This window comes from Caulobacter endophyticus, assembly GCF_029543245.1.
In the GTDB taxonomy this organism is placed as follows: domain Bacteria; phylum Pseudomonadota; class Alphaproteobacteria; order Caulobacterales; family Caulobacteraceae; genus Caulobacter; species Caulobacter endophyticus_A.
Genome location: NZ_JARQWV010000031.1, coordinates 1 through 52,973 on the forward strand (window position 1 = coordinate 1; position 52,973 = coordinate 52,973).

38 protein-coding genes, 1 tRNA gene and 1 pseudogene are annotated in these 52,973 nt (G+C 68.2%); 14 read left to right on the top strand and 26 right to left on the bottom strand.

Features of this window, described 5'->3' with window-relative positions:
- Nucleotides 1-311 precede the first annotated feature (311 nt).
- Complete coding sequence (spbR, locus tag P7A99_RS22520; RefSeq protein WP_277795968.1) at nucleotides 312-1,445, bottom strand: pole-localized protein SpbR; 1,134 nt, start codon at nucleotides 1,443-1,445, stop codon at nucleotides 312-314.
- A 159-nt stretch (nucleotides 1,446-1,604) separates the two neighbouring features.
- On the opposite strand from spbR, the gene P7A99_RS22525 reads away from it, so the two are divergent.
- On the top strand, nucleotides 1,605-3,431 hold the full coding sequence (locus tag P7A99_RS22525) for an ATP-binding protein (protein ID WP_277795969.1): 1,827 nt from the start codon (nucleotides 1,605-1,607) through the stop codon (nucleotides 3,429-3,431).
- 67 nt (nucleotides 3,432-3,498) lie between these two features.
- A complete protein-coding gene (locus P7A99_RS22530; RefSeq protein ID WP_277795970.1) occupies nucleotides 3,499-4,665 on the top strand; it encodes a CaiB/BaiF CoA transferase family protein in 1,167 nt (388 codons plus the stop codon).
- Here the strand turns inward: P7A99_RS22530 and P7A99_RS22535 are convergent.
- Nucleotides 4,662-5,537 carry a transglycosylase SLT domain-containing protein gene (locus P7A99_RS22535; protein WP_277795971.1) on the bottom strand — a complete coding sequence of 292 codons (876 nt, stop codon included), beginning with the start codon at nucleotides 5,535-5,537 and terminating at the stop codon, nucleotides 4,662-4,664. The genes P7A99_RS22530 and P7A99_RS22535 overlap by 4 nt on opposite strands.
- A gap of 222 nt (nucleotides 5,538-5,759) precedes the next feature.
- Between P7A99_RS22535 and P7A99_RS22540 the strand changes: the two genes are divergently transcribed.
- Complete coding sequence (locus P7A99_RS22540; RefSeq protein WP_277795972.1) at nucleotides 5,760-6,491, top strand: energy transducer TonB; 732 nt, start codon at nucleotides 5,760-5,762, stop codon at nucleotides 6,489-6,491.
- 50 nt (nucleotides 6,492-6,541) lie between these two features.
- On the opposite strand, the gene P7A99_RS22545 is transcribed toward P7A99_RS22540, so the two are convergent.
- Nucleotides 6,542-7,705, bottom strand: coding sequence for an acyl-CoA dehydrogenase family protein (locus P7A99_RS22545; RefSeq protein WP_277795973.1), 1,164 nt, complete (start codon nucleotides 7,703-7,705; stop codon nucleotides 6,542-6,544).
- Nucleotides 7,706-7,738: 33 nt separating this feature from the next.
- A complete protein-coding gene (locus P7A99_RS22550) occupies nucleotides 7,739-8,755 on the bottom strand; it encodes an NAD(P)/FAD-dependent oxidoreductase (protein WP_277795974.1) in 1,017 nt (338 codons plus the stop codon).
- A 209-nt stretch (nucleotides 8,756-8,964) separates the two neighbouring features.
- Between P7A99_RS22550 and P7A99_RS22555 the strand changes: the two genes are divergently transcribed.
- The 3 genes from P7A99_RS22555 to P7A99_RS22565 all read left to right on the top strand — a co-directional run bounded on the left by P7A99_RS22555 (nucleotide 8,965) and on the right by P7A99_RS22565 (nucleotide 13,230).
- Complete coding sequence (locus P7A99_RS22555) at nucleotides 8,965-9,372, top strand: helix-turn-helix domain-containing protein (protein ID WP_058350643.1); 408 nt, start codon at nucleotides 8,965-8,967, stop codon at nucleotides 9,370-9,372.
- A gap of 177 nt (nucleotides 9,373-9,549) precedes the next feature.
- Entirely contained in the window at nucleotides 9,550-12,714 is a 3,165-nt protein-coding gene (locus P7A99_RS22560; protein WP_277795975.1) for a PAS domain S-box protein, read from the top strand.
- An 87-nt stretch (nucleotides 12,715-12,801) separates the two neighbouring features.
- Nucleotides 12,802-13,230, top strand: coding sequence for a DUF6491 family protein (locus tag P7A99_RS22565; protein ID WP_277795976.1), 429 nt, complete (start codon nucleotides 12,802-12,804; stop codon nucleotides 13,228-13,230).
- 976 nt (nucleotides 13,231-14,206) lie between these two features.
- Here the strand turns inward: P7A99_RS22565 and tuf are convergent.
- From tuf to rpsL, 4 genes are all read right to left on the bottom strand, one after another.
- Nucleotides 14,207-15,397, bottom strand: a complete 1,191-nt coding sequence (gene tuf, locus P7A99_RS22570) for an elongation factor Tu (RefSeq protein WP_277794742.1) — start codon at nucleotides 15,395-15,397, stop codon at nucleotides 14,207-14,209.
- Between the two features lie 115 nt (nucleotides 15,398-15,512).
- Nucleotides 15,513-17,591, bottom strand: coding sequence for an elongation factor G (gene fusA / locus P7A99_RS22575; RefSeq protein WP_277795977.1), 2,079 nt, complete (start codon nucleotides 17,589-17,591; stop codon nucleotides 15,513-15,515).
- Nucleotides 17,592-17,705: 114 nt separating this feature from the next.
- Nucleotides 17,706-18,179: a 30S ribosomal protein S7 gene (gene rpsG / locus P7A99_RS22580; protein ID WP_004624018.1), complete on the bottom strand. Its 474-nt coding sequence runs from the start codon at nucleotides 18,177-18,179 to the stop codon at nucleotides 17,706-17,708.
- 12 nt (nucleotides 18,180-18,191) lie between these two features.
- Nucleotides 18,192-18,563, bottom strand: coding sequence for a 30S ribosomal protein S12 (gene rpsL, locus P7A99_RS22585; protein ID WP_058350131.1), 372 nt, complete (start codon nucleotides 18,561-18,563; stop codon nucleotides 18,192-18,194).
- A gap of 354 nt (nucleotides 18,564-18,917) precedes the next feature.
- Here rpsL and P7A99_RS22590 point away from each other — a divergent pair, with 354 nt between their 5' ends.
- On the top strand, nucleotides 18,918-19,700 hold the full coding sequence (locus tag P7A99_RS22590) for a hypothetical protein (RefSeq protein ID WP_277795978.1): 783 nt from the start codon (nucleotides 18,918-18,920) through the stop codon (nucleotides 19,698-19,700).
- On the opposite strand, the gene P7A99_RS22595 is transcribed toward P7A99_RS22590, so the two are convergent.
- The 4 genes from P7A99_RS22595 to rpoB form a co-directional block, all read right to left on the bottom strand.
- Nucleotides 19,697-21,496 carry a methyl-accepting chemotaxis protein gene (locus tag P7A99_RS22595; protein ID WP_277795979.1) on the bottom strand — a complete coding sequence of 600 codons (1,800 nt, stop codon included), beginning with the start codon at nucleotides 21,494-21,496 and terminating at the stop codon, nucleotides 19,697-19,699. The genes P7A99_RS22590 and P7A99_RS22595 overlap by 4 nt on opposite strands.
- Nucleotides 21,497-21,621: 125 nt before the next feature.
- Entirely contained in the window at nucleotides 21,622-22,140 is a 519-nt protein-coding gene (locus P7A99_RS22600; RefSeq protein ID WP_277795980.1) for a hypothetical protein, read from the bottom strand.
- 155 nt (nucleotides 22,141-22,295) lie between these two features.
- Complete coding sequence (gene rpoC / locus P7A99_RS22605; RefSeq protein WP_277795981.1) at nucleotides 22,296-26,486, bottom strand: DNA-directed RNA polymerase subunit beta'; 4,191 nt, start codon at nucleotides 26,484-26,486, stop codon at nucleotides 22,296-22,298.
- A 99-nt stretch (nucleotides 26,487-26,585) separates the two neighbouring features.
- Entirely contained in the window at nucleotides 26,586-30,656 is a 4,071-nt protein-coding gene (gene rpoB / locus P7A99_RS22610) for a DNA-directed RNA polymerase subunit beta (RefSeq protein WP_277795982.1), read from the bottom strand.
- A 347-nt stretch (nucleotides 30,657-31,003) separates the two neighbouring features.
- Here rpoB and P7A99_RS22615 point away from each other — a divergent pair, with 347 nt between their 5' ends.
- A complete protein-coding gene (locus tag P7A99_RS22615; protein ID WP_277795983.1) occupies nucleotides 31,004-32,701 on the top strand; it encodes a tetratricopeptide repeat protein in 1,698 nt (565 codons plus the stop codon).
- Between the two features lie 262 nt (nucleotides 32,702-32,963).
- Here P7A99_RS22615 and P7A99_RS22625 read toward each other — a convergent pair whose 3' ends face one another.
- The 3 genes from P7A99_RS22625 to rplJ all read right to left on the bottom strand — a co-directional run bounded on the left by P7A99_RS22625 (nucleotide 32,964) and on the right by rplJ (nucleotide 36,583).
- Entirely contained in the window at nucleotides 32,964-35,315 is a 2,352-nt protein-coding gene (locus tag P7A99_RS22625) for a glycoside hydrolase family 31 protein (RefSeq protein ID WP_277795984.1), read from the bottom strand.
- Nucleotides 35,316-35,637: 322 nt separating this feature from the next.
- On the bottom strand, nucleotides 35,638-36,018 hold the full coding sequence (rplL, locus tag P7A99_RS22630; RefSeq protein WP_058346458.1) for a 50S ribosomal protein L7/L12: 381 nt from the start codon (nucleotides 36,016-36,018) through the stop codon (nucleotides 35,638-35,640).
- 46 nt (nucleotides 36,019-36,064) lie between these two features.
- The gene (rplJ, locus tag P7A99_RS22635) at nucleotides 36,065-36,583 is read right to left on the bottom strand and encodes a 50S ribosomal protein L10 (protein ID WP_277795985.1); all 519 of its coding nucleotides are present in this window, start codon (nucleotides 36,581-36,583) and stop codon (nucleotides 36,065-36,067) included.
- A 377-nt stretch (nucleotides 36,584-36,960) separates the two neighbouring features.
- Here rplJ and P7A99_RS22640 point away from each other — a divergent pair, with 377 nt between their 5' ends.
- Nucleotides 36,961-37,338, top strand: coding sequence for a VOC family protein (locus tag P7A99_RS22640; RefSeq protein ID WP_277795986.1), 378 nt, complete (start codon nucleotides 36,961-36,963; stop codon nucleotides 37,336-37,338).
- A gap of 184 nt (nucleotides 37,339-37,522) precedes the next feature.
- Here P7A99_RS22640 and P7A99_RS22645 read toward each other — a convergent pair whose 3' ends face one another.
- The 8 genes from P7A99_RS22645 to P7A99_RS22680 all read right to left on the bottom strand — a co-directional run bounded on the left by P7A99_RS22645 (nucleotide 37,523) and on the right by P7A99_RS22680 (nucleotide 41,913).
- Nucleotides 37,523-38,743 carry a TIGR03862 family flavoprotein gene (locus P7A99_RS22645; protein ID WP_277795987.1) on the bottom strand — a complete coding sequence of 407 codons (1,221 nt, stop codon included), beginning with the start codon at nucleotides 38,741-38,743 and terminating at the stop codon, nucleotides 37,523-37,525.
- Complete coding sequence (locus tag P7A99_RS22650; RefSeq protein WP_277795988.1) at nucleotides 38,740-39,135, bottom strand: type II toxin-antitoxin system VapC family toxin; 396 nt, start codon at nucleotides 39,133-39,135, stop codon at nucleotides 38,740-38,742. The genes P7A99_RS22645 and P7A99_RS22650 overlap by 4 nt, the downstream gene beginning before the upstream one ends.
- Nucleotides 39,135-39,386, bottom strand: coding sequence for a type II toxin-antitoxin system VapB family antitoxin (locus P7A99_RS22655; protein WP_277795989.1), 252 nt, complete (start codon nucleotides 39,384-39,386; stop codon nucleotides 39,135-39,137). Before P7A99_RS22655 ends, P7A99_RS22650 begins: the two co-directional genes overlap by 1 nt.
- Nucleotides 39,387-39,513: 127 nt before the next feature.
- Nucleotides 39,514-40,203, bottom strand: a complete 690-nt coding sequence (rplA, locus tag P7A99_RS22660; RefSeq protein ID WP_277795990.1) for a 50S ribosomal protein L1 — start codon at nucleotides 40,201-40,203, stop codon at nucleotides 39,514-39,516.
- Nucleotides 40,204-40,207: 4 nt separating this feature from the next.
- Nucleotides 40,208-40,639, bottom strand: a complete 432-nt coding sequence (rplK, locus tag P7A99_RS22665; protein ID WP_010918527.1) for a 50S ribosomal protein L11 — start codon at nucleotides 40,637-40,639, stop codon at nucleotides 40,208-40,210.
- A 251-nt stretch (nucleotides 40,640-40,890) separates the two neighbouring features.
- Entirely contained in the window at nucleotides 40,891-41,448 is a 558-nt protein-coding gene (gene nusG, locus P7A99_RS22670) for a transcription termination/antitermination protein NusG (RefSeq protein ID WP_058346465.1), read from the bottom strand.
- Between the two features lie 14 nt (nucleotides 41,449-41,462).
- Complete coding sequence (gene secE, locus P7A99_RS22675; RefSeq protein WP_101719570.1) at nucleotides 41,463-41,774, bottom strand: preprotein translocase subunit SecE; 312 nt, start codon at nucleotides 41,772-41,774, stop codon at nucleotides 41,463-41,465.
- A gap of 63 nt (nucleotides 41,775-41,837) precedes the next feature.
- Nucleotides 41,838-41,913, bottom strand: a tRNA-Trp gene (locus P7A99_RS22680).
- 244 nt (nucleotides 41,914-42,157) lie between these two features.
- Here P7A99_RS22680 and P7A99_RS22685 point away from each other — a divergent pair.
- A complete protein-coding gene (locus tag P7A99_RS22685) occupies nucleotides 42,158-42,331 on the top strand; it encodes a hypothetical protein (RefSeq protein WP_277795991.1) in 174 nt (57 codons plus the stop codon).
- 52 nt (nucleotides 42,332-42,383) lie between these two features.
- Here P7A99_RS22685 and P7A99_RS22690 read toward each other — a convergent pair whose 3' ends face one another.
- A complete protein-coding gene (locus tag P7A99_RS22690; protein ID WP_277795992.1) occupies nucleotides 42,384-42,779 on the bottom strand; it encodes a hypothetical protein in 396 nt (131 codons plus the stop codon).
- Nucleotides 42,780-43,002: 223 nt separating this feature from the next.
- Between P7A99_RS22690 and P7A99_RS22695 the strand changes: the two are divergent.
- Nucleotides 43,003-43,900, top strand: a pseudogene (locus P7A99_RS22695) (ferredoxin--NADP reductase); the annotation flags it as partial.
- A gap of 168 nt (nucleotides 43,901-44,068) precedes the next feature.
- On the opposite strand, the gene P7A99_RS22700 reads toward P7A99_RS22695, so the two are convergent.
- Nucleotides 44,069-45,283, bottom strand: coding sequence for an MFS transporter (locus P7A99_RS22700; RefSeq protein ID WP_277795993.1), 1,215 nt, complete (start codon nucleotides 45,281-45,283; stop codon nucleotides 44,069-44,071).
- A 91-nt stretch (nucleotides 45,284-45,374) separates the two neighbouring features.
- Between P7A99_RS22700 and P7A99_RS22705 the strand changes: the two genes are divergently transcribed.
- The 3 genes from P7A99_RS22705 to P7A99_RS22715 all read left to right on the top strand — a co-directional run bounded on the left by P7A99_RS22705 (nucleotide 45,375) and on the right by P7A99_RS22715 (nucleotide 49,365).
- Complete coding sequence (locus P7A99_RS22705) at nucleotides 45,375-46,169, top strand: AraC family transcriptional regulator (RefSeq protein WP_277795994.1); 795 nt, start codon at nucleotides 45,375-45,377, stop codon at nucleotides 46,167-46,169.
- Nucleotides 46,170-46,202: 33 nt separating this feature from the next.
- Nucleotides 46,203-47,417 (top strand): molybdopterin molybdotransferase MoeA, encoded by a 1,215-nt coding sequence (locus P7A99_RS22710; protein WP_277795995.1) that lies wholly within the window; start codon nucleotides 46,203-46,205, stop codon nucleotides 47,415-47,417.
- Between the two features lie 76 nt (nucleotides 47,418-47,493).
- Nucleotides 47,494-49,365 (top strand): nucleoside-diphosphate sugar epimerase/dehydratase, encoded by a 1,872-nt coding sequence (locus tag P7A99_RS22715; RefSeq protein WP_277795996.1) that lies wholly within the window; start codon nucleotides 47,494-47,496, stop codon nucleotides 49,363-49,365.
- Nucleotides 49,366-49,504: 139 nt separating this feature from the next.
- Here the strand turns inward: P7A99_RS22715 and P7A99_RS22720 are convergent, their stop codons facing one another.
- Nucleotides 49,505-52,867: an error-prone DNA polymerase gene (locus P7A99_RS22720; RefSeq protein ID WP_277795997.1), complete on the bottom strand. Its 3,363-nt coding sequence runs from the start codon at nucleotides 52,865-52,867 to the stop codon at nucleotides 49,505-49,507.
- Nucleotides 52,868-52,973 lie beyond the last annotated feature (106 nt).

The window sequence follows — 52,973 nt, forward strand, 5'->3', positions numbered from 1 at the left end:
CGGAGCGGTCGACGAAGCCGAAACGCTAAACAAACACACGGTCTCCGGGCTCCGCCCGGCCGCTCCGCGCCTCCCCGCCAGCTTTCGTGAGATTTCACGGGAGTGCGAAGTCGCACGTCCAGACCCTCCCCCTGAAGGGGGAGGTGGCCCGAAGGGCCGGAGGGGGAAGTTCCTGATGAGGTTAGTGCGCCATCAAAGGCAGTAATCACTTCCCCCTCAGTCGGCGGAGTTCATCCTCGGGCCGGCCTTTGGCCGGACCCGGGGGCCGACAGCTCCCCCTTCAGGGGGAGCGTCTTGAGGGACGAAGCGCCCTACCCCGCCGCGCGGGCCTTGAAACCAGCCAGGCGGTCCAGCTTGTCCAGCAGGTAGTCGCTCTCTTCGCGCGACACCGCCTGGGAGGAGGTCAGGAAGCGTTGCAGCATGTGTTCCTGGAACCGTTCGCGCTCGCCGGGGCGGCCGTCGAACTCCATGCCGTGATAGGCGTCGACCCCGGCGCGGAACGCCGGGAACAGGCGCGACGGCAGGCCGGCCCGCTCATACACGGCCTTCAGGCCCAAGGTCCCGGCGTCGTGAACCATCAGCCAGGTGCGGTGATGCGGCACCCCGGCCAGTTCGGCCAGGCCCCACTCGACGAAGGTCATGTGGCCGTGCGCCAGGGCGCGCAGCAGCAGCGACGGGGTCAGACGGCCCACGCGGTGCAGGTGGGCGACGAAGGCCTTGGGATCGGCGGTGCGGCCGGCCTGGTCCACCAGGTCGAGGGTCGCACGCTCCTTGGCGCCGACGATGATCTCCAGCGCCCGCTCGGCCGACAGGGCGTGGTTGTCGAGGATGTGCTCGCGCAGCTGGTCGCCGACCATGTCGATCAGGCGCTCGGTCACCGACAGCGGCAGCACGGCGCGGTAGGCGACCGCCTGGAGCACGGTTTCGGACTTGGCGAACCGGTCCAGCGCCTTTTGCAGGGCCAGGTCCGAGAAGCGGGCGTTGTCGTTGGCGCAGACGGCGGCCACGACGTCTTCAGGCGCCTGGTCGACCAGCAGGCCGGTGATCTTGCTCGACAGCTTGGGCCGGCGCGCGATCGCCATCTGGCGCACGGGTCCGCCCAGGCGGATGATCTCGGCGAGATCCTGGTCGGTGAACACCGGCGAGAAGCTGATCACCGGCAGCGACACGCTCTCGACGTCGCGGGCCAGGCGGTTGGCGACGTCGGGCGGCAGCAGCGGCGAGGTCTTCAGGGTCACGGCCAGGGCCCGACGCACCAGTTCGGCGGCGTCGGCGGCCATCACCCGCAGGATTTCCTGAGCCTGCAGGCGCTCGTCCTCGGAAAGCTCGGCGCGGTCGATCTTGCGGCACAGCTTGTGCGCGGCCAGGGCGCGCTCGTCGGGCGTCCCGCCCTTCACGAGCATGCGGATATCGTCGGTGGTCAGCGCGGCGCGGGTCGTGGCCATGGGCCTGGCCTTCTGCGAATGGACGGTCGAATCAAACAATGTGACGGTTAGCGTTAACGATTGTTTGCCCGCAAAGCCCCCGGCATTAACGATACCGCGTAACCCGCCGCAAACCGTGCTCGCCTAGCGTCCTGGCTTAACCGCCCGAGGATTTGATTCTTGTTCGCAGAGCGACGCCCCAACGATGTGAAGCGGCCCGGGGCCGACACCGCGCTCGCCCTCGGCGTGCAGGTGGCTCTGCTGCCCTACGCCCTGGCGATCTTCGCCGTAAGCCTGCCCTTCTTCGTCTGGGCGGGCTCGTTCGCGGTCAACGCGGTGTGGATGTCGCTGAGCTTTGCGATCTTCGCCATCAACTGGGGCGTGTTCTACGGGATCACCAACTGGCTCAAGACGCCCCAGGCCGAAAACCTCTCCCTGCGGCTGCGGCTTCAGGTCGCGGGCGGCCTGCTGTGGGCGCTGGGCGTGATCCAGATGTCGGCCTTCGCCGATGGCGCGGGTCCGGTGCGCGAGACCCTGCTGCTGCTGGCCGCCGCCGCCGGCATGGTCTGCATCTTCTTCTCGGCCCCCGTCGTGCACTGCCTGATCGTGGTCGCGCCGATGGCCGCCATCGGTCCGCTCTGGGCGCTGTTCAGCCGCCCCGAAAGCCGCCATGCCGGCCTGATGGCCGCCGGCGGCATGGCCCTGGCCGTGGCCATGGCCATGATCTTCAACCGCATGCTGCGCCGTCAGCACGCCCTGGCCGTGGCCCACGAGGCCCTGATCGAGGAGCGGATGCGCGTGCTCGAGACCGCCGAGCGCACCGCCCGCTCCAAGTCCGACATCGTCGCCACCCTCAGCCACGAGATCCGCAACGGCCTGACCGGCGTCACCCACGTGCTGGCCGCGGCCGCCGGCAAGGGCGGTCGCGCCGCGCCGTCGCGCGAGCAACTGAACGCCGCCCTCGACGCCGCCCAGGACCTGATCGCGGTGCTGAACGCCACGCTCGACGCCGAAACCGCCGAGTCCGGCCGCCTGGCGGTCGAAACCCAGGCCTTCGAACCGGTGCGCCTGGTCCGGGACCTCGCCCTGCTGGAACGTCCCCACGCCCTGGCCAAGGGCCTGGAACTGGCCGTCCACGTCGACGCCTCGCTGGAGAACCGCACGCTGGGCGCGACCATGGCCGACCCGATGCGCACCCGCCAGATCATCGCCAACCTCGTCGGCAACGCGGTGAAATACACCGTGCGCGGCCGGGTCGAGGTGCGGATCGAACCCCGCGGCGACGACCGCATCGCCATCGAGGTCGCCGACACCGGTCCCGGCCTCTCGGCCGAGGAGCTTGAGCAGGCCTTCGAACCCTTCCGCCGGGTCGAGCGCACCGGCGCCGGCGTCAACGGCGCGGGCCTTGGCCTGTCGCTGTCGCGCCAGCTGGCCAAGCTGATGGGCGGCGCGCTGGAGACCAGCAGCGCGCTGGGCGTCGGCAGCTGCTTCACCCTGCTGCTGCCCTACGACGCCGCCTGCCCCTGCCCGCAGGAGCCCGTCGAGGAGACCCTGGCCGCCGCCGATCCGGCCCCCGACGTCCAGCGCAGCCTGCGCGTGCTGATCGCCGAGGACGACGCCCTGAACGCGGCCATGCTGCGCGCCATCCTCGAGCAGCTCGGCCACCAGGTGGTGCACGCCCAGAACGGCCGCCGCGCGGTCGACCTGGCCAAGGTCTGCGAGTTCGATCTCGTCATGCTCGACGGCCGCATGCCGGTGCTGGACGGCCCGCAGACCGCCGCCGAGATCCGCGCCATGCCGGGCGCCGGCGGGCAGATGCCCATCATCGCCGTCATCGGCGGCGACGCCGACGAGGCTCGCGAATGCACCGAGGCCGGCGCCGACACCGTGCTGCGCAAGCCGGTCAGCGTGGCGGGCGTCGCCCGCGCCGTCGCCGACGCCGCCGCCCTCACCCGCGCGCCCCGCACTGAGGCTTCGCGCACTGAGGCCTCGCGCGGCGCGGCCTGATCGGACTTTCCAACGCTCGTTTGACCGCTAATCTCGTCGACAAGGACAAGAAAAGCGGAGGAAGCGGATGCTGCGGGACCTGAAGGTCGTCGAGCTGGCCACCTATATCGCCGCCCCGGGCGCGGCCGGCATCCTGGCCGACTGGGGCGCCGCCGTGGTCAAGGTCGAGTCGCCCGAGGGCGATCCGATGCGCCGCTTCTTCGAGACCATCGGTTCGGACCACGCCGCCAATCCGGTCTTCGAGCTCGACAACCGCGGCAAGCGCTCGGTCGTGCTCGACATACGCACCCCGGCCGGCGCACAGGCGCTCAAGCGTCTCGTCGCCACCGCCGACATCTTCCTGACCAATGTCCGCCCCGCCGCCCTGCGCCGCGCGGGCCTCGACCACGAGACCCTGCGCGCGGCCTTCCCTCGCCTCGTCTACTGCAGCCTCACGGGCTACGGCCTGACCGGTCCCGACGCCGACAAGCCGGGCATGGACGTCGCCGCCTTCTGGTCGCGCGCCGGGGTCGGGGCCCTGACCGCGCCCAAGGGCGCCGAGCCCTTCCCGATCCGCACCGGCATGGGCGACCACGTCACCTCTCTGGCCACGGTCTCGGCGATCCTGGCGGCCGTACACGAACGCCATCGGACCGGCGTTGGACGCCTTGTCGAGACCTCGCTGCTGCGCACTGGGGCCTATGCCATCGGCTCGGACCTGGCCATCCAGCTGCATTTCGGCAAGCTGGCCTCGACCCGTCCGCGCCGCGAAGCCGTGCAGCCGCTGGCCAACTTCTTCCAGACCCGTGACGGCCGCTGGATCTGCCTGCTGGCCCGTCAGGGCGCGACCGACTGGCCGCGCATCGCCGCCGCCGTCGGCCGCCCCGAACTGGTCGACGACCCGCGCTTCTCCGGCGCCCGGGCCCGGCGCGAGAACACCGCCGCCCTGGTCGACATCCTCGACGACGCCTTCGGCGCCATGGACTACGACACCGCCGCCGCCGCCCTCGACGCGGGCGACATCACCTGGGCGCCCTGGCAGACGCCGCGCGACCTGGTCCAGGATCCTCAAGCCGAAGCCGCGGGCTGCTTCGTCGAGACGCAGGACGGGCGACGCTCGCCGGCCGCACCGGCCCGCTTCTCGGATGTCGAGGAGCAGCCGCGCACGCCCGCCCCGGCTTTGGGCGCAGACACGGCCGGCGTCCTGGCCGAGCTCGGCTATTCGGAGGAAGAGATCGAGGCCCTCAGGCCCTAGCGCGCCTTGCCGCCGGCCGAACCGGCGTTGGCGTCCGACAGCATGCGCAGCATCTCGGCCGAGAAAAGGCTGTTGGCCACGCGGCTGACCCCGCCGCCCTCGTCCGAGCGATTGCCGCTGAAGGCGCCGCCATAGCCCTGCGAGCCGCGCATTACGAGGTCGACGACGGCCTTCTGCTGGTCGATGCGATCCAGGCGACGGCCCGAAGCGTACTGCAGGAAGCCCGTGTCGGTCTCGGGTTCGCGTTCACGCACCGTCGGAGCGCCGCCGGCCGAGCCGCCGGTCTTGGTCAGGTTGGCATAGACCTCGCCCACGGTGGCGGCGCGGCCGTCGCGATAGAAGATCGAGCGATTGGCGGCGGCGGCTTCCGGAAACATCGAGGCCGCGCTGGCGCCGGGATTGCGGTTGGCCGCCTCGATCAGACGGGCCGAGCCCTGCGGGCCCAGGAAGTGGGCGGCATAAAGCTCGCCCGAGGTCGGACTGCGTCCGACGCGGCCGCGCAGGTAGGAGGCATGATCCGAAGCCAGCTCACCGGCCATCAACGAAGCGGCGTGCGGGTCGAGCTTCAGGCCCAGAACGGCCTTGCGAGCCTCGTCGCCGGCGACGCGGTACCTACCGTCGGATCCCTGCTGGATCAGGTCGGCATAGCGGGCGTAACCGTACTTGGCGCCGTGTTTCTTCAGCGTGGCCAGCCAGGTCTGGTCGACGAACTGGAACAGGCCCGAGGCCGAGGAGGTCCGCGCCTTGGCGGCTGGATTGTAGCCGCTCTCGCGCTTGGCGGTGCCCATCAGGAACGTGAAGTCGACGCCAGTCGCGTTCGACGCGCGCTGGATCGCCGACTCGACGACGTTGCGGATGGATTGGACGGCCATGGACCGAATGTCTGAACCAGCGTGGTTAACGCCGACTTAACCACGTTTCCGCGTTCGCCGGATGGGCCGCGACATGTCGCCTCGCCATCGGCGCCCATACAGGGCCCCCACAGCGGCTCGAGCATAAATTTTACGATCGTCATTTTTTCAGTTTACGAGCGTCAATTTACATGACAGCGTGAGGACGTCGAAACCGATCGACACCGCTTCACGGAGGTCGCCATGATCGCCCACCCCGCCGACTTCAATCCGCGCATCGCCGGCCTGGACCGGGAGGAAAAGCGCAAGCTGTCCAAGGGGCTGGTGACGGCCCTGGCGATCTCCGGCGCGGCGCACGTGGCCCTGTTCGCCTATATCGCGGTGCAGAAGTACGTGGTGATGCCGACCGAGATCATCGACGACAACGGCATCGAGATCCTGCCGCTGGCGCCCAAGCCGCCGCCTCCGCCGCCCCCGGAACAGCCGGCGCCGACGCCGCCCCGGGCCTCGAACCCGATCCCGGTGCACCCGCCGCTGCCGACGCCGTTCCCGACGCCCGAGCCGCTGCCCGTGCCCATTCCCAGGGATCCGGGCCCTCCGACCATCGCCGCGCCGCCCACCTTCACGGCCGATCCCCCGGCGCCGCCCGCGCCGCCGTCGACCGCTCCCGCGCCCCGGATCATCACCCGGGCGAGTTGGCTGAAGATGCCGAGCGCCGACGACATGTCGCGCTACTACCCCGAAAGCGCCCAGCGGCGCGGGGTTTCCGGCGGGGCGACGCTGAACTGCGCGGTCACGGCCAAGGGCACGGTGCAGAACTGCATCGTGGTCGATGAAAGCCCTGCCAGCGAAGGCTTCGGCAATGCGGCTCTGAAATTGTCGCGGTTCTTCAAGATGAAGCCGCAACTCGAGAACGGCCAGGCGGTCGACGGCGCGCAGGTAAGGATCCCCATCCGCTTCAACGCCGCCGAATAGCCTGGTCGCCGGCCCTCGCTTCACCGTATCGGAGCGAGGGCCGGACCCTTTCAATAGCTCTTGGGCAGGCCCAGCACGCGCTCGGCGATGAAGTTCAGGATCATCTCGCGGCTGACCGGCGCGATGCGGGCGATCATCGCCTCGCGGAAATAGCGCTCGACGTCGTACTCCTTGGCATAGCCCATACCGCCATGCGCCAGCACCGAGGCCTCGCAGGCCGAGAAGCCGGCTTCCGCGCCCAGGTACTTGGCGGCGTTGGCCTCGGCCCCGCAGTCCTTGCCGGCGTCGTAGAGGGCCGCGGCCTTGAAGGCCATCAGGTTGGCCGCTTCCAGCTCCGCCCACGACCTGGCCAGCGGGTGGGCCACGCCCTGGTTCTGGCCGATCGGACGGCCGAACACCACGCGTTCCTTGGCGTAGGTCGAGGCTTTCGCAAGAGCCGCCCGGCCCAGGCCGATGGCCTCGACGGCGAACAGCACCCGCTCGGGGTTGAGGCCGTGCAGCAGGTACGAGAAGCCCTTGCCCTCCTCGCCCACCAGATCCTCCTGGGGCACGAACAGGTCCTCGATGAAGAGCATGTTACACTCGACGGCCTTGCGCCCCATCTTCGGGATCGGCTTGGCCTCGATCTGCTCGCGGTCGGTGTAGAACAGGCTGAGCCCCCCCGTGGGCTTGGCGCACTGGTCCTTGGGCGTAGTGCGGGCGATGATCAGGATCTTGTTGGCGCGCTGGGCGCCGGTCGTCCAGATCTTGCGGCCGTTCAGGCGGTAGCCGCCGTCGACCTTCTCGGCCTTGGTCTCCAGGCTGGAGGTATCCAGGCCCGAGTTGGGCTCGGTGACGGCGAAGCACATCTTGTCCTCGCCCGAGATGATGCGCGGCAGCAGGCGTTCGCGCTGCTCGTCGGTGCCGAACTTCACCAGCGGCATCGGGCCGAAGATGTTGAGGTGGATGGCGCTGGCGCCCGAGAAGCCCGCGCCCGACTGGGCCACGGTCTGCATCATCACGGCCGCCTCGGTCAGGCCCAGGCCCGCCCCGCCGACGCTTTCGGGCATGGCCACGCCCAGCCAGCCGCCCTCGGCGATCGCGGCCACGAATTCCTCGGGGAAGTTTCCGGTCTCGTCGGTCCGGCGCCAGTACTCGTCGTCGAAGGCGGCGCACACCTTGGCCACGCCTTCACGGATCGCTTCCTGCTCGTCGGTCAGCCAGAAACCGGCCATGTCGTCCCTTCCCTGCGCTTGGTCGCTCTTTATCTAGCCCTCGAAACGCTGCGGATCGAAGGCGGCCGCGTCCTCTCCGGGATCGGCGTCCGTCAGATACGCCGCGACCATGTCGGCCACAAGCGGAGCGAGCAGCCAGCCGTTGCGACGCGCCCCGGCCGCCAGGATCACGCCGGGAACCCGGCTCTTCCCCACCAGCGGCAGGCCATCGGCGGTCGAGGCGCGAACGCCGACCTCGATCACCGACGGGGCGCCCGCCAGCTCCGGCCGCAGACGCTCGGCGGCGATCCGCAGCGGCTCGACCACGGCCGGGTCGGGCTCGCGGTCGTCGCGCCCCGCCTCCATGGTCGCGCCCACCGCCGGGCGGGACCCCGGCGCGATGTAGACGCCCTGGCCGCGCAGCACCGGCCCCTCGGCCATGGCGGTTTCCAGCCGCAGGATCTGGCCCTTGATCGGCGTCAGGGCCGCGAGTTCAGGCGCCAGCCCCTGCCCGCCGCCGCCGCCGGTGGCGACCACCAGGGCGTCGAAAGCCAGGACCTCGCCGTCGTCCAGGGTCACGCGACCTTCGGAGAAGGCGGCCACCCCGCGCGCATCGAAATCCGCTCCGGCCGCGATCGCCGCCCCACGCAGGGTCGACAGCGCCGACCGGGCGTCCAGCCGCCAGTCCTCGTCGCTGAACAGGCCCGTCGGCGTGCGGGAGAAGCGCGCGCCTGCCTCGACCAGGGCTGCCTCGACCTTGGCCAGGAAAGCCTCGTCGCCCTCGATGGCGAGGCCCTGACGGTCCAGGGCGATCCCCACGTCCTGCGCGAAAGCCGTCCAGAGATCGCGGGCCCTGCGCAAGACCGGCAGGTGGCCACGCGAGACGGCGTCGAAGACGGCCTCGGCCGCAGGCGCCAGCATGCCGGCCGCGACGCCAGAGGCGTTTTCACCGGGGGGCGCGGGGTCGAACACCGTCACCTTGAACCCGAGTCGGGAGAGAATCAGCGCCGTCGCAGAGCCGAAGGCGCCGGCTCCGGCGATCGCGACGCGCGCGCCTGACTGCAAAATCATGGGCGGCAGACACCGCCCGGCGGTCAAAAGGTCAAGTCCGAATGCTTTTCTGTCGTCGCACCGACGCAAGGGTGCGGCATTTGTGTCGTGTGAGCGACATGCGACGTCGAGGCGACGTGACGGAATACGATCAGCGGTCTATTCTTCACCTTAAACAACCGCGCCACGTGCACCGCTACGGTCCGACCGGAGCCGAGGACGAGATCATCATGACCCAGAAGCCCACCGCCGAAGTCGCTCACCCCGTCGACATCTATGTCGGCGCCCGCATGCGGATTCGGCGCAAGGTCCTCGGCTTGAGCCAGACCCAGCTCGCCGACGCCCTGGGCATCACCTTCCAGCAGATCCAGAAGTACGAGCGCGGCGCCAACCGCATCAGCGCCAGCAAGCTCTACGACGCCGCCCGCCTGCTGCAGTCGCCGGTGTCCTACTTCTTCGACGGCCTCGAAGAGACCGACAACGGCGAGGACGACGGCGTCGCCCAGCGCATGACGCAGTTCGTGGCCACGCCCGAAGGTCTGGAGCTGGCCGACCTGTTCCCCCGCCTCAACGACCGCCGCCTGCGCCGCCGCGTGGTCGACCTGGTCAAGGCGATGGTCGACGACGAGCCGGCCTGAGACCCTCTCTCCATTTCCGATCTTCCGATCGCGCGCCTCATCCCCTGCGGAGAGGCGCGTTTTCGTTTGTGCGCGGGACTTCTGCTTCAATAGGCCGCAGCGCACCGATACCGACGTTCAGTAGATGTGAAGGCGCATCGGGTCACCCTATCGACCTAAGATAGCGGCGCCCCAAACATGCTCGAACACGATCGCCTGGCGGCCCTGGCCTCCTACCGCATCCTGGACACGGCTCCCGAGCCGGCGTTCGACCGGCTGACCGACTTCGCCGCCGAACTGTTCGACGCGCCCATCGCCCTGATCTCGCTGGTCGACGAGCACCGGCAATGGTTCAAGTCGCGATACGGGCTGGACGCGGAGTCCACCCCTCGCGAAATGGCCTTCTGCGCCCATGCCCTGCGCCAGGAGACCCACTCGGTCATGGTCGTCGAGGACGCCACGGCCGATCCGCGTTTCGCCGCCAATCCGCTGGTCACCGGCGCGCCCGACATCCGCTTCTACGCCGGCGCCGTGCTCAGCGATCGTGACGGCCATAACCTTGGCACCCTCTGCGTCATCGACAGCGCGCCCCGCCCCCGCCCCTCCGAGGAAGACCTCGACCGCCTGCGGATGCTGGCCGACGCCGTGGTCGCCCGCATGGAAAAGGGCCGGGCCGAGCGGCTGATGCTCGAACAGCGCCGCATGCTGGCCATGACCGAGGCGATCTCGGGCGTCGGTCACTGGCGCTGCGATCTGGTCAACCAGACCATCACCTGGTCGGACGAGGTCTATCGGATCTACGGCCGCGATCCGGCGACCTTCACGCCCACTTTCGAAAACTGGCTGGAGATGTACCACCCCGACGACCGGGCCGCGGCCGAAGCCCGCGCCCGGCAGGTGGTCGTCGAGCGCGCCGTGCTCGAGCACGAGCTGCGGCTGCTGCGGGCCGACGGCTCGGTCCGCCAGGGCCATTCGCGCGCCACCTGCGAACTGGACGAGGACGGCCGCGTCATCGCCGTCTTCGGCGTGCTGCGCGACATCACCGACGAACGCGCCCTGCGGCGCAAGCTGGAAGCCAGCGAGGCCCGGGCCCGCCGGGTCATCGCCGACGCCTATCAGGCCATCGTCACCATGGACGAAGCCGGGGTCGTCACCGACTGGAACCGTTTCGCCGAGAGCACCTTCGGCTGGACGGCGGCCGAGGCCCAGGGACGCAGGCTGTCGGACCTGATCATTCCCACCGGCCTGCGTCAGGCCCATGACGAGGGCCTGACCCAGTTCCTGGCCACCGGCCGGGGCGCGGTGCTCGACCAGCGGATCGAGATCTCGGCCCTGCGCCGCGACGGCGAGGTCTTCCCGGTCGAACTGGCGATCAGCGCCGCCCGCAGCGCCGACGGCTGGCAGTTCACCGCCCTGATGCACGACATCAGCGCCCGCAAGGCGCAGATGGAGGAGTTCGAGACCGCCTTCCACCACGCCTCGGTGGGCATGGCCCTGGTCACGCTGGACGGGGCGTTCAACAAGATCAACGCCGCCTTCTGCGACATCGTCGGCTACGACGAGGCCGCGATGCTGGCGACCGACTTCCAGACGATCACCTACCCCGCCGACCTCGACAAGGACCTGGCCCTGCTGGGCCAGCTGATGGCCGGCGAGATCGCCAGCTACGGCATGGACAAGCGCTACATCCACAAGGAAGGGCGCATCGTCTGGGTGCACCTGTCGGTGTCGCTGGTCCGCGCGCCCGACGGCTCGCCCAAGCACTTCATCGCCCAGGTCCAGGACCAGACCGCCCGTGTCGAGGCCCAGGAGGCCCTGGAGCACCAGACCCTGCAGCTGGCGGCCATGGCCACCCAACTGGCCTCGGCCCGCGACGCCGCCGAGGAAGCCAACCACGCCAAGGCCGAGTTCCTGGCCAATATGAGCCACGAGTTGCGCACGCCCCTGAACGGGGTGATCGGCTTCTCGCGCCTGCTGGCCGAAAGCCCCCACCTGGCCGCCGAGGACCGCCGGCGGGCCGAGCGGGTGCGCGGGGCCGGCGAGGCCCTCAACGCCCTGATCAACGACATCCTCGACTTCTCCAAGCTCGAGGCCCGCGCCGTCACCCTGGAAAGCGCGCCCTTCGCCCTGAAGGAAATGCTGGTCGAGACCACGGCCATGGTCGAACCCCAGGCCGACGAGCACCAGGTCGACCTGCGCATGGTCGGCGACCTCGACGGCTGGTACGTCGGCGACCGCCACCGCCTGCGGCAGGTCCTGCTGAACCTTCTGTCCAACGCCGTGAAGTTCACCCGCCACGGCTCGGTGACCACGCAGGTCGAGGTCCTCAGGCAAGCCGACGGCCGCGCGAGCCTGCGCATCAGCGTGGTCGACCAGGGCGTCGGCATCGCGCCCGACAAGATCGACCGACTGTTCAAGCGCTTCTCGCAGACCGACAGCTCGATCACCCGCACCTTCGGCGGCACCGGACTGGGGCTGGCCATCTCGCGCGAGCTGGTCGAGCTGATGGAAGGCCGGATCTGGGTGGAGAGCGAGCTGGGCGAAGGCTCGACCTTCGCCTTCGAGATCGCCCTGCCCCTGGCCTCGTCCCCGACCACCGTAGCGCCGGCCGAGCCGGCCGGCCGGGCCGCCTTCCCCGGCAGGCGGATCCTGCTGGTCGACGACGTCGAGCTGAACCGCGAGCTGTTCAGCGAGCTGCTCGGCCGTCGCGGCTGCGTGGTCGAGACCGCCGACGACGGGGCCCAGGCGGTCAAGGCGCTCGAGCGCGCCGCCTTCGATCTGGTGCTGATGGACGTGCACATGCCGGTGGTCGACGGCCTGACGGCCACCCGCGAGATCCGCCGACGCGGCCTGACCGCCGCCCCGATCGTGGCCCTGACCGCCAGCGGCGCGCCGCGGCAGGTCGCCGCCTGCCTCGACGCCGGCATGGTCGGACACCTGCTCAAGCCGCTCAGCGAGCGCGACCTCGACCAGGCCCTGGCCCTGCACCTGGCCAGGACCGCCGACGCCGGCGCCACGACCACGGCCGACGAGGCCGGCGACGAGGCCGCCGCCCGCGAGGCCCTGGCCTCGGCCATGGGCGCCGCCCGCGTGGCGCGCCTGGCCGACATGCTGCGCCAGCAACTGCTCGACCGCTTCCAGGACGAAAGCCCCGAGGCCCTGCGCGAGGACGCCCACCGCCTGGCCGGCTCGGCGGGGATCCTCGGCTTCATGCGCCTGTCGCGCGACGCCGCCGAGCTGGAGACCGCCTGCATCGAGGGCCTGCCGCTGGATGCGCCCCTGGAGCGCCTGCGCCAGGGCGTGCGGCGGGCCGTGGCCGACCTGGACGCCTGGATCGAGGACCTTTCGCGCCAGGCCGCCTGAATTCGCCGCAATCGGGCTACAATTCGAAATACGGCGGCGATCCCGTCGCGCTATAGTGGCGGCAGGTCCGATCAGGAGGCCTTCGCCGTGCGCCGCTCCGTCTCCCTCCTCTGCACCCTCGGCCTGGCCGCGGGCCTCGCCGCCCCCGCCCTCGCCGCGACCCAGGCTCCGGCCGAAAAGGCCAAGCCGGCCGGCACGCGCGACGGCTGCTTCTTCGCCGACCAGGTGCGCGGCTATCAGGTCGTCGACGACCGTACGCTCAATGTCGACCTGGGCCGCAAGGAAGCCTTCCAGCTGACCCTGCTGAACACCCCCTTCGACCTCGACGTCGCCACCCGCATCGGCATCAAGTCGCGCACCGGCTCCTGGGTCTGCTCGCCGCTCGACGCCATGGTCATCGTGCCCGAGGTCACCGGCTCGTCGCGCAGCTACCGCGTCTCGGCGATGCGCAAGCTGACCCCCGAGGAGTACGCCGAGGCCTGGCCGAGCCTGAAGGCCAAGAAGCCCAAGTCGTAGGACGTCGCTTCCGGGGCCCTCTGCCCAGATGCTCCCCCTGAAGGGGGAGCTGTCGCGAAGCGACTGAGGGGGAAGAGGCTGCTGGTGTTGGAGGCGTACTGATCTCATCAGGCGCTTCCCCCTCCGGCCCTTCGGGCCACCTCCCCCTTCAGGGGGAGGATCTTGGGGCACGGCTTCGCGGCCTCTCGTGGAAACCACGGAAGTTGATGGAGAGGGCGCGGGGCGTCCGGGCTTCGCCCGGATGTGTGAGTTTCAAGTACCGTTTCGACGAAGCTTAAACGCCCCGCGCGATCGTTGTTCCTCAGGCCGGGGCGCGCGGGCGTCTTCAGCCCTGTGCCCCTTCCCCATGCAATGCGCCCCGTTTCTTGGCGGCCAGGCGTGCATGGCGGCGCGAACCCTTGGACGGGCGGGAGCCTATTTGGGCAAGCTCCCGATGGATGGATTTACGTCCCCCATCCTCATTTAAGCCTTCGGGCCCGGCTCACGCCGCTCCCTCAGCCCCGCTCGATCGCATCCACGTCGCCGCTTCGGGCCGGATCCTTGCGCCCTCTCCCCGCGACGGGACCCAATGATTATGCGGCGGGTTTGAGCGCGTCTGATCCAGCAGGCTGAGAAAGTTGCAAGCGGTTGAGTTTGTGAAACTCTGTTGGCGATACGCCGGGGATCCACGCTGCTCCATGCCCATCCGGGCCACACCAAACCACGCCTTCCTCGCCCTCGTGGCGAGGATCCATGGTTCAGCCCGCTCAGACCTTTCGAGTTCGCCCGCCGTCTGAGCAGCGGCCGACGTGGGCCCTCGCCACGAGGGCGAGGGAGGCGGGGGTGTGGTGGCTTGGGCGGGAGCACTGAACTCATCAGAAAACTTCCCCCACCGGCCTTCGGCCGCCTCCCCCACAGGGGGAGGTTCCAAAAGAAAAGGCCCCGGAGGTTTCCCCCCGGGGCCTTCGCTTTGTCAGCCGAAGCTAAGAAGCGTCGATTACTCGACGATTTTCGCGACGACGCCGGCGCCGACGGTGCGGCCGCCTTCACGGATGGCGAAGCGGAGCTTCTCTTCCATGGCGATCGGGGTGATCAGCTCGACGTCCAGCTCGGCGTTGTCGCCCGGCATGATCATTTCCACGCCTTCGCGCAGCTTGATGATGCCGGTCACGTCGGTGGTGCGGAAGTAGAACTGCGGACGGTAGTTCGTGAAGAACGGCGTGTGACGGCCGCCTTCTTCCTTGGTCAGGATGTAGGCCTCGGCCACGAACTTGGTGTGCGGGGTGATCGAGCCCGGCTTGCAGAGCACTTGGCCGCGCTCGACGTCTTCACGCTTGGTGCCGCGCAGCAGCACGCCCACGTTGTCGCCGGCTTGACCTTGGTCCAGCAGCTTGCGGAACATTTCGACGCCCGTGCAGGTGGTCTTCTGGACCGGACGGATGCCGACGATTTCGACTTCTTCACCGACCTTCACGATGCCGCGCTCGACGCGACCGGTGACCACGGTGCCGCGGCCCGAGATCGAGAACACGTCTTCGACCGGCATCAGGAAGGCCTGATCGATCGGGCGTTCCGGCTGCGGGATGTAGGCGTCGACCGAAGCCATCAGCTCAAGGATCTTCTCTTCGCCGATGTTGGCGTCGCGGTTTTCCACGGCGGCCAGGGCCGAACCCTTGGTGATCGGGATGTCGTCGCCCGGGAACTGGTAGGACGACAGCAGCTCACGAACTTCCATTTCGACGAGCTCGAGCAGCTCTTCGTCGTCGACCATGTCGACCTTGTTCATGAACACGACCAGGGCCGGCACGCCGACCTGACGGGCCAGCAGGATGTGCTCGCGGGTCTGCGGCATCGGGCCGTCGGCGGCCGACACGACCAGGATCGCGCCGTCCATCTGGGCCGCGCCCGTGATCATGTTCTTCACGTAGTCGGCGTGGCCGGGGCAGTCGACGTGAGCGTAGTGACGGTTGGCCGTCTCGTACTCGACGTGAGCCGTGTTGATCGTGATGCCGCGGGCCTTTTCTTCCGGCGCAGCGTCGATGTCGGCGTAGTTCTTGGCGGTCGCGCCGCCCGACTTCGCCAGCGTGATCGTGATCGCGGCCGTCAGCGTCGTCTTGCCATGGTCAACGTGACCGATGGTGCCGATGTTGCAGTGCGGCTTAGTACGTTCGAACTTTTCCTTGGCCATCTTCTTAGCTCCAGGACCCCAGAGGGGCCGTTGGTTGAACTTCTGGGGTTTGGGCGGGCGGGTCCGAAGACCCGCCCTACTCTTCCGCTAAACGTTTCGTCCGGGGACGAAAAGCTTAGGCGTACTTCTTGATCACTTCGTCGGCGACGTGTTGCGGCACCGGATCGTAGTGGTCGTAGACCATGCTGAACTGAGCGCGGCCTTGCGACATGCCGCGCAGGGTGTTCACGTAACCGAACATGTTGGCCAGCGGAACATAGGCGTTCACGACGGTGGCGTTACCGCGCATGTCCTGACCCTGGATCATGCCGCGACGGCTGTTCAGGTCGCCGATGACCGAACCCAGGTACTCTTCCGGGGTCACGACCTCGACCTTCATGATCGGCTCGAGCAGCTTGGGCGAACCCTTCTCGCGCAGTTCCTTGAAGGCGGCGCGAGCGGCGATTTCGAAGGCCAGGACCGACGAGTCGACGTCGTGGTACTTGCCGTCGGTCAGGGTCGCCTTGAAGTCGATCAGCGGGAAGCCGGCCAGCAGGCCGTTGTCCTTGACCGATTCCAGGCCCTTCTGGACGCCCGGGATGTATTCCTTCGGCACGGCGCCGCCGACGATCGCCGACTCGAACACGAAGCCCGAACCCGGCTCGCCCGGCTCGAAGGTGATCATGACGCGGGCGAACTGGCCCGTACCACCGGTCTGCTTCTTGTGCGTGTAGTCGATGTCGACCTTGCGGCCCAGCGATTCACGATAGGCAACCTGCGGCGCGCCGATGTTGGCTTCCACCTTGTAGGTGCGCTTGAGGATGTCGATCTTGATGTCGAGGTGCAGTTCGCCCATGCCCTTCAGGATCGTCTGGCCCGACTCGAAGTCGGTCGAGACGGTGAAGGACGGGTCTTCGGCGGCCAGCTTCTGCAGGGCGACGCCCAGCTTTTCCTGGTCGGCCTTCGACTTGGGCTCGACGGCGATTTCGATAACCGGGGCCGGGAACTCCATGCGCTCCAGGATCACCGGCGACTTCAGCGGATCGCACAGGGTGTCGCCCGTGCGGGTTTCCTTGAGGCCGGCCAGGGCGACGATGTCGCCGGCGTAGGCTTCCTTGATGTCTTCACGGTTGTTGGAGTGCATGAGCAGCATGCGGCCGACCCGCTCGCGCTTGTCGCGCGTCGAGTTCAGCAGGCTCATGCCGGTTTCCATCTTGCCCGAGTACAGGCGGCAGAAGGTCAGCGAACCAACGAAGGGGTCGTCCATGATCTTGAACGCCAGAACCGACAGCGGCTCTTCGTCCGAGGCCTTGCGAACGATTTCTTCTTCGGTCTTGAAGTCGATGCCCTTGGTCGGCGGGATGTCCACCGGCGACGGCAGGTAGTCGACGACGGCGTCGAGCAGGGGCTGCACGCCCTTGTTCTTGAAGGCCGAGCCGCAGAGGATCGGGTAGAAGGCGCCGGTCAGAACGGCCTTGCGCAGGCACTTCTTGATGACTTCTTCCGAAGGCTCTTCGCCGCCCAGGTAGGCTTCCATGGCGTCGTCGTCGAGTTCGACGGCGTTCTCGACCAGGTAGGCGCGGGCCGCGACGGCCTTGTCCATCAGGTCGGCGGGGATTTCTTCGTCACGGTACGAAGCGCCCAGGCCGTCGTTGTCCCAGACCACGGCCTTCATGCGGACCAGGTCCACCAGGCCCTTCAGCGCGCTTTCGGCGCCGATCGGGAATTGGATCGGCACGGCCTTGGCGCCGAGGCGGTCGCGGATCGACTCGACCGACTTGTCGAAGTCGGCGCCGATCTTGTCCATCTTGTTGACGAACACGATCCGCGGAACCTTGTACTTGTCGGCCTGACGCCAGACGGTTTCGGTCTGCGGCTCGACGCCGGCGTTACCGTCCAGCACCGTCACGGCGCCGTCGAGAACGCGCAGGCTGCGCTCGACTTCGATGGTGAAGTCGACGTGCCCGGGGGTGTCGATGATGTTGAGGCGCTTGTCGTTCCAGAAAGCGGTCGTCGCGGCCGACGTGATGGTGATGCCGCGTTCCTGCTCCTGCTCCATCCAGTCCATGGTGGCGGCGCCGTCGTGGACTTCGCCGATCTTGTGGGACTTACCGGTGTAATACAGGATCCGCTCGGTCGTCGTCGTCTTGCCCGCGTCGATGTGGGCCATGATGCCGAAGTTGCGGTAGTCTTCGATTTTATGCGTGCGGGGCATAGCGATCGCTCTGCGAAACGGGGCGGCCCTGACGGACACGACCGGGATTTAAACGTGCGGCGCGGGCGGTTTATCGCAAACCGCCCGCGCCTGAAAGGGTGCTGGTAAGAAAGCTTACCAGCGGTAGTGCGAGAAGGCCCGGTTGGCTTCAGCCATCTTGTGGGTGTCTTCGCGCTTCTTCACGGCGGTGCCGCGGTTGTTCGAAGCGTCGAGCAGCTCACCAGCCAGCTTTTCGGTCATGGTGTTCTCGCCGCGCTTGCGGGCGGCGGTCACCAGCCAACGGATGGCCAGGGCGCGGCGACGGTCCGGACGGACTTCAACCGGCACTTGGTACGTGGCGCCGCCGACGCGGCGCGAACGGACTTCGATCGCCGGGGCGACGTTGTCCAGGGCGGAGTGGAAGGTTTCAAGCGGACCTTGGTCCTTGCGCTTGGCTTCCAGGATATCGAAGGCGCCGTAGATGATGTTTTCGGCGACGGCTTTTTTGCCTTCGTACATCACGTAGTTCATGAACTTCGTGACGACCAGATCCCCAAACTTGGGGTCCGGCAGGACTTGACGCTTCTCGGCGCGACGGCGGCGGGACATTCTTCTTCTTCCTTACTTCGGACGCTTGGCGCCGTAGAGCGAACGACGCTGCTTACGATCCTTGACCCCTTGGGTGTCGAGGACGCCGCGCAGGATGTGATAGCGGACGCCGGGCAAGTCCTTGACGCGGCCGCCGCGGATGAGCACCACCGAGTGCTCCTGCAGGTTGTGGCCTTCGCCCGGGATGTAGCACACGGCTTCGATGCCGGTGGTCAGACGGACCTTGGCGACCTTACGCAGAGCCGAGTTCGGCTTCTTCGGGGTCGTCGTGTAGACGCGGGTGCAGACGCCGCGACGTTGGGGGCAGCCCTTCAGGGCGGGCACCTTGTTCCGGACCGGCTTCGGAGAGCGCGGCTTGCGGATGAGCTGGTTGACGGTAGGCATTAAGTCTCTGCTCTGATGGAAGCGTGTGCCTTTCGGCCGAAGCGCTTCAGGGTCCTTGTCGTTCTTCTTTCCGGCTTCAAGGCTCCGATTGGAGACCCGATAAACACGAAACTCGCCGGGACGCGGAAAGCGTTCCGGCGGGCCTGCCGTCGGTTAAGGGACGGACGCTCATCAGGACGGGCGCAAGACCCACCTCGAAAAGAGCGCGGAACCTACTCGCGAAGGGGCTCCACGTCAATCACCGCCTTCTGCGTCGGTTAATGCGACGTTTACCAGGGCGCGAAGACGGCCACGCTTTCGCCATCAGCGATCGCCAGCCTCGCCCAGCAACCTTCCCTTGTCGTCGAGTCCTTCGTGGTCGAAGCCGCCGCGCGGTCCATAACCCTTCTGCTGGATCCTCCCGCGCAAGCCAAGCCCGACAAGCGGTTCTGGGCCGTCGCGGGCGGTTCGGCGGCCGTGCACCTGGCGGTTCTGGCCTGGCTGGCCCTGCCCGTGCGCGCGGTGTTTCCAGACCAGGACGCAGTCTCGACCGTGACCATCGAGCTGATGACGCAGACGCCGCGCGAGGTCCCTCGCGAGGCCCAGCGAGCCGCGCCGGCGACCGCCGCCAGCCCGCTGCCGATTCCACGCGAGGCCCGGCGTCCGGCTCCGGCGGGAATCGCCCCCTCCCCGTTCGTGGCCGCGCCCTCGGCGGGGTCGCGCGAGCGCGCGACGGGGACCCATCCGGCGCCCCTGCCCGCCGCCCAGCCCGGCGGCGACCTCAAGAGCGCCCTGCGGGGCAGCAGCACGGGCTGCGCCAACGACAGGGCCGTGGGGCTCAACAGGCGTGAGAGGGAACGCTGCGACGAGCGCTGGGGCGAGGCCGCGCGCAATGCGCCGGAGTACGCCGCGCCGATCGAGGCGGGCAAGCGCCGCGAGTTCGACATCCAGGCGCTGCGGCAGGAGGCCGATCGGGCCTATCGCGACGCGCCTATGGGCCCCGGTGTCGACCATCGCAGCCGCGACGGCCCCGGCCGGGGCAAGGACATCCCGATGGTCGGGGGTCTCGAGCAGGACGGGCTGGGCCGCCAGCGCGACGCCAGAGGCCAGCAGCTGCGCCTGCTCGAGATGCAGGAGAAGAAGACGAAGAAGGACTAGCCGGCGCGGCGCAGCCCGGCCGAGGCGGCCTGGGTGGTGCGGAAGCGCGCCACCATGCCCGACAGCTCGTCGGCGGCGGTGACCAGGTTGCGGCTGTCGCCGGCCGAGCGGCTGATCAGGGCCGCGTTGCGCTGGGCGCCCTGGTCCATCTGGTTCACGGCCGTATTGACCTGCGACAGGCCCACCGACTGTTCCTGAGCGCCGGCGGCGATCTGGCTGACGATGCCGTCGATGGCCTCGACCTGGGCGACGATCTTCTGCAGAGCCTCGCCCGTGCGGCCGACCAGCTTCACCCCGGCCTCGACCTGACGGGCGCTGTCGGCGATGTGGACCTTGATCTCCTTGGCCGCTTCGGCCGAGCGCTGGGCCAGGGCCCGCACTTCCTGGGCCACGACCGCGAAACCCTTGCCCGCGTCGCCGGCGCGCGCGGCTTCGACGCCGGCGTTGAGAGCCAGCAGGTTGGTCTGGAAGGCGATCTCGTCGATGACGCCGACGATCTGGCCCACCTGGTGCGACGAGGCCTCGACCCCGCCGATGGCGGCGATGGTCTCCTCGACCACGGTGCGCGAGCGGCCGGCCTCGGTCTGGGCTTCACGGACGGCCATGTGAGCGCCGCGCGCGCCCTCGGCGGTGCGGCGGACGGTGACGGTGATCTCTTCCAGCGCCGCGGCGGTCTCTTCCAGGCTGGCGGCCTGCTGCTCGGTGCGGTCGGAGATGTCGGACGAGGCGTCGGCGATGCTGCCGGCGCCGGCATTGAGCGCGCCGACGGCGTCGACAACCGAGCTCATCGCCGCTTCCAGGCGCTCGACGGCCTGGTTGAAGTCGCTGCGCAGGCCCTCGTAGTCATTGGCGAAGGGCTGGTCGAGACGGACGGTCAGGTCGCCGTTCGACAGGCGACCCAGGCCCTCGGCCAGGCTCTCGACCACCAGGTTCTGCTCGCGGGCCGAGCGGGCGTCGCGGGCCTGGGCGGCGGCGCGGTCGGCCTCGGCCTGGTCGCGGTCGCTGGCGGCGTCGGCCTCGATGCGGCGCTTGGCCTCGGCGTCGTCGCGGAAGGCGTGCACGGCGTCGGCCATCAGGCCGATGTCGTCGCGGCGGCCGGCGAACGGCAGGGCCACGTTCAGGTCGCCCTTCATCAGGCGGGCCATGGCCTCGCGCAGGGTCTTCAGCGGCGACAGCTGGCGGCGCACGGTCAGCACCGAGGCCACGCCGCCGGCCATGCCCAGCAGCACGCCGGCCACGCCCAGCCAGGCCAGCTGGCGGTAGACGGGACCGAAATAGATGTCCTTGGGCACGCCCACGAACATTACGCCGATCACCTGGCCCGAGGCGTCCTTGATCGGGTCGTAGGCCACGAAGTAGTCGCGCTTGAGGATCTTGGTCTCGCCACGATAGGGCTCGCCGCGGCCGAGCACCGCGTCATAGACCGGGCCCTGGGCCAGGCTGGTGCCGACGGCGCGCGAGCCGTCCGGCTTTTCCACGTTGGTGCTGATGCGCTTGTCGCCCGCGAACACGGTGGCCACGCCCCCGGCCAGCGCCTTGACGCGGTCGACGCCGGCCAGGTCGCCGTTCAGCACGTGGTCGCCGATCAGCAGTTGCTCGCCCTCGCGACGGAACGTCTGGCCCTGCCGGCCGATGACGTCCCAGGCCACGCGCATGCTGGTCTCCTGCTGGGCCACGGCCTGGCGCTTGGCGAAGCCGAGCGAGCTCCAGGCGACCACGGCGAGCAGCCCGGCCAGGAGAACGGCGAAGGCGGCGGCGATGGTCAGGCTGACCTTGGTGGAGATGTCCGAGCGCATGGTGTCCGGGCGAGAGGAAGGAATTTGCACTCCTTTTCAGGCCGCCCGGCTGAAATTTCATTTAACGGACTGAAATAACGAGAGTCTTTTTACAATACGTCATATTTCCACCGAAGGTTGCCCACTTAGGATTGCGTCTTCGCCGGCTTGGTCTGCGCGCCTTGGCAGTAGTCCTTCCAGCCCGTCCAGTAATTGACGTCGATATGGGCGCAACCGGCCTGGTTCATGGCGGTCTCGGCCTCGTACCAATCGACCTTGGCCTCGCCCAGATACTTCAGCACCAGTGCGCGGCACTGGGGCAAGGCGCGCGGCGAGAGATTGTCGCCGGCGATCAGCACCAGGAAATCGCCCTCAGCCTCGCCCTTGCGAACGACGATCCCCTTCCAGGCCTCGCCCGGGAGAGCCGCATCGCCGCACAGGCTCCTGCCCTGCCCCGTGTCGCTGATCGCCAGGTCGCGGAAGACGACCGACGGCCCAAGGTCCTGGGCGATCACCTGGACGGCGCCGTCGACAAAGGCGCGGTCAGCGGCGGGAAAGCCGTCTGACGGCTTGGGCTTGGGGGCGGGCGGCGGCGTCTCCGGCGCGCAGGCGGCCAGCCCCAGGGCCACGGCGGCGGCCGCGGCGAATGTGGTGTTGCGAAACATGGACGTCCCCCGACATCCGGCCGCCCCGGCGACCGCGCAAAACAAAAGAGCGGCCGGGTTTCCCCGACCGCTCCTTGTCTAGCACAACCCTGAAGGCCGTCTTCCGCCGATTACTCGGCGTCGGAACATACCGTCTGAAGATTGTCGGTCGCCGATTACTCGGCGTCCGACAGGGCGATTTCCGCCGGCAGCGGCTCCATCGCCTCTTCGCGCTGCTGGGCCAGCTGCTCGTCGCGCTTGGCGGCGACGCGCTGCAGGCTGCGCAGGTAGGAACCCGTACCGGCGGGGATCAGACGACCCACGATGACGTTTTCCTTCAGGCCTTCCAGGGTGTCGGTCTTGCCGTGCACCGAGGCTTCGGTCAGGACGCGGGTCGTTTCCTGGAACGACGCGGCCGAGATGAAGCTCTTGGTCTGCAAGCTCGCCTTGGTGATGCCGAGCAGAACCGGCTGGGTCACAGCCGGACGGCCGCCGCGGGCGATCGCCTTGTCCTGTTCCTTGTCGAACTCCGGCTTATCAAGGTGGTCGCCCTTGATGAGGCCGGTGTCGCCGGGCTCGATGATCTCGACCTTCTGCAGCATCTGACGAACGATCGTCTCGATGTGCTTGTCGTTGATCGGCACGCCCTGCAGTCGATAGACCTCCTGGATCTCGTCGACGAGGAAGTTGGCCAGGGCCTCGACGCCCAGGATGCGCAGGATGTCGTGCGGATCCGGGTTGCCGTCGATGATGTACTCGCCGCGCGTGATGTAGTCGCCATCATGCACCGCGATGTGCTTGCCCTTCGGGATCAGGAACTCGACCGCTTCGGGCTGGTTGCCGTCGGCGTCGACGTCCGGAGTGATCTTGATCCGGCGCTTGTTCTTGTAATCCTTGCCGAATTCGACACGGCCGTCCATTTCCGCGATGACCGCGCAGTCCTTCGGACGGCGGGCTTCGAAGAGTTCGGCGACGCGCGGCAGACCACCGGTGATGTCTCGGGTCTTGGCGCCTTCGGTCGGGATACGGGCGATGACTTCACCCGGCTTCACTTCGTCGCCGTCGGCCACCGAGAGAATGGCGCCGACCGACAGGAGGTAGCGAGCCTCGCCGCCGTTCGACAGACGCTTGTAGCTGCCGTCCTCGGCCAGCACGCCCATGGCCGGACGCAGGTCCGAACCGCGGGCCGACGCACGCCAGTCGGCGATGACGCGCTGGGCGATGCCCGTCGCTTCGTCGACTTCCTCGCGGACCGAGAAGCCGTCCACCAGGTCTTCGGCGCGGATGCGGCCGCCGACTTCGGTGATGATCGGCGTGGTGTAGGGGTCCCAGTCGGCCAGACGCTGGCCGCGCTTGACGGTGTCGCCGTCCTTGATCTTCAGACGGGCGCCGTACGGCGGCTTGTAGTTCTCGCGTTCCTTGCCGTCGACCAGCACGCTCACCGAGGTGTTGCGGCTCATCACGACCAGGGCGCCGTCGGACGCCACGACGGTGGCGCCGCTGACGCGGGCGATACCGTCGTTGCTGCTTTCGAAGAACGACTGCTCGGCCACCTGGGCGGTGCCGCCGATGTGGAACGTACGCATGGTCAGCTGCGTGCCCGGCTCACCGATCGACTGGGCGGCGATGACGCCGACAGCTTCACCGATGTTGACCGGGGTGCCGCGGGCCAGGTCGCGGCCGTAGCAGGCGCCGCAGACGCCGATCTTGGCTTCGCAGGTCAGGACCGAGCGGACCTTCACCGACTGGACAGCCGCCGCCTCGATGGCGTCGGCCATGTTCTCGTCGATGTAGGTGTCGGCCGGAGCGACCAGCTCGCCCGTCGACGGGTCCTTGACGTCCTCGGCCGTGAAGCGGCCCAGGACGCGGGTGCCCAGCGAGACCAGCACGTCGCCGCCTTCGACCACGGCGTGAAGGGTGATGCCCTTCGTGGTGCCGCAGTCTTCCTCGACGATGATGCAGTCCTGCGCGACGTCGACCAGACGACGGGTCAGGTAACCCGAGTTGGCGGTCTTCAGCGCGGTGTCGGCCAGACCCTTACGGGCGCCGTGGGTGGAGTTGAAGTACTCCTGAACGGTCAGGCCTTCCTTGAAGTTCGAGACGATCGGGGTCTCGATGATTTCACCGGAGGGCTTGGCCATCAGGCCGCGCATGCCGCCCAGCTGCTTCATCTGGGCTTGCGAACCACGGGCGCCGGAGTGGGCCATCATGTAGATGGCGTTGATTTCCTTCTCGCGGCCGTTCTCGTCCTTATGCTTCATCTGAAGCTCGGCCATCATCTCGTCGGCGACGCGATCGGTGGCCTTGGCCCAGGCGTCAACGACCTTGTTGTACTTCTCACCCTTGGTGATCAGGCCGTCGGCGTACTGTTGCTCATATTCCTCGGCCAGGGCGCGCGTCTCGGCGACGATCGCTTCCTTGCGCTTCGGAATGATGATGTCGTCCTTGCCGAACGAGATGCCGGCCTTGGCGGCTTCCTTGAAGCCCAGGCCCATGACCTGGTCGGCGAAGATCACCGTCGCCTTCTGACCGCAGTGGCGGTAGACGACGTCGATCAGGTTGCCGATTTCCTTCTTGGTCAGCGCCTTCTCGATCAGTCGGTGACCGATCGCGGGGTGGCGCGGCAGCAGGGCGGCGATCTTCATGCGGCCCGGCGTGGTGTCGATCACGCGGCGGCGAGCCACGCCATCGGCGTCCATTTCGGTGAAGCGCGACTTGATCTTGGCGTGCAGCGAAACGACGCCGGCGTCCATGGCCGCTTCGATTTCGCCCAGATCCGAGAAGATCTTGCCTTCGCCCGGCTCGCCGTCACGGGCGACCGACAGGTAGTACAGACCCAGGACGATGTCCTGCGACGGCACGATGATCGGGCGACCGTTGGCGGGCGACAGGATGTTGTTGGTCGACATCATCAGGACGCGCGCTTCCAGCTGAGCTTCCAGGCTCAGCGGGACGTGCACGGCCATCTGGTCGCCGTCGAAGTCGGCGTTGAACGCGGCGCAGACCAGCGGGTGCAGCTGGATGGCCTTGCCCTCGATCAGCTTCGGTTCGAACGCCTGGATGCCCAGACGGTGCAGGGTCGGGGCGCGGTTCAGCAGGACCGGGTGCTCGCGGATCACCTCTTCGAGGATGTCCCACACCTGGGGCTGCTCGCGCTCGACCATGCGCTTGGACTGCTTGACGGTGCCCGACAGGCCCTTGGCGTCCAGGCGCGCGTAGATGAACGGCTTGAACAGCTCGAGCGCCATCTTCTTGGGCAGGCCGCACTCGTGCAGCTTCAGGTCCGGACCCACGACGATGACCGAACGGCCCGAATAGTCGACGCGCTTGCCGAGCAGGTTCTGACGGAAGCGGCCTTGCTTGCCCTTCAGCATGTCGGCCAGCGACTTGAGGGGCCGCTTGTTGGCGCCGGTGATGACGCGACCGCGACGGCCGTTGTCGAACAGGGCGTCGACCGACTCCTGCAGCATCCGCTTTTCGTTGCGGATGATGATGTCGGGCGCGCGCAGCTCGATCAGGCGCTTCAGACGGTTGTTACGGTTGATGACCCGGCGATACAGGTCGTTCAGGTCCGAGGTCGCGAAGCGGCCGCCGTCCAGCGGCACCAGCGGGCGCAGTTCCGGCGGAATGACCGGAACGACGGTCAGCACCATCCACTCGGGACGGTTGCCCGACTCCTGGAAGGCTTCCAGGATCTTCAGGCGCTTGCTGAACTTCTTCTGCTTCATGTCCGACACGGTGCCGGCCAGTTCCTCGCGCAGCTTCTCGGCCTCTTTCTCGAGGTCGATGGCCTTCAGCAGGTTCTGGACGGCCTCGGCGCCGATCTCGGCGGTGAAGCTGTCGTCGCCATACTCGTCCTGAGCGCGGATGTAGTCGTCTTCGCTCAGCAGCTGGTGCTGCTTCAGCGGGGTCAGGCCCGGCTCGGTGACGATGTAGTATTCGAAGTACAGGACGCGCTCGATGTCCTTCAGCGGCATGTCGAGCATCATGGCGATGCGCGAGGGCAGCGACTTCAGGAACCAGATGTGCGCGACCGGCGAGGCCAGCTCGATGTGGCCCATGCGCTCACGGCGAACGCGCGCGAGGGTGACTTCCACGCCGCACTTTTCGCAGATGATGCCCTTGTACTTCATGCGCTTGTACTTGCCGCACAGGCATTCGTAGTCCTTGGTCGGGCCAAAGATACGGGCGCAGAACAGGCCGTCACGCTCGGGCTTGAACGTGCGGTAGTTGATGGTCTCGGGCTTCTTGATCTCGCCGAACGACCACGAACGGATCTTTTCCGGCGAAGCGAGCGAGATGCGGATCTGGTCGAAGGTCGGCGTGGCCTGGACCGGATTGAAGATGTTCAGGACTTCCTGGTTCATCTTGGTTCCTTCTGCGGGACTACCCGCGAAAATTCTTGAGGGAGAAGAGGCTGAAAGGGGCCCCTCCCCTGCTCTTCAGGCAGAGGAGGGAGATCCGGATCAGCTGTTCTCCAGCTCGACGTTCAGGCCGAGCGAGCGCATTTCCTTGACCAGCACGTTGAAGCTTTCCGGGATACCGGCTTCGAACGTGTCGTCGCCGCGGACGATCGACTCGTAGACCTTGGTCCGGCCGGCCACGTCGTCCGACTTCACCGTCAGCATTTCCTGCAGGGTGTAGGCGGCGCCGTAGGCTTCCAGAGCCCACACTTCCATTTCCCCGAAGCGCTGACCGCCGAACTGGGCCTTGCCGCCCAGCGGCTGCTGGGTGACCAGCGAGTACGGACCGATCGAACGGGCGTGGATCTTGTCGTCGACCAGGTGGTGCAGCTTCAGCATGTAGATGTAGCCGACCGTGACCGGACGCTTGAACTGCTCGCCGGTGGTGCCGTCGAACAGGATCGACTGACCCGAACGGTTCACGCCGGCCATGTCGAGGTGGTCCTCGATGTCTTCCATGCGCGCGCCGTCGAAGACGGGGGTGGCGATCGGAATGCCCTTGCCGAGGTTCTTGGCCAGTTCGACCAGGTCTTCCTCGGTGTCCGGCAGCTCCTCGTCCGGGCCGTAGACTTCACGCAGACGTTCGACCAGCGCGTCCTTCTGGCCGCCGTGCTGCCAGTCCTCGAGCAGACCGGTGATCTGCTTGCCGAGGTTGGCGCAGGCCCAGCCCAGGTGGGTTTCGAAGATCTGACCGACGTTCATGCGCGAAGGCACGCCCAGCGGGTTCAGCACGAGGTCCACGTGGGTGCCGTCGGCGAGGAACGGCATGTCCTCGATCGGCAGGATGCGCGAGATGACGCCCTTGTTGCCGTGACGGCCGGCCATCTTGTCGCCCGGCTGCAGCTTGCGCTTCACCGCGACGAAGACCTTGACCATCTTCATGACGCCCGGGGGCAGTTCGTCGCCGCGTTGCAGCTTGTCGACCTTGTCTTCGAAACGACGGTCGAGGCGCTTGCGGTTCTCGTCGAACAGACGGCGGAGCGACTCCAGTTCGCCCATCGCCTTCTCGTCTTCGAGAGCGATCTGCCACCACAGGCCCGAAGCCACGCCGGCCAGGCCTTCGGCGGTGATTTCACCGCGCTGCAGGCCCTTGGGACCCGACAGGGCGACCTTGCCGATCAGCAGGTCCTTCAGACGACCCGAGATGTTGCGGTTCAGGATCGCGAACTCGTCGTCGCGGTCCTTGCCCAGACGGTCGATCTCGGCGCGTTCGATGGCGAGCGCGCGCTCGTCCTTGTCGACGCCGTGACGGTTGAAGACGCGCACGTCGACGATCGTGCCGGCGACGCCCGGGGGCAGGCGCAGGCTGGTGTCGCGGACGTCCGAAGCCTTCTCGCCGAAGATGGCGCGCAGCAGCTTCTCTTCCGGGGTCATCGGGCTTTCGCCCTTCGGCGTGACCTTACCCACGAGAATGTCGCCGGGTTGCACTTCAGCGCCGATGGCCACGATGCCGGCTTCGTCGAGGTTGCGCAGGGCTTCCTCGCCGACGTTCGGGATGTCGCGGGTGATTTCTTCCGGACCAAGCTTCGTGTCGCGGGCCATGACTTCGAATTCCTCGATGTGGATCGAGGTGAAGACGTCGTCACGGACGATGCGTTCGGAGATCAGGATGGAGTCTTCGAAGTTGTAGCCGTTCCAGGGCATGAACGCGACGAGCGCGTTGCGGCCCAGGGCCAGTTCGCCCAGCTCCGTCGACGGACCGTCGGCGATGATGTCGCCGGCGCTGATCTTGTCGCCCACCTTCACCAGCGGACGCTGGTTGATGCAGGTCGACTGGTTCGAACGCTGGAACTTCGACATCCGGTAGATGTCGACGCCCGAGCGGGCCGGATCGGTCTCTTCGGTGGCGCGCACGACGATACGCGTGCCGTCGATCTGCTCGACGACGCCGGTGCGCTTGGCGATGACCACGGCGCCCGAGTCACGGGCGACGACCGCTTCCATGCCGGTGCCGACCAGCGGGGCGTCGGACTGCACCAGCGGCACGGCCTGACGTTGCATGTTCGAACCCATGAGGGCGCGGTTGGCGTCATCGTTTTCGAGGAACGGGATCAGGGCGGCGGCCACCGACACGACCTGGCGCGGCGACACGTCCATCAAGTCCACCGTCTCCTTTTGCAGGAGGGTCGGTTCGCCGTTGATGCGGCCCGGAACCAGCTCTTCGACGATCTCGCCGCTGTCGACCTTGATGTTCGACTGGGCGATGACGTGCTTGGATTCCTCCATCGCCGACATGTAGACGACTTCGTCCTGCGGCTTGCCGTCCTTCACGCGACGGTACGGGCTCTCGATGAAGCCGTACTTGTTCACGCGGGCGTGGGTGGCCAGCGAGTTGATCAGACCGATGTTCGGGCCTTCCGGCGTTTCAATCGGGCAGATCCGGCCGTAGTGGGTCGGGTGAACGTCGCGGACTTCGAAGCCGGCGCGCTCACGGGTCAGACCGCCCGGGCCGAGGGCCGAGAGACGACGCTTGTGGGTGATTTCCGACAGCGGGTTCGTCTGGTCCATGAACTGCGAGAGTTGCGAAGAACCAAAGAACTCGCGGACTGCAGCAGCCGCGGGCTTCGCGTTGATCAGGTCGTGCGGCATGACGGTGTCGATATCGACCGACGACATGCGTTCCTTGATGGCGCGCTCCATGCGGAGCAGGCCGACGCGGTATTGGTTTTCCAGCAGTTCGCCGACCGAACGCACCCGGCGGTTGCCGAGGTTGTCGATGTCGTCGATTTCGCCGCGGCCGTCGCGCAGGCCGACCAGCAGCTTCAGCACGGCCAGGACGTCTTCCTTGCGCAGAACGCGGACTTCGTCCGAGACTTCCTGCTCGAGGCGCATGTTCATCTTCACGCGGCCCACCGACGACAGGTCGTAGCGCTCGGCGTCGAAGAACAGCGACTTGAACATGGCCTCGGCGGCTTCCACCGTCGGCGGCTCGCCCGGACGCATCACGCGGTAGATGTCGAACAGCGCGTCTTCGCGGACGGCGTTCTTGTCCACGCGCAGGGTGTTGCGCATGTAGGCGCCGACCGTCACGTGGTCGATGTCGAGCACGTCGATGGTGTCGAAGCCTTGGTCGGCCAGGGCCTGGATCGTGGTGACGTCCAGCTCGTCGCCGGCTTCGGCGTAGATCTCGCCGGTCTCGAAGTTGACGGCGTCGCGGGCCAGGTAGCGGCCGGTCAGGGCCTCCGGACCGAGCAGCAGGGTCTTCAGACCGCCGTCGGCCAGCTTCTTGGCGTTGCGGGCGCTGATCTTCTGACCAGCCGGAGCGACCTCTTCGCCGGTGTCGGCGTCGATCAGGGCGACTTCCGGCTTCACGCCGCGCCAGCGCTCGGCCTTGTACGGGGTGGCCCAGCCGCCCGAACGCTTCTCGAACGGAACGACGTCGTAGAACGTGGTCAGGATCTCTTCGCCGTCCATGCCCAGGGCATAGAGGAAGGTCGTGGCCGGCAGCTTACGGCGACGGTCGATACGGACGTAGACGATGTCCTTGGCGTCGAATTCGAAGTCGAGCCACGAGCCGCGGTACGGGATCACGCGGGCGGCGAACAGCAGCTTGCCCGAGGCGTGGGTCTTGCCCTTGTCGTGGTCGAAGAACACGCCGGGCGAGCGGTGCATCTGCGAGACGATGACGCGCTCGGTGCCGTTGACGATGAAGGTGCCCTTGTCCGTCATGAGCGGGATGTCGCCCATGTAGACGTCCTGCTCCTTGATGTCCTTGACCGAGCGGGCGCCGGTTTCTTCTTCGGTTTCGAAGACGATCAGGCGCAGCTTGACCTTCAGCGGCGCGGCGAAGGTCATGTCGCGCTGGATGCACTCTTCAACGTCGTACTTCGGCTCTTCGAACTCGTACGACACGTATTCGAGCACGGCGCGCTCGTTGAAGTCCTTGATCGGGAACACCGACTTGAAGACCGCCTCGACGCCCTCGTCGCGACGCTGGCCCGGACGGACCTCGCGCTGCAGGAACTGTTCGTAGGAGGAGCGCTGAACCTCGATGAGGTTCGGCATCTGCACAGCCTCGGGAATGCGGCCGAACGACTTCCGGATCCGCTTCTTGCCGGTGAAGGATTGCGCCATGTTTTTTCCCTGCGGCGCGGATGGACTCCGCGCGTGAGTTCGAATGTCCGTAGCGTCCACCCTCGCCGCTCCCCTTGCCGGGAAGCGCTGGACGCTGGAATTCCCCTGACTGACGACCGGGACCGGAAGTCTGTCGGGCGCCCCTTCGCGCGTATCGGAGGGCGGCTGACCGCGCCTCGGGGCGTTGAAGAGCGGACGTGCGTGGACGCACTCCGCCGAAATGTCTTCGTGAACGGGCCGATATAGGGGATCGAAGCGAGGATGAAAAGGGGGAAAGAGCGACCAATTTCACAGCGCGGTTTCGTTCAACGCGGCGACGCTTCCCTTTCCTGCCAAGGCCCTCGCCGATGTCCGCCGCGCTCAAGCCCCGCCCCGCCGCCCAGGCCAGGCCGCTCTCGCCCCTGCACCGCATCGCCGCGCGGCTGGACGAGGTTCCCGCCGCCGCCCGCAAGCGGCTGGTCGCGGCCGGGGATGCTCTGGCGGATGGCGACTTCGCCCGCGCCGAAAGCCTGGCCGCCGCGACCCTGCCCGAGGGCGGAAGCCTGGCCCTGCGCCTGATCGGCCTGGTGCGCGAGCGGGCCGGCGCCCTGCTCCAGGCCTTCGAGGCCTTGCGGCAGGCTCACCTGAAGGCTCCCGCCGATCCCGACGGCGTGCGCGACTTGGCCCGGCTGGCCCGCCGCATGGGCCAGCCTGGCCTCGCCGCCGACCTGCTGGCCCGCGTCCGCGCCGCCTGCCCCGGCGACCTGGCCGACGCCCAGGACCTGGGCGCCGTGCTGCGCGACCTCGACCGCTGCGACGAGGCCCTGGCCATCGTGCGCGAAGCCATGACCCAAGCGCCCGAAGCGCCGCACCTGTGGAGCCTGCTCGGCTCGATCGCCGCCCAGAAGGGAGACGACGCCGACGCCCGGGTGTTCCACGACGAGGCCCTGCGCCTGGCCCCGCGCGACGCGCCGATCCTGGCCAACGCCGCCCTGGCCCGCCTCGACGTCGGCGATCCGGCGGCCGCGAAGGAAGCCTGCGATGCGGCCTTGGCGGCCCGGCCGACGCCGCCCCAGGCCGCCGCCGTGCGGCTGGCCCGCGCCACGGCCCGCCTGTGCCTGGGCGACCTCGGCGGCTGGGACGACTACGCCGCCCGCCTGGCGCCCGAGCGCCGCGAGGCCCTGGCCTTCGACATCCCCGCTCCGCGCTGGACGCCCGCCACGCCCCTGGACGGGCTGCACCTGCTGCTGGTCGGCGAGCAGGGTCTAGCCGACGAGGTGATGTTCGGCTCGATGATCGGCGACGCCCTGGCAGCCCTTGGACCTACCGGCCGCCTGACGCTGGCGGTGGAGCCGCGCCTTGTTCCGCTGTTCGCGCGCGCCTGGCCGGCCGTGCGGGTGATCGCCCACGCCACCACCAGCCTCGCCGGCCGCCTGCGCCGCACGGTTCCCGACGCCGGACAGGTCCAGGCCTGGGCTCCGATGGGCGATCTGCTGCCGCTGCTGCGCGGAACGCTGGAGAAATTCGACAATGCGAGGGCCTTCCTCGAGCCCGATCCGGCCCGCGTCGCGCACTGGCGGAACTGGCTGCAGAACCTTGGCCCCGGCCGCAAGGTCGGGGTCATCTGGCGCAGCGGCCTGATGGCCGGCCTGCGCTCACGTCGCTTCGCCCCATTCGAGGCCTGGAGGCCGGCGCTGGCCACGCCGGGCGCCGTGTTCGTGAACCTGCAGTACGGCGACGCCGAACCGGATCTGGCCCGCGCCCAGGCCCAGGGCCTGACGATCCATCGGCCGCCCGGCCTTGATTTGATGCAGGACCTGGAAGGCGTCGCCGCCCTCTGCCGCGCGCTCGACCTCGTCATCGGCCCGCCGACCGCCACCGCCAACCTCGCCGCCGCGCTTGGAGCCGAGACCTGGATCGTCTCGGCCAACCCCAACTGGCCGGCGCTCGGGACGGCGGGCTATCCCTGGTACCCGGCGGTCAGGGCGTTCCAGCCGGATGGTCAGACGTGGGAGGCGCGGTTGGAGAGCGTGGCGCGGACGCTGTCCCAAATCCCTCTCTCTTAGAGAGAGGGAGGGGCCCGCCGCGCAGCGGTGGGAGGGTGAGAGGTTTCACCGCTGGCCGCGGGAACCTGCACCTCTCCGTGGTGTGGCCATGCGACTGGCTGAAACGACTGGCGCTCTGCACACCTCACCCAGGCCGCGCCCTATCCGGCAAGAGTGTATCCTCTCACCCTCCCATGGCTTCGCCATGGGCCCCTCCCTCTCTCCATGAGAGAGGGGTCAAAGAAAAAGGGGAGGACGTTTCCGCCCTCCCCTCTTGGTCTTCCTACTTCACCACCTGCACGGCGGCCTGGGCCTGGGCCGCCAGGGCCTTGTCGCCGGTGGCCGTCAGCTTGCCGGCCTTGTCGTCCCAGCGCAGCTTCACCGTCTTGCCGACGCCCTTCTCGTAGGCGTTGGTGACGCCGTCGTCGTCATAGAGCGAGAACTCGGCGTCGCGGCCCGGATAGACCTTCACCGCGCTGATCGCCTGGGTCTGGCTGGTGTTCATGATCGGCGCGCCCATCGGCACGATCGAACCGGCGCGGACGAACAGCGGGATGACGTCGATCGGCGCCTTCACCCGCACCGTCTGGCCGCCCGTGTACTTCTGGTTGGTCCAGTAGTCGTACCAGTCGGCGCCGGCCGGCAGGTAGACGTCGCGCTCGGTCTGGCCCTGCTCGGTGACCGGAGCCACCAGGAAGGCCGGGCCGAACATGTACTGGTCGCCGATGTTGGCCACCTTCGGGTCGCTCGGGAAATCCATGAACAGGCCGCGCATGAAGGGCGCGCCGGTGTCGTAGGTCGTCTTGCCCATCGAGTAGAGGTACGGCATCAGCGCGTAGCGCAGCTTGAGGTACTTGGTCAGGACGCCCTCGGCCTCCCTGCCGAACGACCACAGCTCGCTTTCCTTGCGCATGCCGTGCACGCGCAGGGTCGGGGTGAAGACGCCGTACTGGAACCAGCGGGTGAAGAGCTCGGGATAGTCGTTGTTCTGGCCGACCACCTCGCGGGCGTCCGACGGATCCAGCAGCGGCGGCTTGGTCGCCGTGGTGGTCGACGGCAGCCACTGCCAGCCGCCGATGTCGTTGCCCCAATAGGCGAGACCCGAAGCGGTGAAGTTCAGACCCGTCGGCACCTGGCGCTGGAGCACCTCCCAGGTCGGCGAGATGTCGGACGACCAGAACAGCGAGCCGTTGCGCTGGGCGCCGGTATAGGCGGCGCGGGCCAGGATCAGGTTGCGCTTGTCGGGACGATCGCGGCGCGAGCCGTCGGCGGCCAGCTGGGTGTGCATCAGCGGGAAGGCGTTGCGGATGCGGTCGCCCGAGCCCTCATGGAAGAAGAAGCCCGACGGCACCAGATCCGGCTCGGTCTCGTCCAGCCACAGCCAGTCGAAGCCCTGCGAGAGGATGTTGTCGCGGATCTTGCCCCAGAACCAGTCGCGGGCCTGCGGGTTGGTGGTGTCGATCAGGGCGCCGGTGCGGTCGCTGCGGAACGGCAGGCCGTCGACGACCTTGCCGTCGGCGTCCTTCAGGAACCAGCCCTTGTCGGCCAGGTAGTTGAAGTAGCGGCCTTCCTGCTCGAAGCGGGGCCACACGCTGATGATGCTGTGAACGCCGCGGTCGTGCAGCGTCTTGTTCATGCCGGCCGGGTCGGGGAAGGCCTGCGGATCGATGTCGATCTGGCCCATGCGGGTCCAGTGGAACCAGTCCAGCACCATGATGTCGAGCGGCAGCTGGCGCTTCTGGTAGCCGTCGGCCACGGCCATCAGCTCGGCCTGGCTGGCGTAGCGGGCCTTGGACTGGATGTAGCCGAAGGCGGCCTTGGGCGGCAGCGGCGTCACGCCGGTCAGGGCGCGATAGCCGGCATAGATCTCGTCGGTGGTCTTGCCGGTGATGACGAAGAACGACACGCGCTCGCCGACATTGCTCTGCCACAGGGTGCGGCCGTTGACGCCCGGATAGATCTTGGTGGCCGAAGGGTTGTCCCACAGGATGCCGTAGCCCTTGGACGTCACCAGGAAGGGCACGCAGACGGTCTCGCCGTGGGGCGCGTCATAGTCGTGCTTGCAGTCGATGGTGCGGCCGCGCAGGTCCAGCGTGGTGGTCTGCTCCTGGTTCTGGCCCAGGCCGTAGAAGTGCTCGTCGGCGGTCGTCGAGAAGGTGGCGCCGGCGCGATAGGTCTTCTCGCCGCTGACCACGTGCGGGGCCATCTCCCAGCCGGTCATGTCGACCAGCGACGTCCCGTCGGGCTTGCGCACCTTGATCGACACCGGCGGCAGGGCCGGCGCGAAATAGCGCTCCTGCAGGCTGGGGGCGTTCGGCCACGGCTGGGCGACGACTTCAAGCGACAGCTCGGCCGAGGTGAAGATGTCGGCGCCGGCCTTCTGGTCGTGACGCCAGCCCTTGTCGCTGGCCGTCCCGTTGACGCCATAGCCGGGGGCGGCCTTGGCCAGGTCCTTGTCCTGGCTGATGGTCACGCGGATGACGTTGGGGGCGTAGGTCTCGACCGAGACATAGGCGCCGTTGCGATCCACCGTCGTCTGCGGCGCGGCGACCGCCATGCCCGCCCCGACGCTGAGCGCCAGGCCCGAAACCAGACCCAGGACGCGCGCCTTTGCGCCGTTACCCAGCCAAGCCATGCGATTCCTCCACTAAGTTACCGCTATCATTTCCTGATACCGGCGTAGTGGCGGCTGACAGCGCCGTCAACGCAGAAGGTGCGATTTATCGGATGAATGAAGCGAAGCATCCTTCTCCCCTTGCGGGAGAAGGTGGCGGCCGAAGGCCGACGGATGAGGGGTCGCGCGGACAGTTCTGAGAGACCCCTCACCCGACCTCCCTTCGGGAGGCCACCCTCTCCCGCAAGGGGAGAGGGCAAAAAGAAAGGCCCGGAGGTTTCCCTCCGGGCCCGTCTCGTAAGGTCATGAAGACCAGATCCGCGTCAGACGACGCGGAGCCGGATTACTTCACTTGGACCTTGGCGCCGGCTTCGGTCAGCTTCTTGGCGACTTCGTCGGCCTGCTGCTTCGAAACGTTTTCGACGACGTTCTGCGGAGCGCCTTCGACCAGGTCCTTGGCTTCCTTCAGGCCGAGGTCCGGACGGACGCCGCGGACTTCCTTGATCACGTTGATCTTCTTGTCGCCGCCGTCGACCAGGACAACGGTGAACTCGGTTTGCTCTTCAGCAGCTTCGACCGGAGCAGCAGCGCCACCGACGGCGGCCACGGCGACCGGAGCGGCGGCCGAGACGCCCCACTTTTCTTCCAGCAGCTTCGAGAGTTCAGCGGCTTCCAGCACCGACAGGGTGGACAGTTCTTCGACCAGCTTTTCGAGCTTCGACATGTGTCAGTTCCTTAGAGAGATTGGGATAGATTTGCGGGGATGACCGTTACGCGGCGTCTTTGGTCGCGTAGGCGTTGAAGACGCGAGCCAGCTGGCCGGCCGGAGCCTGCAGGACGCCAGCGATCTTGGTCGCCGGAGCCTGGATGAGGCCGATGAGCTTGCCACGCAGTTCGTCCAGCGACGGCAGGGTCGCCAGAGCGCGCACCGCGTTCTCGTCCAGCACGTTGGTCTGGTCCAGGACGCCACCGACAATCTTAAGCTTGTCGTTTTCCTTGGCGAACTGCACCGCGATCTTCGCGGCCGAGACAGCGTCCGGGCCGTAGGCGATGGCGACCGGACCGGTGAAGAGCGTGTCGCCCTTTTCACCGAGCTTGCCGTCCAGAGCCTTGAGGGCCAGGGTGTTCTTCACAACCTTGATCGCGGCGCCTTCCTTGCGGAGGCGAAGACGAAGGTCGGTCATTTCCGCAACGGTCAGACCCATGTAGTGGGTCACGACGACAGCGCCGGCATCGGCGAAGACGCTTTTCAGCGACTCGATCGATTCCTGCTTTTGAGCGCGGTCCATTGCGGTCTCCTACTCAGTTGCAGGCGGCCGGACCATTCCGGCAGCCAGATGCTCGTCCCATGCGGAATTGCTCCCGCGCGCGAGTTGCATCAGCCTGTTCCAAGGAAAGTCGGCCGCGCACCTGACTCGGGCTAGGCCACGAGGTAGGAGGTCTTGGCGTCTCTATCCCTGTCTCCCGACGGCGAGGAAGGGCCCTTCCTCGATTATGGCGTTGGTGACCCCACGCCCCGTAGTTCTCAAACAGGTTCGCCGCCAAACCGGAGTCCAGCGGAGAGGCGGGCCGTATAGAGGATTTGCATAAGGAACGCAACCTAGGTGTCGGAACGCAGCGCGCTCGAACGTCTTCAAGGCGGTGAAACCCATGAAGGAGCCTTGCCATGCTGGGCCAGTTCGACGCCTCCCCCACCCTGCCGGTCAAGGATCTGGCGCGAGCCAGGCAGTTCTACGAGGACGTGCTTGGCCTCAGGCCCGAAGGCGATTCCGAGATGGGCGTGCAGGCCTATCGCGCCGGCGGCGTGGTGCTGACCGTCTACGAGTCCGAATTTGCCGGAACCAACCAGGGCACCGCCGTCACCTGGCCCGTCGGCGAGCATTTCGACGCCGTGGTCGCGGCGCTGCGGAGCAAAGGGGTGACGTTTGAGACCTACGACATGCCCGGGATCGCGGTGGAAGACGGCGTGCACCGGGCGGGCGACATGAAGCTCGTGTGGTTCAAGGATCCGGACGGCAACATCCATCACGTGGGGAGTTTCTGAGGACGGGGCGCATACCTCTCCTCCCCCTTCTTGGCCTCCTTCTTCGCTTTCCTCGCCCTTGTGGCGAGGACCCATGGCGGCCGCTGCTCAGATCCGGGCCGAACGCGAAAGGTCTGAGTAGGCTGAAGCATGGGCCCTGGGCACAAGGCCCAGGAAAGCAAGGAAAGGAGCGCCGAAGCCCCCCCTACCCCAGCCGCTCCCCAGCCGCCTTCGCCGCCGCCACGCCCGTGGCGAAGCAGGCCTGCAGCAGGTAGCCCCCCGTGGGCGCTTCCCAGTCCAGCATCTCGCCGGCCAGGAACACGTCGGGACGGGAGCGAAGCGCCAGGCCGTCCAGGCCGTCGAAGGCCACGCCGCCGGCGGCCGAGATCGCCCGCTCAAGCGGCCGGGCCGCCGCCAGCCGGATCGGCGCGGCCTTGATCGCCGCCGCCAGGGCCGCGGGCTCGCTGGGCAGGTCCAGGCCGTGGGCTTCGCGCAGCAGGTTCACCTCGACCGGCGACAGCTTCAGGGCCTTGCGCAGGTGGTTGGCCAGCGACTGGCCGCCGCGCGCGCCCGACAGGCGTCGCTCGAGCGTCTCGACCGGCAGATCAGGACGCAGGTCGATCGTCAGCACCGCCGCGCCGTCACGGGCGATCGCCTCGCGCGGGCCCGGCCCCAGGGCATAGACCGCACCGCCCTCAAGGCCGTAGCCGGCGACCATGGCGTCGCCACGCGCCTGGCGGCCGTCGCTGGTCAGCCGAACGTTCTTCAGCGGCTCGCCGGCGAAGCGCTCGCGGAAGATCTCGCTCCAGGAAACCTCGAAGCCGCAGTTGGCGGGCGCGAACGGAACGATCCGCGCGCCCTCTCCTTCCAGCACGCCCGTCCAGGCGGCGTCGGAGCCGAGCTTGGACCAGCTGGCGCCCCCCAGGGCCAGGATCGTCGCACGCGGGCGCCAGGCCTCGCGGCCTTCGGGACCATCGACCAACAGCGCGCCGTCGGCGTCCCAACCCGCCCAGGCGCAGCGCGTGCGCAGGGTGACGCCCAAGCCTTCCAACCTAGCCAGCCAGGCCCGCAGCAGCGGCGAGGCCTTCATGGCCTTGGGAAACACCCGGCCGCTGGCGCCGACGAAGGTCTCCTGGCCCAGATCCTTGGCCCAGGCGACGAGGTCGGCCGGCGTGAACGCCTCCAGCATCGGCCGCAGAGGCCCGGCTCGCTCGCCATAGCGGGCCACGAAGCGCTCGAGATCCTCCGAGTGGGTAAGGTTCAGCCCGCCGCGTCCAGCCATCAGGAACTTGCGCCCAAACGTCGGCATCTTCTCGAACACCACGACCGATCGGCCGGCCTGCGCCAGGCGCTGGGCGGCGATCAGCCCCGCGGGCCCGCCGCCGACCACGGCGACGTCGATGATCCTGGAAGCGCTGGAAGTCACGCGGCCTCGATATCCGTCAGAGCAAAGTCGCCGCCCTTGTAGAGCAGCGGAGCGCCGTTGGTCCTGGCGCAGGCATAGGCGAAGCAGTCACCCATGTTCAACTTCGCGGGATGGACGCCTTTGCCGAAGCGCGCATGGGCTTCTAGGGCCAAGGCCTGCTCGGCCTGCCCAAGCGGGACCAGCCGTGCGCCGGCGCTTCGTTGAAGCCCATCGAGCCTGTCAGCGGCCTCGTACTGGCTTCGACTAGTCGCGCGCGCGACGGCTCGCACGGTTTCCCAGCCGGCTATGGCTGAGGTCAGCACCACTGGCGCATCAGCCAATTTTGCCATGAAGACTTCGGACTCGGCTTCCGCCAGCAGAATGGCCGTCCAGGCCGAGGCGTCGACGAACATCACTCGTCGTTGAGGCTATCGAAAAACGCCTTGTCAGCCTTGAGACCTGTGCGCGGCCAAGTGCTGACTTCGGCGACGATCTCCCGCATCCTGGCCAGCTTCTCCTCCCGCGCCTCGGCGGTCGCCTTCTCGCGCGCAGCCAAAGCTTCGCTGGCGGCCAGCTTCACGGCCTCGGTGATGCCCACATGAGCCTTTTCGGCCAACTGACGCACCAGGGCGTCCGTCTCGGGATCGCGGATGTGGAAGGCCATGGCGTCTCTCCGTCTAGACGAAAGATAACATCAGCTAGCCGAGCCCACAATGAAGGCCCCAAACGCAAGACGGGCGCTGGATCGCTCCAGCGCCCGCCTCCGAAGTCAGTGTGCTTCGATCAGCCGATTAGGCGTTGATCGAGGCCACGTCGACCTTGAAGCCCGGCCCCATCGTCGAGGACAGGCCGATCTTCTTGACGTAGACGCCCTTGGCGCCCGACGGCTTGGCCTTGTTCAGGGCGTCGATCAGAGCCTTGACGTTGATCAGCAGGGCTTCCTCGGTGAACGAGGCCTTGCCGATGCCGGCGTGCACGATACCGGCCTTTTCGACGCGGAACTCGACGGCGCCGCTCTTGGCGTCCTTGACGGCCTGAGCGACGTTCGGGGTCACGGTGCCGACCTTCGGGTTCGGCATCAGGCCGCGCGGGCCCAGCACCTTACCGAGGCGACCGACCAGGGCCATCATGTCCGGCGAGGCGATGACGCGGTCGAAGTCCATGAAGCCGTTCTGGATCTTTTCGACCAGATCCTCGGCGCCGACGACTTCGGCGCCGGCGGCGGTGGCTTCAGCGGCCTTGGCGTCCTTGGCGAAGACGGCGACGCGAACGTCACGGCCCGTGCCCGACGGCAGTTGAACGACGCCACGGACCTGCTGGTCGGCGTGACGCGGGTCGACGCCCAGGTTCACCGAGATCTCGATGGTCTCGTCGAACTTGGCCTTGGCGTTGGCCTTCACCAGAGCGATGGCTTCGGCGACGGCGTGGGTGGCGTCACGGTCGCCGGTCCAGGCCTTGATGCGCTTGGGTTGCTTAGCCATTGGATTAGGCCTCCACGATCTTCAGGCCCATGGCCTTGGCGGAGCCTTCGATGATCTTGGCGGCGGCCTCGAGATCGTTGGCGTTCAGGTCCTTCATCTTCTTCTCGGCGATTTCGCGCAGTTGCGTGCGCGTCACTTCGCCGACGGTCTCACGACCGGTCAGCTTCGCGCCGGACTTCAGGCCGGTGATCTGCTTCAGGTAGTGGGTCGCCGGGGGCGTCTTGGTGATGAAGGTGAACGACTTGTCTTGGTAGACAGTGATCACGGTCGGCAGGGGGGTGCCCTTTTCGACGTTCTCGGTGCGCGCGTTGAACTCCTTACAGAAGCCCATGATGTTGACGCCGCGCTGACCCAGAGCCGGGCCGATGGGGGGCGAAGGCGTGGCCGAGCCAGCCTTCACCTGGAGCTTGATGTAGCCCAGGATCTTCTTAGCCATACTATCCTCTCGTGAGGGCCGGAGCCCTCGCTGGTGAGCCGTGGTGCGGGCTTGGCGGCCCTTCCACGGATTTGGGTTCGCCAAAACGGCGAACACGCCTCGGAACCAGGTCCCGAAGCGAGGTCGCGGCGTTTAGCAGGAGAGCGGCGGAGAGTCAAAGACCCCCTCGCCCGCCCAGGCCCGCAAACAAGCAAAAACCCCGCGCCGTTTCCGACGCGGGGTTTTCGAAAGCTTCGATGGAGAGACCGCGCTTAGGCGATCTTCTCGACCTGGCTGTATTCCAGTTCGACCGGGGTGGCGCGGCCGAAGATCGAGACGGTGACCCGCAGGCGGGCCTTTTCCTCGTCGACCTGCTCGACCGAGCCGTTGAAGCTGGCGAACGGGCCGTCGATGACGCGGACGTTCTCGCCGACTTCGTACAGCACGACGGTCTTGGGCTTCTCGACGCCCTCTTCGATCGCGCCGACGATGCGCTGGACTTCCTTTTCGGAGACCGGGGTCGGCTTGGAGCCGCTGCCCAGGAAGCCCGTCACCTTCGGGGTGTTCTTGATCAGGTGGTAGGCCTCGTCCGAGAGGTTCATCTTCACCAGGACGTAGCCCGGGAAGAACTTGCGCTCGGCGTTGACCTTGCGGCCGCGGCGGATCTCGACGACGTCCTCGGTGGGCACCAGGATCTCGGAGAAGCTGTCTTCCAGGCCCTGGGCCTTGGCTTGCTCACGGATGCTCTCGGCCACCTTCTTCTCGAAGTTCGAGTAGGCGTGGACGATGTACCACTTGTGGTTCGGGTTGGTCGCGGTTTCGGTGCTCATGGTCTTTATATGTCTTATCCGGCCGCGAACTTCAGCAGCAGATTGGCCAGCGTACCCAAAATCCAGTCGACGCCGAAGAAGAACACCGAGGCGACGATCACCATGATGAAGACCATCACCGAGGTGATCCAGGTCTCCTTGCGGGTGGTCCAGGTGATCTTGCGGGCCTCGGCGCGGACTTCGCGGAAGAACTGCACCGGGTTGAAAGGCTTCTTGGGAGCCGCCGCAGCGGCGGACGGAGCCTGACCGGCAGGGGCCAGCGCCGCAGCCGTACGAGCGGCGCGGTTCTTGATCGCTGACGGGCTGGATCCCGGTTTCCTGGCCATGGTTTCAGAGGCTCGCGTATCTGACAGGCCGGGCCGAACGCCGGACCGGCCGATGACATATAGTGGCAGGAGTGGAGGGACTCGAACCCCCGGCCCTCGGTTTTGGAGACCGATGCTCTACCAGCTGAGCTACACTCCTGCAGAACTCCGGTCCCGATAGAAAGGACCGCAGCCTTGGCGACGGTCTAGGCCGGAGGGCCGCGAGCGGCGCCGCCGACGCTTCCCAGCGCCAGAGCGGCGTCGTGTAGCAGGGTCGTTTGCGCCGGGCAAGCGGATCAGGACGCCTTCGACACGCGTTATTGCGGAAGTCACGGACCAAGCGGCGCCTTTTCACAGGTTTCTTGGCCTGCGCGCGTCCGAAAGAGCGTCTGAAAGGATGAGAGATGGCCGCAAATACCGGCGAACGCCCCTCCAATCGGGAGGTCGAGCACGAGAATCAGCGGCCGAATCCGAACACCGACGGCAAGCCGCCCCGTCCCGCCACCGAACCGGCCGGCGGCGAGGCCAGCGTCGATACGCCGAAGACGCATACCGACCCCGGCTCCGGCGAGGGCTGAAGCGCAACCCTCGCCGGAGCTCTAGAGCCGTATCAGAAGAGGTCGGGCGGCCTTAGCCGTCCTTCTTCTCCTCGGCGCCTGTCGAGGCGCTCGGCGTCGCCGCCGCGCACTGGACGTTCAGGTACGACCATTTCACGTCCGTGAGCTCACGGCCGCATTCCGTGTTCTTGCCCTGGTCGCGACCACGCAGCGAGACGCCGACCCCCTTGGCGGGGTCCGGAGCCGGACTGGCGCTGGAAACGTCGTAATAGCCGCCGTTGGGGCCGCGCACGACGAGGCACTTGGTGTTCTCGACCGGCCGCACGCAGCCGCTCGCAGTCACCGACTTGCCTTCCAGGGTCACTTTCTGGGCCTGGGCGGACTTGGATTGGGCGCCGCCTTCACAACCCGCTACGCCTAACGCTAACAGACTGGCCGCCGCGGCGGCCATGACGAACCTCACCCGCATACGTTCCTCCGTATCGTTGGCTTCGCGAACGAAGCAAAAGGAAGTCTGCGCCCCGTTGGGGTGGTCGGCAATCACATTTTTGACACAGTCAGAAAAAGCGAACGGCGATATTTTGGACCGCTCGTAGAATTTTTTCTCCAAGCGGGTTCAGAGAGCAAAAGTTGACATCGGCTCTCAACTTCTCACATGACACCCGTGTCGCCTTCAGGGCCGGAGCGACGCCCGACTTTTCTTATGCGCGCCGCCGTTCTTCGGACGGTGCGAACAGGATCGAAATCACTGACATGACGGCCGAGACCGCCACCGCCGCCGCCCCTGCTCCCGCCAAGGAGTCCCCGCACCACCTGGAGACCGTTCTCTGGGTCAAGCACTGGACCGACCGGCTGTTCAGCTTCGCCATCACCCGTCCGGCCAGCTTCCGCTTCCGTTCGGGCGAGTTCGTGATGATCGGCCTGCCCGCCCGCGAGGAGCTGGGCGAGAAGAAGCCGATCCTGCGCGCCTATTCGATCGGCTCGCCCTCGTTCGCCGAGGAGCTGGAGTTCTTCTCGATCAAGGTGCCCGACGGCCCCCTCACCTCGCGCCTGCAGCAGATCAAGGCCGGCGACCAGGTTCTGCTGGGCAAGAAGCCGACCGGCACCCTGGTGCTGGATGCGGTGAAGCCCGGCAAGCGCCTGTTCCTGTTCGGCACCGGCACGGGCCTGGCCCCGTGGCTGTCGGTCGCCCGCGACCCCGACGCCTACAGCCGCTTCGAGAAGGTGATCGTCGCCCACGGCGTGCGCGAAGTGCAGGAACTGGCCTATCGCGACCTCTTCACCAGCGAGATCCACGAAGACCCGCTGGTCGGCGACGAGGCCAAGGCCCAGCTCGTCTACTATCCCACCGTCACCCGCGAGGCGTTCGAGCGCCAGGGCCGCTTCACCGACCTGATCAACAGCGGCAAGCTGTTCGAGGACCTGGGCCTGGAAGGCGGCAAGTTCGATCCCGAGCACGACCGCGCCATGCTGTGCGGCTCGATGGCCATGATCAAGGACACCGCCGCCCTGCTGGAGGCCCACGGCCTGGTCGAGGGCTCCAACGCCGAGCCCGGCGACTTCGTCATCGAACGCGCCTTCGTCGGCTGATCCGGCTTTGCGGGGAGATCGGGCCACGCCGACCCTCGATATTTTCCGACCTGGCGTTATCTTTCACGCACGGCTTCGGCCGCCGGATCGCAAGGTCCACGCCCTGAAAGGGGCCAAATAGAAAAGGCCAGCCTCGAGGCTGGCCTTTTTGCTGTCTGGTCCATCCCCTCAGCGTCTGCGCGTGTTCGGCAGGAACGCCGCCAGCAGGCCCAGCGCCGGCAGCACCGCGCACAGCTTGTAGACGGTCTCCACGCCCTTCCAGTCGGCCAGTTCGCCCAGCACCGCAGCGCCCAGGCCGCCCATGCCGAACGAGAAGCCGAAGAACAGGCCCGAGATCATGCCGATCCGGCCAGGCGCCAGTTCCTGGGCCAGCACCACGATGGCCGGGAAGGCCGAGGCCAGCAGCAGGCCGATGATCACCACCAGCGGTCCGGTCCAGAACAGGTTGGCGTAGGGCAGAGCCAGGGTGAACGGCAGCACGCCCAGGATCGAGATCCAGATCACCGCCTTGCGGCCGAAGCGGTCGCCCACCGGTCCGCCGGCGATCGTGCCCACGGCCACCGCCGCCAGGAAGGCGAAGAGGTGCATCTGGGCGTTCTCGACCGACACTTGGAACCGCTCGATCAGGTAGAAGGTGAAGTAGCTGGTCAGGCTGGCCATGTAGACGTACTTCGAGAAGATCAGCACCAGCAGGATGGCGATGCCCTTGCCGGCCGCGCCCTTGGGCAGGTCGATCGCGATCTTGCGGCCGCCGGCGGCCAGGCGCGCCGCGCCGTGGTGACGGGCCCAGACGGCGACGTTCCACAGCACCGCCCCGGCCAGCAGGGCCAGCAGCGCGAAGAAGGCCAGGCTCGACTGGCCCCAACGCACGACGACCAGCGCCGCCGCCAGCGGTCCCAGCGCCTGGCCGGCGTTGCCGCCCACCTGGAACAGCGACTGAGCCAGGCCCGGCCGGCCGCCGGCCGCCATCCGCGCCACCCGCGACGACTCCGGGTGGAACACCGACGAGCCGACGCCCAGCAGGCAGGCGCCCAGCAGGACAAGGCCGTAGACGTGCGCCACCGAAAGCACCGCCAGGCCGGCCAGCGAGAACAGCGTCCCGCCCGGCAGCACCCAGGGGTTGGAGCGGCGGTCGGCATAGAGGCCCACCAGCGGCTGCAGGATCGAGGCGGTGATCTGATAGGCCAGGGTGACCAGGCCGATCTCGCCGAAGCTGAGGTTCAGGTCGGTCTTCAGGTTCGGATAGATGGCCGGCAGCAGCGACTGCATCATGTCGTTGAGCAGGTGGCAGCCGCTGATCGCGAGGATCACGCCGAACACCGTGGTCTGCGCCTGCGGGCTGGAGGGGTCGGCGGCGGAGGATCGGACTGCGGTGTCGGTCATCGGGCTCTTCCAGTGAAGGTGCGACCGCGATAGGACCTGAAGGAACGTCCCGCATTCCGCATCGGGACTTTCACTTTCGCGAGTGGGACAGATGGCCAAGCCCTGGGTGCATCCCGCCGACTATGACGCAACGCCCCGTCCGGTGGTGGCCACGGGCAACGAGTATCCGCCCTCGTTCGAGCTGGACTGGCACCAGCACGGGCGCGGCCAGCTGCTTTACGCCGCCGCCGGCGTAGCCGTGGTCTCGACCCCGCACGGCGCCTGGATCGCCCCGCCCGAGCGCGCGGTCTGGACCCCGGCGGGCGTGCCCCATTCCGTCCGCATGGTCGGCGCGGTCAGCACCCGCAGCGTGCTGCTCGACAAGCGGGCCTCGGCGGCTCTGGGCGACACCGGGCGGGTGATCGGCGTCTCGCCGCTGGTGCGCCATCTGCTGATCGCCGCCTGCGACATCCCCGTCGACTATGACGAGGACGGCCGCGACGGCCTGGTCATGGACCTGCTGCTGGCGGAACTCTCCCGCGCGCCGGTGATCCCGCTGGCCGTGCCCTTCCCCGCCGCCCCGGCCCTGGCCCGCCGCTGCCACGCCTTTCTCGAGCGCCCGACCCCGCACGAGACCATCGACGACTGGTGCGGAGAGCTGGGCCTTGGCCGCCGGGCCTTCACCCGCGCCTTTCGCCGCGAGACCGGCATGAGCTTCGGCGCCTGGCGCCAGCAGGCCCTTCTGCTCGCCGCCCTGCCCCGCCTGGCCGCCGGCGAGCCGGTGACGACCATCGCGCTCGACCTGGGTTACGACAGCCCGGCCGCCTTCTCGACCATGTTCAAGCGCCTGCTGGGCATTCCGCCAAACCGGTACAAGCCGGGCGGGGCCGGCGCAGGTTTCGATTGACCCGCGCCGCCCCCTGACGGAGACCTCCGGTCCGTGAGCCAAGCCCTGAAGAACCTGACCGTCGAGGACGCCCGCGGCCGCATGCTGGACGGCGCCGCGCGCCTGGGCGTCGAGACCGTCGCCCTGCCGGACGCCGTCGGCCGCGTGCTGGCCCAGGACATCGTCGCCGATCGCCACCAGCCGCCCTTCGACGCCTCGGCCATGGACGGCTGGGCGATCCGCCGGGCCGACTATGGCGCGGTCGAAGCCTTCACGATCGCCGGCGAAAGCGCCGCCGGCCGCGCCTATCCCAAGGCCGTGCAGGCAGGGCAAGCCGTGCGCATCTTCACCGGCGCCCCGGTTCCCGTCGGCGCCGACCTCGTCGTCATCCAGGAAGAGGCCGCCCGCGACGGCGACCGCGTGACCTTCTCGGCCGGCGACGCGCCCAAGGCCAACATCCGCCCGGCCGGCGGCGACTTCCGCGCCGGCGACCGGCTGCTGGAGGCCGGCGTGCGCATCGACCCTTGGCGGCTGTCGCTGGCCGCCGCCGCCGGCCTGGGGAAGCTGCCGGTCGCCCGCAGGCCCAAGGTCGCGATCCTGGCCACCGGCGACGAGCTGGTTCCGCCCGGCGGCGCCCCCGCCGCCGACCAGATCTTCGAGTCCGGCTCGTTCAGCCTTGCGGCCCTGATCGAGGCCTGGGGCGGACAGGCGATCAAGCTCGCCCCCGCCGCCGACTCCGTCGAGGCCATCGCCGCCGCCGTAGCCGACGCGGCCGTCGACCTGGTGGTGACCATCGGCGGCGCCTCGGTCGGCGACTACGACCTGGTCAAGCCGGCCATGAGCCGACTAGGCCTTTCCCTGCGCGTCCAGACCATCGCGGTGCGGCCGGGCAAGCCGACCTGGTTCGGGGTCCTGTCCGACGGCCGCCGCGTGCTGGGCCTGCCGGGCAACCCGGCCTCGGCCCTGGTCTGCGCCGAGCTTTTCCTGCACCCGCTGCTGGCGGCGCTGTCCGGCGCCGATGCGGCCCTGCCGTTCGGGGTCGCGCGCCTTTCGGCCCCCCTGCCCGGCAACGGTCCGCGCGAGCACTGGATGCGGGCCGCCCGCGCCATCGACGCCGAGGGCTGGGTCACGGTCGCCCCCTTTCCCGACCAGGACTCTTCGCTGGTCGGCGTCTTCGCCCGGGCCGACGCCCTGGTCATGCGCCCAGCCGGCGCCCCGCCCGCCCAGGCCGGCGACCTGATCGCGACCTTGCCCCTGGCCCGCGCCTGAACGGCCTGCACCTGAATCGGCGACGACGGGCAAGGAGCGTGGTAAGCCGCGAAAGTTGAACGGAGTTCGAGCGTCCATGGGTCGCGCCGGCAAGATCGCAGCGCATGTTTTCCTGGCCTTCCTGGCCTTGCTGATCGGACAGGTCCTGGCCGCCGGCTTCGACACCGACAGGCCCGGCCTGCTGGCCCATGCCGGCCTCTACGCCCTGTCGGCCTTCGTGGTGGAGTTGCTCTTTCGGCTGGAACGCGCGCCCTGGCGGTTCGTGGCCGCCGCCGACCACCTGCGCATCGCCCGCTCGGCGGCCCTGACGGCCCTGACCTTCTCGCTGCTGGCGCGCCTGTTCCTGCCCGAGCTGGACGGCGGCCTGCGCACCATACTGGCGGCCCTGGTCGTGCAGATCGGCCTGCTGGCCGCCCTGCGCGTGGGCCGCCGCGCCCTGCACGAGGGCGTGCTGGCTGAAGCCCTGGTCCGCCTGCGCCCCGCCCCCGCCCACCCGGCCCTGCCGCGCCTGCTGATCGTCGGCACGGCGGCCGAGGCCGAGACCTTCCTGCGTGACCCGGCCCTGGCCGAACGCTACGCCGTGGTCGGCCTGCTAACCCCCGAGGCCCGCGAGACCGGCGACGAGATCCGCGGCGTCTGCGTGCTGGGCGCCATCGACCGCTTCGACGCGGTCATGCGCCAGCTCAGCGACGGCGGCCTGTCGCCGGCCGCCGTGCTGTTCCTGGCCGAGGCCCCCTTGAGCGCTTTCGGCGCCGAGCGCCTGGGCCGGCTGAAGAGCGAGGGCGTGCGCCTGCTGCGCCGCCAGGGCGTGGTCGAGATGGGCGAGGGCCCCACGGCCGCCGCCCTGCGCGAGATCAGCCTTGAGGAACTGCTCAGCCGCGCGCCCGTGCGTCTCGACCCCGCTCCCGTCCGCGCCCTGGTCAGCGGTCGCCGCGTGCTGGTCACCGGGGCCGGCGGCAGCATCGGCTCGGAGCTGTGCCGCCAGATCGCCGCCAGCGGCGCGGCCCACCTGACGATGGTCGACGCCTCCGAAGCCAACCTCTTCCTGATCGACCGCGAGATCGCCGAGGCCTGGCCCGCTCTGCCGCGCCGCGAGGCCCTGTGCGACGTGCGCGACGAGGGTCGCGTCTCACGCCTGCTGGCCGCCGAGCAGCCCGACATCGTCTTCCACGCCGCCGCCCTCAAGCACGTGACGATGGTCGAGAACCACCCCTGCGAGGGCGTGCGCACCAACGTGCTGGGCACTCGCAATGTGGCCATGGCCGCCAAGGCCGCCGGCGCCTCGCACTTCGCCCTGATCTCCACCGACAAGGCCGTGGCCCCGTCCAGCGTCATGGGCGCCACCAAGCGTGTGGCCGAGACCATCGCCCGGCAGTTCGGCGGCGGCGGCAAGATGCGCGTCGGCGTGGTGCGCTTCGGCAATGTGCTGGGCTCGGCCGGGTCGGTCGTGCCGGTGTTCCGCCACCAGATCGCCCGCGGCGGCCCGGTCACCCTGACCGACGCCAATGTCGAACGCTATTTCATGACTATCCCCGAGGCGGTGTCGCTGGTGCTGCGGGCCGTGGCCCAGTCGGCCGCCGACGCCGCCCCGCCGGTCGGCGTGCTGACCCTGGAGATGGGCGAGCCGGTGAAGATCATCGACCTGGCCCGCCGGATGATCGAACTGCAGGGCCTCACGCCCGGCAAGGACATCGAGATCCGCATCACCGGCCTGCGGCCCGGCGAGAAGCTCACCGAAGAACTGGTCGACATCAACGAGACCGCCGCGGCCAAGTCGGCCGGCGTGGTCGAGGCCACCCCGGTCGTGCCGCCGCCCCGCATCGACGAGGCGACCCTGGCCGCCCTGGAAGCCGCCGCCCTGGCCGGCGACGAATTCGGCGTCCGCGCCCAACTGTTCGCCCTGGTCGAGCGGCTTAGGGCCACGACGGTGGAGACGGCGAGGGTTTGATCCTTCTCCCCTTGCGGGAGAAGGTGGCGGCCGAAGGCCGACGGATGAGGGGTCGAAAACCCTATCCGTAGAATTCTGAGAGACCCCTCACCCGACCCGCTTCGCGGGCCACCCTCTCCCGCAAGGGGAGAGGGAAGAACTAGTGGAAATCCCGGCTGCGCAGCAGCCGCCCGGACACCTTCTGGCGCACGCGCGGCGCCGGGGCGCCGGGTTCGTCGCGCAAGGTCGAAAGCTCCGCCGACAGGTCGGTGAAGCCCTCGGCGACGATGTGGATCACGCCCTCGGCCGCCTGCACCCGGCCATGCACCACCAGGAACGAGGCGGTCATCACCACATTGCGGTCGGCCTCGAAGCGGTCCTTCCAGACGACCGCGTTGGCCACGCCCGTCTCATCCTCCAGGGTGACGAACACCACGCCCTTGGCCGTGCCCGGCCGCTGGCGGATCAAAACCAGGCCGCCGACCGACACCTTCTGGCCGTTGCGCATTCCCGCCAGCCGGTCGGCGGTGACCGCGCCCATCTCCCTCAGCATCGGCCGGTAGAAGCCGCACGGATGGGCCTTCAGGGAGAGGCTGGTGGTGCGGTAGTCCTCGGCCACCTCCTGCGGCTTGCCCATCGCCGGCAGGGCCACCTGATCCTCGAACAGCGGCAGGCCGGCCAGCAGCGGGGCCTGGACCGGCGCCCTGTGCTCGCCCTTCAGCCCCTTGACCGCCCACAGGGCGTCGCGCCGCGACAGGCCCGTTGAGGCGAAGGCGTCGGCTTCAGCCAGCAGTTCCAGCGCCCGCTGCGGCACGCCGCCCTGGGCGAACTCCGCCGGCGTACGCGCGCCCTCGTCGCGGGCCTTCACCAGGGTTTTGACGTCGATCTCCTTGAGGCCCTTGATCTGGCGCAGGCCCAGGCGCAGCGCCTTCCAGCGCGGGCGGGTTTTCTCGCAGGACACTTTCCGTGGGTCTCGTCGCTCCTCCCCCGAGAAACGGGGGAGGTGGCACGGTGCGGATACGCGCCGTGACGGAGGGGGCGAGTGAAGGAGCGCGGCGCTTGAACTCGCCCCCTCCACCGCTTCGCGGTCCCCCTCCCCCGCTAGCGCGGGGGAGGGGCTGGAAGCCTCCAACGTACAGTCCCAGTCACTGGCCATCACGTCAGACGGGCGCACCTCGACCCCGTGCTCGCGGGCGTCGCGCACCAGTTGGGACGGCTGGTAGAAGCCCATCGGCTGGGAGTTGATCAGCGCCGCGCAGAACACGTCCGGCCAAGCCCATTTGATCCAGGCCGAGACATAGACCAGCTTGGCGAAGCTGGCCGCGTGGCTTTCCGGAAAGCCGTAGTGGCCAAAGCCCTCGATCTGCTTGAAGCAGCGCTCGGCGAAGTCGCGCTGATAGCCGCGGCGCACCATGCCCTCGACGAACTTCACCCGGTATTCGGCCGGCGTGCCCAGGTTGCGGAAGGTGGCCATGGCCTTGCGCAGGCCGTCGGCCTCGTCGGGCGTGAACTTGGCCGCCTCGATGGCGAGACTCATGGCCTGTTCCTGGAACAGCGGCACGCCATAGGTGTTGCCGAGGATCTCCTGCAGCTCGTCCGCCGGTCCGTGCTCGGGCGACGGCTTGGGCCAGTCCACGGGCTCCAGCTTGTTCCGCCGCTTCAGGTAGGGATGGACCATGTCGCCCTGGATGGGCCCGGGCCGCACGATCGCCACCTCGATGACCAGGTCGTAGAACCGGCGCGGCCTCAGGCGCGGCAGCATCGACATCTGCGCCCGGCTTTCCACCTGGAACACCCCGATGCTGTCGGCCACGCACAGCATGTCGTAGACGCCCGCCACCTCGGCCGGCACGTCGGCCAGGTCGACGATGGCCTCGCCGTGATCGGCGCGCAGCATGCCGAAGGCCCGCTGGATCGCCGTCAGCATGCCCAGGGCCAGCACGTCGACCTTCATCAGCTTGAGACTGTCGATGTCGTCCTTGTCCCACTCGATGAAGGTGCGGTCCTTCATCGCCGCATTGCCGATCGGCACGGTCTCGTCCAGGCGCCGTTTGGTCAGCACGAAGCCGCCGACGTGCTGCGACAGGTGGCGGGGAAAGCCCATCAGCTCGGTGGCCAGGGCCACGGCGCGGGCGATCTCGGGCGCCTTGGGATCGAGGCCCGCGTTCGTCAGATGCTCCTCGGGCAGGCCGTCTCCCCAGCTGCCCCAGACGGTGCCGGCCAGCAGGCTGGTCACGTCCTCGGTCAGGCCCAGGGCCTTGCCGACGTCGCGGATGGCGCTGCGCGGGCGGTAATGAATCACCGTGCCGCAGATGGCCGCATATTCCCGGCCATAGCGCGCATAGACGTACTGCATCACCTCCTCGCGCCGCTCGTGCTCGAAGTCGACGTCGATGTCGGGCGGCTCGCCGCGGTTCTCGGAGATGAAGCGGGTGAACAGCAGCCGGTGCTTTGTAGGATCGATCGCCGTCACCCCCAGGCAGTAGCAGACCGAGGAATTGGCCGCCGATCCCCGCCCCTGGCACAGGATCCCCTGCCCCCGCGCCCAGCCGACGATGTCGTGCACGGTGATGAAGTAGTTGGGGTAGTCCATCTTGGCGATCAGCCGCAGCTCTTCCTTCAGCTGCGCGGCCACCTTGGGCGGAACCCCGTCCGGATAGCGCCAGGCCGCGCCCTGCCAGGTCAGGTCGGTCAGGTGCTCCATCGAGGTCTTGCCCGGCGGCACCGGCTCGTCGGGATATTCCTCGTGCAGGTCGGACAGGTCGAAGCCGATGCGGGCGACGATCTCGGTGGTCCGCGCGATCGCCCGGGGCCATCGCTCGAACAGGCGCGCCATCTCGGCCGGGGCCTTGATGTGGCGCTCGGCGTTGGCCTCCAGCCGAAAGCCCGCTTCCTGGATCGTGCAGTGCTCGCGCACGCAGGTGATCACGTCCTGCAGCGGCCGCCGCTCGGGGCCGTGATAGAGCACGTCGTTGGTGGCGACCATCGGCGCGCCCGCGGCCTGCCCCAGAGCGTCCAGCCGCGCCAGCCGCTTGAGGTCCTGGGCGGCGTAGGCGCGCGACGCCGCCAGCCACACCCGCCCTTTCAGCGCGGCGGCGATGCGGGCAAGGTCGGCCTCGAAGGCGGCGTCCAGCTTTTCGGGCGGCACGACCAGCACCAGCTGACCCTCGCCGTGCTCGACGAAGTCGGCCCACGACAGCACGCACTCGCCCTTGCCGGCCCGCCGCTGGCCCAGGGTCAGCAGCCGGGTCAGCCGCGCGAAGGCCTCGCGGTCGGAGGGATAGCAGAGCAGGCTCGGCGTGCCGTCGGCGAAGTCGAGGCGACAGCCGGCCAGGGCGCGCACCTTCAGCGTCTTGGCCGCCGTCCAGGCCCGCACCACCCCCGCCAGGCTGTTGCGGTCGACCACGCCCACGGCGGAAAGACCCAGGGCCTCTGCGGTCAGCATCAGCTCCTCGGCCCGCGAAGCCCCGCGCAGGAACGAGAAGTTGGTGGTGGCCTGGAGCTCGGCATAGGCGGGGGTCATGGTCGCACCTCCGCTCCTCCCCCGTGCAACGGGGGAGGTGGCGCGCTGCGGATACGCAGCGTGACGGAGGGGGCGACCGCCGGCACGGAGCCCAGTCTCGGCCCCC

Bases quoted from the DNA above. Each gene is read 5' to 3' on its own strand.
- spbR (WP_277795968.1), bottom strand. From the start codon at position 1,445: ATGGCCACGACCCGCGCCGCGCTGACCACCGACGATATCCGCATGCTC.
- P7A99_RS22530 (WP_277795970.1), top strand. From the start codon at position 3,499: ATGCTGCGGGACCTGAAGGTCGTCGAGCTGGCCACCTATATCGCCGCC.
- P7A99_RS22535 (WP_277795971.1), bottom strand. From the start codon at position 5,537: ATGGCCGTCCAATCCATCCGCAACGTCGTCGAGTCGGCGATCCAGCGC.
- P7A99_RS22540 (WP_277795972.1), top strand. From the start codon at position 5,760: ATGATCGCCCACCCCGCCGACTTCAATCCGCGCATCGCCGGCCTGGAC.
- P7A99_RS22545 (WP_277795973.1), bottom strand. From the start codon at position 7,705: ATGGCCGGTTTCTGGCTGACCGACGAGCAGGAAGCGATCCGTGAAGGC.
- P7A99_RS22550 (WP_277795974.1), bottom strand. From the start codon at position 8,755: ATGATTTTGCAGTCAGGCGCGCGCGTCGCGATCGCCGGAGCCGGCGCC.
- P7A99_RS22555 (WP_058350643.1), top strand. From the start codon at position 8,965: ATGACCCAGAAGCCCACCGCCGAAGTCGCTCACCCCGTCGACATCTAT.
- P7A99_RS22560 (WP_277795975.1), top strand. From the start codon at position 9,550: ATGCTCGAACACGATCGCCTGGCGGCCCTGGCCTCCTACCGCATCCTG.
- tuf (WP_277794742.1), bottom strand. From the start codon at position 15,397: ATGGCCAAGGAAAAGTTCGAACGTACTAAGCCGCACTGCAACATCGGC.
- fusA (WP_277795977.1), bottom strand. From the start codon at position 17,591: ATGCCCCGCACGCATAAAATCGAAGACTACCGCAACTTCGGCATCATG.
- rpsG (WP_004624018.1), bottom strand. From the start codon at position 18,179: ATGTCCCGCCGCCGTCGCGCCGAGAAGCGTCAAGTCCTGCCGGACCCC.
- rpsL (WP_058350131.1), bottom strand. From the start codon at position 18,563: ATGCCTACCGTCAACCAGCTCATCCGCAAGCCGCGCTCTCCGAAGCCG.
- P7A99_RS22595 (WP_277795979.1), bottom strand. From the start codon at position 21,496: ATGCGCTCGGACATCTCCACCAAGGTCAGCCTGACCATCGCCGCCGCC.
- P7A99_RS22600 (WP_277795980.1), bottom strand. From the start codon at position 22,140: ATGTTTCGCAACACCACATTCGCCGCGGCCGCCGCCGTGGCCCTGGGG.
- rpoC (WP_277795981.1), bottom strand. From the start codon at position 26,486: ATGAACCAGGAAGTCCTGAACATCTTCAATCCGGTCCAGGCCACGCCG.
- rpoB (WP_277795982.1), bottom strand. From the start codon at position 30,656: ATGGCGCAATCCTTCACCGGCAAGAAGCGGATCCGGAAGTCGTTCGGC.
- P7A99_RS22615 (WP_277795983.1), top strand. From the start codon at position 31,004: ATGTCCGCCGCGCTCAAGCCCCGCCCCGCCGCCCAGGCCAGGCCGCTC.
- P7A99_RS22625 (WP_277795984.1), bottom strand. From the start codon at position 35,315: ATGGCTTGGCTGGGTAACGGCGCAAAGGCGCGCGTCCTGGGTCTGGTT.
- rplL (WP_058346458.1), bottom strand. From the start codon at position 36,018: ATGTCGAAGCTCGAAAAGCTGGTCGAAGAACTGTCCACCCTGTCGGTG.
- rplJ (WP_277795985.1), bottom strand. From the start codon at position 36,583: ATGGACCGCGCTCAAAAGCAGGAATCGATCGAGTCGCTGAAAAGCGTC.
- P7A99_RS22640 (WP_277795986.1), top strand. From the start codon at position 36,961: ATGCTGGGCCAGTTCGACGCCTCCCCCACCCTGCCGGTCAAGGATCTG.
- P7A99_RS22650 (WP_277795988.1), bottom strand. From the start codon at position 39,135: ATGTTCGTCGACGCCTCGGCCTGGACGGCCATTCTGCTGGCGGAAGCC.
- P7A99_RS22655 (WP_277795989.1), bottom strand. From the start codon at position 39,386: ATGGCCTTCCACATCCGCGATCCCGAGACGGACGCCCTGGTGCGTCAG.
- rplA (WP_277795990.1), bottom strand. From the start codon at position 40,203: ATGGCTAAGCAACCCAAGCGCATCAAGGCCTGGACCGGCGACCGTGAC.
- rplK (WP_010918527.1), bottom strand. From the start codon at position 40,639: ATGGCTAAGAAGATCCTGGGCTACATCAAGCTCCAGGTGAAGGCTGGC.
- nusG (WP_058346465.1), bottom strand. From the start codon at position 41,448: ATGAGCACCGAAACCGCGACCAACCCGAACCACAAGTGGTACATCGTC.
- secE (WP_101719570.1), bottom strand. From the start codon at position 41,774: ATGGCCAGGAAACCGGGATCCAGCCCGTCAGCGATCAAGAACCGCGCC.
- P7A99_RS22685 (WP_277795991.1), top strand. From the start codon at position 42,158: ATGGCCGCAAATACCGGCGAACGCCCCTCCAATCGGGAGGTCGAGCAC.
- P7A99_RS22690 (WP_277795992.1), bottom strand. From the start codon at position 42,779: ATGCGGGTGAGGTTCGTCATGGCCGCCGCGGCGGCCAGTCTGTTAGCG.
- P7A99_RS22700 (WP_277795993.1), bottom strand. From the start codon at position 45,283: ATGACCGACACCGCAGTCCGATCCTCCGCCGCCGACCCCTCCAGCCCG.
- P7A99_RS22705 (WP_277795994.1), top strand. From the start codon at position 45,375: ATGGCCAAGCCCTGGGTGCATCCCGCCGACTATGACGCAACGCCCCGT.
- P7A99_RS22715 (WP_277795996.1), top strand. From the start codon at position 47,494: ATGGGTCGCGCCGGCAAGATCGCAGCGCATGTTTTCCTGGCCTTCCTG.
- P7A99_RS22720 (WP_277795997.1), bottom strand. From the start codon at position 52,867: ATGACCCCCGCCTATGCCGAGCTCCAGGCCACCACCAACTTCTCGTTC.